Source organism: Alkalimonas sp. NCh-2 (assembly GCF_039631345.1).
GTDB classification, from domain to species: Bacteria; Pseudomonadota; Gammaproteobacteria; order Enterobacterales; family Alteromonadaceae; genus Alkalimonas; species Alkalimonas mucilaginosa.
This window is the reverse complement of record NZ_JBDIUV010000005.1, coordinates 1-57,671: the sequence shown is the minus strand read 5'-3', so window position 1 is coordinate 57,671 and position 57,671 is coordinate 1. Positions and strand designations below refer to the sequence as shown.

The window sequence follows — 57,671 nt, the reverse complement described above, 5'->3', positions numbered from 1 at the left end:
GGTCAGGCTTAGGCGGCAACCTGTTACCTCTTGGTTTGGTTGCGTTTTGTTGGATAGTTGCACACTGCCCTGATGTTCCTGCAGAATTTGCTGCACGATAGCCAGGCCAAGGCCGGTGCCCTGGCCTTGCGGTTTCGTGGAGACAAAAGGTTGCATCACATCAGCTGCTGCCTGGCCTGTCGGCAGGCCGGGCCCGTCGTCTTCAATCAAAATAGTTAAGGAATGCGGATCGCTAATCACCTGAATAAGCACCTCGGAGCGGGCGGCCTGCACCGCATTGCGCAGGCCATTGACCAGTGCCAGCTCGAAGCGATCCGGATCCAGCGTTAGCACCAGTGCCGGGCAGGGAGCCAGCAGCTGGGGCTCGGCATCACCAGGTTGCAGTTCAAAGCTGATACTGGTGAGTGCCTGCTGGAGCAACTCCGGCAAAGAGATCGTCTGCCAACTGGCAACCGGGGTATGGGCAAAAGCTTGCAGCTGTTTCACCATCCGGCTTAGACGCTGCACCTGGCCACGAATGGCCTCCAGTTGTCGCTGGCTGTCTTCGTCCTGTTGCAGGCGAAGCAACCGCTGTGCCCGGCCATCAATGACGCTGAGCGGTGCGCCAAGCTCATGCGCAACCCCACTGACCACCTGGCCAATAGCCGCCATGGTTTCCTGCTTCTTCAGCTGTTGTTGCATTCGTTGCTGCTCTGCTTGTTGGCTTTGCAGTTGCGATTGCGCTACTGCCATATCATCCAGCATTTGATTGAGACCAGCAGCGACTTCTGCCAGCTCAGCCGGGCCCTCCAGTGAAGCGCGGTGCTTGCTATTGCCGGCGGCGACCTTACGCATGCTGTCCACCAACTGATGCACCGGCTGACCAATGGCGCGTTGATGACCGCGCCACATAATCAGCAGGCTAAGAAGTGCCAGTGCGACCCAGCTCATCCAGGCCAGGGTCGACATCCGGTCCAGGCTTTGCTCGAAGTCACTGCCTTTACGGCTGATTTGCAGCAAGCCGTGGATCTGACCGCTGCGATCAATCACCGGTAAAAAATGCGAAAACAACGATTGGCCTGAGACCGAATGGTAACCATCCTGCTGCAGACCGGTTCGCACCACCTCCGAAGCCAGCTCGCTGTCGGACAGGTCGCGCTCAGTGACTCCGGTGGCGGCGACCAGTCGACCATCGGTGTTGTAAACCGATGCGCCATACACCCGGCCTATGGTAAACACCGACTCCAGATGAGCATTGATGGCTACCAGATCTTGCTGCAGCAGTGCATCGCTAATGGGTACCCGGATAGCACGGCCAATCAGCTCCAAATCAGTGCGCATGCTATTGCTGACTAACTCACTGGTTAAAGCCAGGCCAAAACGAATCGCCAGCCCGACCAACAACAGCATCGGCAGTACCACAAACAGCAATAAGCGTCGCTGCAAACTGGCTTGTGGCCAACGTCGTAGATTGGATAAAAATGTCACATTGCCCCCTATTGTGTGTCACTAGTATACACAATTTAATTGGGGTTGCTATGGCATCAAACGGAGATGTTGTTTATTGTTGTTTAATATCAGTTGCTTATTGTTTTCCTGTCGAGTTGGCACGCCTCTGGCAATAGTCTTTTCGAACTCAAACCAAAGGAGTACCATTATGAAGAAAACTGCCCTTGCCCTTTGTCTGGCCGCTTTTTCTGCCTCTGTCACCCTGAGTGTTGCACAGGCCGATCCGGCTGCAATGCAGCCACAACAGCAGCAACAGGTTGAAATCACCGAAGCCAAGCTGCTGCAGTTCACCATGGCGATGGATGCCATCGGTGAGATTGGTGCCAAGTACGAAGCGGAATTTCAGAGCGCTGAAAGTGCGGAGCAAGCCCAGCAAATTCAGCAACAGGCTCAAAATGAAATGGTCGAAGCCGTGGAGTCTGCCGGCTTGACCGCCGCAGAATACAATGCCATTGCGCAACAAGCTCAGCAAGACGATGAGCTGAGAGAGCGCATCCTTAGCATGTCGCGCGCTGACTCCTAAGCGTTGGCTGCAGCCAGAGCTTGGCTGGATTGCTCATACCAGACCCTGTCACGCCGACAGGGTTTTTTTATGACTGACTGAGCTCAGCTGGTACTTCTTTGGCAAAGCCGCTAGGCTAACAGCATGATTATGCATGGAATACAGTCTTTATGCTGAGCAACATAGCCAAACCCTTTGTTCGTCTGACCGAGCGTTATCTGCCGGATCCCTTCGTGCTGGTGCTGCTTTTGACGCTGTTGGTGTTTGCGGCCGCCATGCTGTTTCAGCAACAGGCACCGCTAACCGTTCTGCGGTATTGGGGGGATGGCTTTTGGGGCTTGCTGAGCTTTGCCATGCAGATGATGCTGGTGCTGGTCACCGGTTTTTTACTGGCGACCACCCCTTTGGTGCAGCGGGCACTGGATGGGCTGGCTGCCAAGGTGCAGAGTGCCGGTACGGCCATTGTATGGGTGACGCTGGTCGCACTGGTTGCCAGCTGGCTGAACTGGGGGTTTGGTCTGGTGGTCGGCGCTTTTTTCGCCAAAGCGTTGGCGCGGCGGGTAGCGGTAGATTACCGCCTGCTGGTGGCCAGTGCCTACTCCGGTTTTGTCATTTGGCATGGTGGCCTGGCAGGCTCGGTGCCACTGACCATTGCTACGGAGGGGCATTTTTCTGAAACCCTGATTGGCGTGATCCCGACCAGTCAGACTATTTTCTCCGGCTTTAATCTGACCCTCACCTTGCTGCTGGTACTGCTGATCCCGATGCTGAACCGCTTGATGCTACCCAATAAAGACGAGGCAGTTTTGGTGGACCCGACCAAACTGGCCGAGCCGTTGCAAGCCGCACCTGTCCCCGAGCGGCCGGCTGAGCAACTGGAGCACAGCCGCTGGCTGGGCTGGTTGTTTGGTGGCCTGGGGCTTGGTTACTTGTGGCTGTATTTTAGTGATGGCGGTGGCCTGAATTTAAACAGCGTCAACTTGTTGTTTTTATTTGCGGCGATTTTACTGCACCAGAGCCCACGCAATCTGCTGACCAGTTTGCAGCAAGCGATTAGCGGCAGTGCCGGTATTTTGCTGCAGTTTCCTTTTTACGCCGGCATGATGGCGGTGATGGTGCAATCGGGCATGGCTGCATGTTTGTCGCAGTGGTTTGTTGGCTTTGCCAGCAGTGAGACCTTGCCATTTTGGAGCTTTTTAAGTGCCGGCCTGGTCAATATTTTTGTGCCTTCCGGTGGTGGCCAGTGGGCGGTACAGGCCCCGGTAATGCTTCCGGCCGCGTTGGAGCTGGGCGCTGATATCGAGCGGGTGGCAATGGCGGTGGCCTGGGGCGATGCCTGGACCAATCTGATTCAGCCATTTTGGGCTTTGCCAGTGCTGGCGATTGCCGGCTTAAAGGCCAAGGATATTATGGGTTTTTGTCTGTTGCAATTGCTTTTAACCGGATTGGTGATAGCAGCGGTGCTGACCTGGTACTAACCGTACAGCAGAGACCTGTCAGTTTTGCTATAGTGGCGCAATAACAGTGGCGCCATGATCTTTTTTACGAACCAGGGAGCTGATTCATATGCAACATGTAGTGATTACCGGAGGCAACCGCGGTATAGGTTTATCGCTGGTGAAACAATACTTAGCCAAGGGCTGCAAAGTAACGGTGCTATGCCGCACCATGTCGGCTGAGCTGGCCGATCTGGATGTGACGGTGCACAGTGGCATTGATTTTAGCCAGCCGGAGCAATTGCAGCAGGTGGCGCAGCAGTTTTCCAACAACTCGGTCGACATTCTGATCAATAACGCTGGTATTTTTAGCAATGAAACGCTGAATGAGCTGGATTTATCCCGTATTCAGGCCCAGTTCCAGGTCGATGCTCTGGCACCGCTGGTACTCAGCCACGCCATGCTGCCGGCGCTTAGAAAAGGCAGCAAGATTGCGATGATCACCAGCCGGATGGGGTCCATCAGCGATAATGGCTCCGGTGCCTATTACGGCTATCGTATGGCTAAGGCCGCGTTGAATGCGGCCAGTGTGTCGCTGAGCCTGGATTTGGCCAGTCAGCAGATTTATGTTGGCATTTACCATCCGGGTTTTGTCAAAACTCAAATGGTGGGGTTTGCCGGCGATATCAGCCCGGATGAAGCAGCTCGCCGGCTGGTCGAGCGCATTCATGAGCTTACGGCCAGCAACAGCGGCCAGTTTTTTCACAGCAGCGGTGAAGCTCTGCCCTGGTAAAGGAATGGGCTGCCATGCGAATGCATGGCAGCCACAGCATCAGAACTGATAGCTGATGCTAAGCCTGGTATTTCGGCCTGGCATGCTCTGATTCTCCGGATCCGGCCAAAGGGCATAGCTTTGGTTGGTCAGATTCTCAATGCCAAGACGAACTATCAGGCCGTCCCAGCCACTGTATTCTGGCTGATAACTCAGATACATATGATGCAGTTGAGAGCCTTTGCCATCCATATCCCGATCCAGATACAACTGAGGCAGTCGTTTCATATCGCGTGTCAGTCGTGACACTGTGGTCAGGCTGAACCCTGCCGGTAACTGCCAGTTCAGCCCCAGATTGATACTGTCCTGTGGCGCCCTCTCATAAGGCTGGCTGCGTTCTTCAATGGTCCCCAAAAAGAAGTTGGGAATGCCGGTCACGTCCATGCGCACCCGGCTGTAGTTGGCAAAGACACCAAGTTGCCGGTAACGGTAGGTCAGTTCAAATTCCCAGCCGCGAGACTCAAGCTTGCTGATATTGCGGCTGGAGTAATCCCTGTGGGTGGCTTCCAGCGGTGAGGCAAAAACTTTCTCGCCATCGACCAGCTTGTACATAAAAGGTGCGGTATCAATAAAGTCACGCACTTCGGTCTGGAACCAATTGAGCTTTAACATCAGTTGATCGGCGAAGGCCAATTGTTGGAAAACCAGACCAGTACCCACTTCCAGGTTGCGGCTTTTTTCGGCTTGCAAATCCGGCTGTGGTGCGCTGTAGCAAATCTTGGTTGGACGATGGCAGCGCCATTCGTCTTGCTTATACAGTTCACGCAAGTTTGGTCCGCGGAAGCTTTCGTTATAACGGCTGTAGAAACGCAGCCACTCAGTGGGGCGGACGGTCACGCCAAGATTGGATGACCAACTGCCATCGCTGTTGACCCCTGCGTCCTCGAACTGCTCTGAGCGACGCCGGTACTGATCGTAACGAAGACCAGCCTCCGAGCTGAGCCAATGCGACCAATCGGCATCATACCGCATGCCGGCAGCCCAATTACTGCCTTTGCTCCGACCATAGTAGGTACTGGTTGATTCACTTAAGTGATCGTAGGCATGATCGCGGAACTGACCCCGATCCATCTGCAGAAAGCTGGTCAGTACGCCAGACCAGCTTTGTCCCTGCTGAAACCACTGTTGACTCAGTTTCAAGCCCTGGTTCTGATCACGAAAGCTGTCGTCATTATGGAACGGGTAGACCAGCTCGCCCAGAATGATCTCGCCCTGTTGCAAGCGGTCCCGCTCAAAGCGTTGCAGATACAACTGGGCCTGCAGATTTTGCCAGCTCTGTTCGCCCTGATAGCGGTACTCCAGCGATTGACTAATACGCTTGCTGCGTTCGGTTTCGGTCAGTGGTTGATCGGCCCAGCTGTCGGTATTGCGAAAGGGTAAGTCGGCTACATCATTGCGGGTGAGCTGGGTATGGCTACTGACATAATGATGTCCTTGCCGGTGTTCGAGCTTTAGCCTTAGGTCATCGTTTTGGCTGTCATTCTTGATACGTTTGGTCTGGCCGCGCAGCTCACCACTGCTGTCGGTCAGGTTGACCTTCATTTCACCAAAACGACGGCGGTTGCTGTGCAGGGCCGCTGCAAAGCTGTCATCGGCATAAAACAACGTTGAGCCATACTGACGCAGATCCGGTGCATCACCATAAGCTGCCCGCACTATCCCGCCAAGCCCTGCTTCTCCTCCCGTGTAATCCCAACCTCCTTTGGTGACTACCCGGACCTGACCACCGATGGCGCCACTGCCCTGCGCAATGCCATCAGCACCTCGGGTTATTTCAACCGCCCGTACTATGCTGGGGTCAATATCCAGTGGATTCAGATACGCATTGGTGGCAGAGCCATCGCTGTATTGCTGGTAGCGGACACCATCTACATCCAGATGGATGCGCTCATTGCCAAAACCCCGAATGCTGATTTGGCCGGCTAAGGGGCGGCTGTTATTGCTGGTAGCGATGCTGGGCGTTTGTCGTAGCGCATCGCTCAGCTCCTGGGTGATGGCATTTTGCAGATGCTTGTCGGTGATAATGGTCATCGAACGCGGGATTTCCAGTTCCTGCTGCATGCTGTCCAGCCGGCTGCCGATCACCAGCAGTACTTCCGTGTCGGTATCATCGGTATGGGATTGCCCGGTAAGCTGTTCTGCCGCATAGACGGAGCTGTTTAATAACAATAGAGACAAGGTACTAAGGGTAAACACAGAGTTCATTACATCATCCTAATATCAATGAATGGGGATAAAAGCGCGGATATGATAACGGCACATATAGCAAATGCAAATAGTAATCATTATTATTTGTGGTTTTTAGGGTTTTCCTCCATCTTGCAGCTGTTATAGTGTTGGCCTTGTCATAAAGAGGACCCTGTTGAAAGGGGAGCTTTTCATGAAGATTGCAATTATCGGGGCCGGTGCGATTGGTGGCTGGCTGGCCGTTTTAGTGGGCCATCATCTGCCACAGCAAGTGCAGTTGTCGGTATTGGCGCGGGGGGCCACGCTGCAGGCCATCCGACAGCATGGTTTGCAACTGACGCAGGCCGGTCAGCTGCATCAGGTGCAGGTGCGGGCCAGCGATAATCCAGCAGAACTGGGTGAGCAGGACCTGGTGATCCTGGCAGTCAAAGCCCAGTCATTAATGAGTGTCGCGCCGGCCGTCGCCGAATTAATGGGCCAGCACGGCAAGGTGTTGGTGGCGATGAATGGGGTGCCCTGGTGGTTTTTTCATGGCGCGGATGCGCTACTTGCCGCCCCACTGCAAACCGTAGACCCGGATGGCCGGATTGGCCAGCTGATCCCGGCTGAGCGGGTGATCGGCTCTGTCATTCATGCCAGTTGCCGCACTACAGCACCTGCTCAGATAGCGCATGTGATGGGGCAAGGCCTGATTCTGGGGCTGCCGGATGGCCAGATCACCCCCCAACTGCGACAGCTGGCAGCCTTGCTGGAGCAAGCTGGCTTGCAAATCAGCCTGTCAGAGCAGATCCAGCGCGATATCTGGTACAAGCTGTGGGGCAATATGACGATGAATCCGATATCCGCGTTAACCCATGCAAGTTGCGATCAAATCCTGGCTGATGCGCTGGTGCGGGACTTTTCCGCCCGGGTGATGGAAGAAGCCCGGCAAATAGGGGCGGCTATTGGCTGCAGCATTGAGCAAAGCACCGAGGATCGCTTCGCCGTCACCGCCAAACTCGGCGCTTTTAAAACCTCGATGCTGCAGGATGCTGAAGCTGGTCGCAGTCTGGAACTGGATGCGCTGGTCGGCTCGGTGCGGGAAATCGGTCAGCGGCTGCATCTCGCTACCCCCTGGACCGATACACTCTATGGTCTGACCCGGTTGATGGCCAAAAACCGTGGTTTGCTTTGTAGGTAGGATAAAGACCGTACTGCCGGGTGTTTTTTAATCAGTTTAGGCTATGCTAAATACAGGCGCCGTTACCGCCAGGCGGTATGCCATTGTGCAACGCATAAGGAGGCATCGCCATGACATCCAAACGCATCATTCTATGCTGTGATGGCACCTGGAATGAACCGCAGGAAAACCCAACCAACATTGTGAAGATTGCCCGGGCTATCCAGCCGATGGCGGAGGATGGCCGTCATCAGGTGGTGTTTTATGATCAGGGAGTAGGCACCTTTGGTCGGGTAGATCGCTTTTTTGGCGGTGCTTTTGGCATGGGGGTGGCCCGTAATGTGTTAAGGGCTTACCGCTTCTTAGTCCACAACTACCAGCGCGGTGATGAAATCTACTGCTTTGGTTTTAGTCGTGGCGCTTATACGGCACGAGCTGTGGTAGGGATGGTGCATGCGCTGGGGTTGGTGTCTAAGCCGCAGTTGCATGAATTAGGGGAAGCTTATCGTTACTACCGTTCAGCGCCCGAGCAACGGGCAACACTATGGTTAAACAACCCTTATCAGCACAACTACCGACCAACCATTCGCATGGTAGGGGTTTTTGATACCGTTGGGGCTCTGGGGGTACCCGTGTTGGCGCTTAATCATTGGGGCCGCTCCCGGATTGGTTTTTTTGATACGCATTTAAGCCCGCTGGTCAAATATGCCTACCATGCGCTGGCACTGGATGAAAAGCGTGAGCCTTTTGCTCCGGACTTGTGGACTGGTGAGATACAACCTGATCAACAGGTTGAGCAATGCTGGTTTGCCGGTGTTCATTCCGATATTGGCGGTGGTTACCCCCGTTCCGGGTTATCGGACACCTGTCTGGAGTGGATGCTGGAAAAAGCCAGAGCACTTGGATTGAGTTTTGACGAGCCCTATCTGGAACAACAGCTTCGAACCGCCCCGATGCAGCGCGAACACAACTCCTATACCTGGCCTTATCGTTTGTTGGCTTTACTCAACAATGGAGCTTATATCCGCCGTATTTATGGTAGAAGCAATGAAGCTGCGATGGGAGTGCGGGTTCACAGCAGTGTTTATCAGCGCATTGAGTCGGGTTATTATCAGCCGCAGAATCCGGATTTACCTGCCACATTGGCAGACTACCTTGCCAGCCTGCCAGGCGGTATGCAGGATGCTGCCGCCAAGGTGGAGGCAACGGATGGTAGTGAGCGCCGGCAATACCCGCGTTTGGTTGCCAAACCGGATGCTGATTCAGCCCGCTTGTATTTATCCACCGAGGCGTTTGAATGTCAGGTGCTGGATTACAGTGAGCAAGGAGGGGTGCGGCTGCGCTGCAGCAAGGACATGCAACCCGGCACGCGATTACAGCTGGCTTTTGAGAAAACCGGGCTGCGTCAGGCGGTTTGTGTCTGGCAGCGCGGTGATGAATCCGGGCTGCGTTTTGCCGCCTGATAGCAGCTTTCGTGGTAAAGGTTACAAGTAACTGAGCCAGGTTTTTCTGCTGCTGTGTTTGTACTGACTAAACCACTTGGTCGGCCAGTACAGCACCACAGCAAGCACTAGCGTAATCAGCCAGATCAGGCTGAGATGATCGACGCCAAACAAAGCTCCCTGATTGGCTCCAAACACCATAAAGCAGAGACTGTACAGTGCCAGCAGTACGTACAAATGCAAGATGTAGAAGAACATAGGTACGGAACCAAAGGTTACCAGTACCTTTGTTGCTTTGTTGTGCCAGCGCTCCATCTGTGCCAGTAGTAAAAACATAGCCCCTAGCGTAATCAGCAAAAAATGCAGTGACGGTGGGTACTTGGTAAAGTTAAGCAAGGACATAAGGCTGGCCACTGCACTCGCTTGCAGTTGCCAGGGCAAGGTTTCACCATAAATATTGAAACCACGCAGTAGCAAAACCAGCAGTAAAGCGCCTGTTCCCAGGCGAAGTAGCCATTGCCGTCTTACTGGTGCATCCATCTGATACAAGGGACCTGCGACATAACCCAGCAGGATCACACCAATCCATGGCAGCACCGGGTAACTTACTCTGATAGTTAGCCAATCGCTTTGCAGCAAATAGTTGCGATCGTGCAGGATAGTCCACAGGCTGTAGCCCCAATCACCGGGTATAAAGTTGATCGGTGTTAAGGCATTGTGGCCAAAGACAATCAGTAGCCCCAACAGGGCCAGCACGCGATATGGCAATGCCAGCAAAGCTGCCAGTGCCAGCATGCTCAGGCCAATGGCCCAAATCACCTGCAGCCAGATGGTTTGATAACTGCCCATCCAGGATACCGTAATCAGGGTGATCTCAAGAGCAACCAGAAAGAGGCCCCGCTTTACTAAAAACTGACGTGCAGAGCGTGGAACACCTTGTGCCGGGTGGGCATACAACCAGGCCGATAAACCAGTCAGAAACACAAATACCGGAGCGCAAAAGTGCGCGGCAAAGCGGCTGAAAAACAGGCCGGGCTCGGTGATGGCAATGTCCATCGGATCGGACACCTGCATATGCAGGTAGAATCGCTCACGCACATGATCCAGCAGCATCAGCAGGATCACTAAGCCCCGCATCATATCAATCGCATCAATTCGTTTTTTAACCAGAGTCTCTGACATAAAGCTATGCTATTCCCGAAAAATTAAAACTGATAGCGCAGGCTGGCTTGATAACTCAGTGGCTCGCCCGGCACTGTCCAGAGTTCGTTGTACGAGTTGTGCACATAATGGCGGTCGAACAGGTTGTTAATATTCAGCTGCACGCTTAGCTTTTCGCTGAGTTCGCTGCTGGCAAACAGGCTCAGTAGCGTGAATGACGGCAGTTGATAGTCCGGATTGACGGAGTCGCCCAACCTGCTGCTCACAAACCGTAGCCGAATACCGGCTTTACTGTCTTTGCCAGCCAGTTGCAACAGCTTAGTCAGTACCAGGCTGGCGTTGTGTTTCGGTACATTCACCAGGCGGCTGCCGGCTGGCACCAGGCTGCCCCAATCCGGGTTTAAGGCTTCACCCACGGTATGGGTATCCATATAGGCGTAAGAAAAGTCGGCGTAGAGGCTGTCACTCAGGTGGCTGTGTAGATCGATTTCTATGCCGCTGCTGCGGGCCCGGCCAAGGGTTGCCTGAAAAGTAGCATTCAACGGATCTGACGTCAGAATATTGGATTTTTCTGCCTGAAACAGCGTGATGGTACCTTGCACTGCATCCAGGCTAAATTTGGCACCCAGCTCCAGCGACTCACTTTGCTCCGGTTCAAACATGGTACGGTTAAAGTCGGTGCCGCTCAGGGGCACAAAGCCTTCGGCATAGTTGCTGTAAAAGGTTAAGTGTGGACTGTATTGATACACCAGGCCAAAGCGTGGGCTGAACTGGGTAAACTGCTGCTCACTGGCTACACCGCTGACCTGCTCAGTGAGTTGCTGTTTAATGCGGTCCAGTCGTAGCCCGGCAGACAAGTGCCAGCGCTCGGTGAAAGCAAGATGATCCTGCAGGTACAGACCGATGCCGCGTTGTGTCTCATCGTTGATGTATAAGTTCACAGGTTCAGCAGCGGTACCACCATAGATCGGTTGATAAATATTCAGGCTGTAGCTGCCTGCCGGGCCGCGGAAACGATCCAGACGGGTGTACAGACTGTAATCAAAAGCATCGGTTCCCAGCAACAGATGGTGGGTTACCCCAGCCAACTGGACATTGCCGCTTAGCTCAAAGCGCAGCGTCAAATCTTTTGAGTCGTAATCACGGTAACGACGTTGTCGGGTCAGGGTTTCACCATCCTCGAACAGGCTCTGGCGGGCTTCTGCCAGCTCGGCATCCGACGAGTAACCCTGCAGGGAGGATGTGCGATACCCAAGGCCGGCCAGCAAAGTCCAGCGCTGCCACAGGCTGCTGTCTAAAGTTAACTGATGGCCACTGGCATGTACTTTTGTCGGGCCATCATCGGGCTCCCCCAGGTAGCGTGAGCGCGGTAAAGTACGTAGATCGTTGTTGAGTACCACCACACCACGGTCAAATAATTGCCGTTGCTGCAGGTACTCGAATTCATAGTTCAGAGTGCTGCCTGGGTGAATCCGATAACTGATTGAAGGCGTAAAGACGGTTTTCTCGTTGCCGACAAAGTCACGGAAACTACCATAATCCTGCACAGCACCGTTTAGACGTATCGCTAACTGATCCGTGACACCGTTGGTGTAATCACCTTCCAGCCGGTACTGATCAAACTTGCCGGCGGAAAACAGCAGATAGCCTTGTGGCTCAAATTGTGGTTTTTTGGTGATAATGTTGACCGTGCCACCAGGCTCTGAACGACCAAACAACGCAGAGCCAGGGCCTTTCATAATTTCAATGTATTCAATGTTGGACAAGTCGCGGTTACCGCTGAAGCCACGGCCCGCATTAAAACCATTCACCAGATAACCTGATGGCATGTTTTCATTACCAGGAAAGCCACGGATAGAGAAGCTGTCCCACAGGCCTCCCCCATTATTTTGCCGTGCTATGCTGCCGGATAAATCCAGTGCCTGCTGAAAACTACTGATCCCTGTATCCGTTAATAGCTCCAGATTGATGGTTTCCACCGCTTGTGGCTGCAGGCGCAGTGGTACATCGCCGCGATACGCTTGCCTGTGGTACACACGAATATGTTCGATAACGGCTTGTTCACTGTCGGTTAGGCTAGCCTCTGGAATTTCAGATACAGCAGTGCTGCCAGCGGTGGCACACAGCAGGCAGAGTTGGGTTAGAGTCGATAGCGGCATAGGATATAGGCTAGTGCGTGGTAAAATTGGCTAAACGTTATAACATAACAGTTCATCTATTGGGAAGTAATAATGTAATGGTCTCTGTCAGCAAGCTGGCAATTTAACCATTCAGCGACTAACCTTATTGGTTGAACCCAACGCCGGAGCGGGAAGTCCTGGCTATTTTTTGATGCAACAACAAGGATGCTTGTTATGAAATCTATTTTGATGCCCGCATCAGCGGCCATTCTGCTCGCTTCATGTATTTTCCCTTTGCAGGCTAATTCACTGAAACTGGATATGGATCCCGGCTTGTGGGAACACAGTTTTACCATGCAAAGCGAAAGCGGCGAGCTGGAACGGGCGATGGAAGAGGCCAAGCGGCAGCTGGAAAACTTGCCCGCAGCGCAGCGCCAGATGATGGAGTCGATGCTGGAACAACAGGGCATTCGATTTGGTGGCACCAGTTCCTCGATCCAGGTCTGCTTAACCCAACAAGATATTGAGCAGGGCATGTTGCCACAGCAGGATGGCTGTGAGCAAAGTTTAACGCCCAAGGGCAACAATCGCTTTGAATTTACCTTTCATTGCCAGACCAAGCCACCCTCCCGCGGTCAGGGTGAAATGGTGCTGGAAAGTCGCCGCGCCTATCGCAGCAATGCGGAGTTTACCACTGAGGTTAATGGCCGCGCAGAACGCATGACCATGCAGCAGCAAGGCAAGTGGTTACAAGCTGATTGCGGTTAAATAGTGCCTTTAGCCGCGTTAGCGTTTTCCCGGTCCAGCAGTTCAATGCGGCTCATACCGCAGCTTAGCAAGTGGTTCAGATTTGGTTCAGCCAGAGTCAGGCAAAGTGCCGTTATTTTTCATAACAAGATCCGATGAATTATCGTAAGTATTGCTGGTTAACCACTTCCTTTTGTTTGATTACCCCTATGGCTCAGGCCGCCTTGGGTTGGCAGGGCCCCGAACCATTTCGTCTGGAACGCCTTGAAGGACGCTCTTTCGATTACAACCGAGAAAGTTTCTTACAGCGCTTGAGTTTTACCGAGCAACCGTTGCAAGGTGCAACGCCTTTATGGCAGCAAAATGGCTGGTACGGTACGGGTGGCAGCAGTCGGGGCAAAGAGTTTTACATTCACTCACAGCTGCAACAAAAACTGACCTTCGAGGCACCGGTTTTTGTTGGTATACGGCATAAACGCTCGGAAGACCTGGATGGTGCCTATGATCGCACCTTATTTGGCGCAGGTTATCAGAGTTCACAACACTGGGACCTGGGCCTTTGGGGCGAGGTGAACAGCGCCAAGGAAGATATGGATCTGCAACTGGAAGCAAACCGTTACTTTGCCGATGGCAGCTGGTTCAGTGGTGCTCTGGTGTTTGCCGATGTGTTCTACAACAATAAAACCTACAGTGACAACCGCTATCAGCGCAGTCCTCTGACCCTTTATGCTGCTGGTGGTAAGGATTTTTCCGGGCATAAATTAAGCACTTTTATCAACTTGAATCTTAAGACCCGCTTTGCTAATCATGAGTTGCAGCAGTTGTTCACGGATGAGCAATACTCTGCCGGTATCCACTGGCAACTGAATGTGCGTCAAAAAGCCCGTTTTATTATTGAAGGGCAAGGGCTTTATGGCCGTCGTAGTGCTGAGGAGCTACCGCAACCGGATGCAGGCCAGGATTGGCAGTTGCAGCGCCGTTTTCAGCAGCTGAACATGGAGTGGCAGTGGTTGTCTTCGCCGCAGTTGCAGGCTGTGGGCATGCAGCTCAATCGGTTGGACGAAAAAGACAGCCGCTTTGCTGATGGTGACCGTGCTGCCGAATACCGCCGTGAAGCTTTTGGTTATCTGCGTGCCGAGCGGCCTTTGGCTGAGGGCTGGCTATGGCGTCCTACGATTTATGCGGGGTATGCCCATATACGCAGTGAGTTCCGTCAGCAAAGTGATGAGTCGTTAAAAGACCATGGCTGGTTATCAAAGTTAAGCCCAAATGTTATCTGGTCGCTTAGCAGTCAAAGCGGGGCCTACGTACTGATTAACCCAACGGTTAAGCTGCATAATCTGCAGTTTGGTGGTGGTAATATTCAGGTTTTTATTCCTTTCTGACAAGGTTGTTCAACCCTTATTCCACAAGTTCTGGTGCGCGGGCTGGCTGAAAAAATCGTGCGGCTGCCAGCAGCGCGGCAGCAACTGGCGCAAGAAGCGCTGTTCGGCATCGTCAAATAGCTTGGCCAAAATTTCTTGCAGCCGCTCTGTTGGTATCACCTCCAGTTGTTTGCGGGCGGGGCGGAAATACAGGTTCTGTGCGATCGGGATCTGATAATCTTTGCCGGTATTTTTGTACTGCAACTGCCGGGTGACAATGCGGCAGTGTGGCACCTGAGGCTGTGTTGGGTAAAGTGCATTGACGATGGCAAATTCGTACTTATCCCGGCTTTGCACACTGTGTTTCGCCGGAATAAAAGCCAGGCCATAACCTTGCGGAAATAAGCCGGTGATTCTGAGCAGTTGATCGACCCAATCGGCACTGTAGAGTTGCTGTTGCACGCCCTGCTTTAATAATAAGGCTGCTTTAGGTAGTGACTCGTAGCGGAAGCGCTTTCGCCCCGGCATCACAATAGAAGTATAGACCTGAGGGACTTTCAACAGGTTGCCAATGCTGGTACCTGGTGCTTGTGCTGCCTCCAGCAGTTGCATAATCCATTGTTGTTGGGCTTGCTGCTGTTGCTCATGCCATTGTCGTGCTTGCTTGTCCGCACCTTGATAAGGCCAATGGCCTAACCCCTGTTGCAATAACTGCAAACTACCCTGATGGCTTTGCAGTAAAAACTGATAACGTTCTTCACTGTTGAATTCGGTTAATGGATCGATGCGACGTTCTGCATTTTGCAGCAACTTTTGCGCCGATGGATGCAGTTGCCCATATTCCTGCAGCATGGTGGCCAGCAGCAAGGGCAATTGGATCTGATGGCGGAACGGACAGTCTGCCTCCGCAGCTTCTTCTGTCTGACGTTGCTGCCAGCATAATTGCCAGCTGGCTGGCATTAAGCTGCGCTCCAGTCGATGTTGCAATAAACGCAAGGTCAGTACCATTTTGTACAGCAGCTTGAAGCTAAATTGCACTTCCAGAGTGCGTCTGGGTTGCTCTGGTACCAATAGTTGCAAACTGCCCAGGATCCTGGCCGAACGGGTCAAGGTTTCCGCTGGCTGGCTGCCCTCGGATAATTGCAGCAGCAACTCACAGCAGTGCATGCATTGCTCCAGTCGGCGTTGCCGCTGCTGTTCTAACTGATAATGCCGCTCGTTATAACGGCTGCGATGCAGGCTGATATCCGGTGCTTGCTGTTGCTTTGCTTGTTGCCAATGCTGCTGCAAAGTGGCGAGTTCCAGCCTAGCAGCTTGCTCATGCTGAAAAAAACGCCGCATCAGCCCATACAGCGAATCATTTGGATTATTTGGTTGATACAGCAGATGCAGCAGCCGGGTCAGTTGCCGCATAGACACAGTTGAGCTGGTGGTGTGAGCTGCAGTTTTGACCACAAGTGCTACTCCGTTGGATGGTCGGTATGGACATGGAGCTTTATCTGGTAGCTAACATACTTGATTGGCATCGAAAGTAAAGAGAACTGCGTTACTTGATGGCTGCTTCATTTAGGTGCATCACGACTTTAGTAAATGAGCTATGAATACGTATTCATCTTGTCCATTGGTTAATTTCTGTCCATAACTGTGCAAGGCATCACCGATGCCGGGTGGGTTGGTGCGACAGGGTGTAACGACGAAAACCCGCCATAACAACAAGAAAAACGGGGACAACAGACATGTTGAAGACCAGAAAAACGCTGCTGACACTGGCGCTTGCCGCCGCCGGTGTCAGTGGTTTGGCTATGGCTGATACAGAACAGGGTGTGCCAGCCAGTGTCGAAGAACAGGTGGAAGTGATCCAGGTGCGGGGCTTCGCCAGCAGCTTATTCCGCTCACTGGACGCCAAACGCTTTAGCGACATCGTATCCGAGACCATTTCGGCCGATGATTTAGGCGCTTTACCGGATGTATCGATGGCCGATGCGCTGACCCGCTTGCCGGGGATATCGGCAGTTCGTACCGGTGGTCAGGCTGCCGAGATAAATATCCGTGGCATGTCGGGTGGCTTTGTGTTTTCCACCTTAAATGGCCGCGAGCAGGTGTCTACCAGCGGTAAGCGGAATATTGAATTTGATCAGTACCCGTCGGAGCTGATCAATTCGGCGGCCGTGTACAAGTCGCCGAAAGCTTCCTTGATTGAAGGCGGTGTGGCCGGTACCGTCGAGCTGGAAACAGCCAGCCCGCTGCGCAACGCCGAACAGCATAGTTTCACGGTAAATTTGCGCGGTATGTACAACGACCGGGCCAGTGAAGTGCCGGATGGTCAGAGTGTGGGCCACCGCTTTAGTTTTTCGTATCAGGGCAAATATCTGGACGACACCCTGGGGCTGGCGCTGGGCTATGCCCGCTTGTACCAGCCCAGTGTCGCTACCCAGTTTATTGGCCTGGCTTACAATGCACAAAAAGATGTTACCGGTAATGGTCAGCCGGAGTTTCTCAGTGAAGGTTTTGAGATCCAGCACCGGGGTGGTGAAGAGACCCGCAATGGTTATCTGGCCTCGGTCGAGTGGGTGCCGGTCAGTAATTTCACCTTAAAAGCCGATGCGTTTTTATCGCGCTTTGATAAAGAAGCTTTTGCCCGCGGCTTTCGGGTAAAACTGGGTGGGGCCAGTGCCGCTGTCGGCAACCCGGTGCTGAATAATAATTCGGTGATTGGCGGTACCTTTAACCGCACCTCTCAGAGCTTTACCCGGGTGGAAATCGTCAACGACGACAATCGGGACTTCAATAAGGTCAACAGTTTTGGCGTGAATGCCGACTGGGATGTGACCGACCGGCTTAATCTGTCGCTGGATGTGTCACGCTCGACTGCCAGCAGCGATTTCCGCAATGGCTTGCTGTGGTCGCTGGTGGCCGAGGACGCCAATGCCGAGGTACCTGTCCTGGATACCAATGTGTCGATCAGCTACTTGCTGAATGGACTGAACCTGCCGGATATGGGCTTTAATCAGGCGGCGGCCTTTTCCGATATCGACCGGGTGATGGTCAGCAAATACGGCATTTACCCTTATGTAAACTCCGATGCGGTCAATGCCTATAAGCTGGATTTGAGTTACGAGCTGGACCTGCCGGTACTGCGCTCGATTGAGGCTGGGGTGCGTTATTCCGAGCGACGTTACAGCAACGATCGCTCGGTGTTCGAATACGGCAGTGATGGCGCCTTCCTGAGCTCACAACCGCCGCTGCGTTTAACGCAGGACATGGTGGATGTGGTCGATTTTAAAGGCAAATTCAGTTACTTCCCCAGCTACCTGGCGATTGATTTGGATAAAGCGCTGAATGCCTGGTTCCCGCAGGGCATCCCGCAGCCGGTGCAAACCTGGGGCAGCGGCAACCCGGATGTGATCAACAGCCCGACGCCCGGCGTGGGACCGAACTACAGCTGGTCGGTGCAGGAAAGTGGCCGGGTGTTTGAGGATGTGCTGGCCGCTTATCTGATGGCCAATCTGGATACCGAAATTTTTGGCCTGCCGCTGCGCGGTAATGTTGGGGTGCGGCGGGTGCATACCGATCAGTCGGCGACTGATCTGGCCAATGTCGGTGGCGACCCGCTGCAAGGGGCCCAGTTTATTGTCGATGAGGTTGGCTTGATCAACGGCCGCTATGCCCCGGGCATTATCGGCGATACTTACACCCATTACTTACCCAGCCTGAACCTGAACTTAGGGTTGACCGACAGCACCCAGCTGCGTTTTGCCGCTGCCAAAGTGATGTCGCGGCCACCGATTAACCGGCTGGCCTCCAATACCGCGATTTTTATCAGCGACGATGGCGAAGTCAGTGGCAACAGCTCAAACAGCCCGTTCTTGCGTCCGTTTGAAGCGACGCAGTACGACTTGTCCTACGAAGTGTACTTCCCGGCCGGCGCTTTTGTTGCGGCCTTGTTTTACAAGGACATCAAGTCCTTTATCAATGACTTCACCATTCAGGAGTTTGATTTTAAAGCCGCCGGTTTCCCGGTACCGGATCAGATCATTAACGAGGATGGTATTCCGCGAGCGACCTTTAATGGCGCTTTTTCTACCGCGGTCAACAACGACGATGGCGGTTACATTCGGGGTTTGGAACTGGCTTACACCCAGGTGTTTAATTTCCTGCCGGATTTCTGGTCTGGTCTTGGGGTCAGTGGCAGCTACTCCTACACCCAGAGTGAGGTCAATCTGGTCAATCCGCTGGGAGGCGATCCGGTGCCCATGAGCTTTGAAGGTTTATCCCGCGAAGTCCTGACCGCCACCGTGTTTTGGGAGTATGAAGGTTTTGAGGCCCGCATCAGCGGCCGCTATCGCTCGCCTTTTGTCTCCACCCAGATTGGCATTGATGAGCAGGTCACCAACTTTCACAGCGAAACCGTGGTCGACTTTCAGGCTGGTTATCAGTGGAACGACCATCTGAAGCTGTTGTTTCAGGTCAACAATCTGACCGATGAGCCGACCAAAAGTTACTTTGGGCAGCAGGCCCAGACCGGCACCCTGCAGTTTTTTGGCCGCCAGTATTTCCTCGGCGCTGTGTATGTCTTCTGACACTGAGCACGGAACTGACTACGAATTGGAGCAAGAAAAATGTCTAGTATCAAACAATGCCTGAAGCTGGGTGCCAGTGCGCTGCTGTTGCTGTTGCTCAGTGCCTGCGGCGGCGATTCCACCGAGCAGGGCCAGGTCCTGTTGACCTGTGCTGTACCGCAAATTCCGAACCAGGCCGGCACCGCCTGTATTGATCCACCGCCAATCCAGTGCCCTGCACCCACAGTGCCGGATGCGATGAATGAAAGTTGCGTGGTGGGGGCGGACCCCAATGCGCCGGATCCGATCATTTTCCCGAATGAAAACCAGGCTGTGCTGTTTTACAAAAGGCCGCAGGATGGCAACTACGATGGCTGGCGGCTGCACACCTGGAACAACGATGCCTGCGATGCTTACCAACCAGCGTCGATAGCCCCCTCCTGGGACAATGGTCTGCCGATTACCGGCATCGATCCCAACTACGGTGCCTACTGGTTGCTGGAGCTGAAAGAGGGCTATGCCGGTACCGAAGGGGCCTGCGGTAATTTTATTATCCATATTGGCACCGAAGACTCCGGCAAAGAGATGGGCGGTGGTGATTTCACCATGCCGTTGTCGCAAGACGACCCGGATTTTGCCCGCATGAACTGGACCTTCTCCGGAGTGGCTTCGGTGTTTGAATACCCGCTGCTGTCGTTGGGTGTCAGTGTGCAGGGTGCGGCGGCACACTGGATCGATCAGCATACTTTGATCTGGAATGCCGATGTCTGGGCCGCCAACCGGGTACGCTTGTTTCACGATGCCGAGGCTGGCATTCAGGTACTGGATGAGGATTTGACTGGCCAGTCGATTGAACTGGTGCCGGTGGATTTAACCGATACGCAGCGGGCGCTGGTGCCTCACCTTGGCGATCAGCCTGCCTTTATGCTGGATGTGGATCGGGCGACAGCTAAGCAACTGGCGCGTCAGCAGCTGGCATTGGCAGCCTACAACCAAGAGGGTGAGTTACTGAGGGCAACCTGGGTGCAGGCCGCCAAGGTGCTGGATGATCTCTACGCCTATGGCGAGAACAGTGCCCTGTCGGCCCAGCTGGGGATTCATTACGAGGCGGGCAGCATCCATACCGCGGTCTGGGCACCCACCGCCCATGAAGTGCGTTTGCAGGTCTACAATGCGGCAAAAAATCTGCAAGACAGTGTGTTGATGGATTACCACAGTGAGACCGGTGTCTGGTCGTACAGCGCTGATCGTGACGAGCTGGACCGGTTGTTCTACCGTTATCAGGTCACTGCCTATCATCCGTTGACCCGTGAAGTCGAGGTAATGGAAGCGACCGATCCTTACTCGCTGAATGTCTCAATCAATGGCCGTTTCAGTCAGTTTGTCGATCTGAACGACGATGACTTCAAGCCGGAAGGCTGGGATCAGCGTCCAGTGCCCGTGGTGCAGCAGCCGGAAGACATTGTGATTTACGAAGGCCATATCCGTGATTTTAGTATCCGCGATATCAGCACCCGGGCCGGCTGGCGCGGCAAGTACCTGGCTTTTACCGAAGAAGACTCGGCGCCGGTGCAGCATTTGCGGCGTTTGGCCGAGGCCGGCGTCACCCACTTCCATGTGCTGCCAGCAACGGATCAGGCCAATATCAACGAGGATGTCAGCCAGCGGGTGGAAATCACCGATACTGTTGGTCGCTTGTGTCAGCTGAACCCGCAGGCACCGGTCTGTGGTGTCGAAAGCAACAGCGCTACCATCATCTCGGTTCTGGAAAGCTACCTGCCGTATGAAACCAAAGCTCAGGCACTGGTGCAGTCGATGCGGCATCTGGATGGCTTTAACTGGGGTTATGACCCACACCACTTTATTGCGCCGGAAGGCAGTTTTGCCACCGCGGTAGAGGGACCGGCCCGGGTGCGGGAAGTGCGGGCCATGATCCAGGCCTTGAATGAGATGGGACTGCGGGTGGCGTTGGATGTGGTCTACAACCATACCAGTTCGTCCGGTCTGTTTGATAAGTCGGTGTTCGACAAAATAGTGCCGGGCTACTACCACCGCTACAACGAAAGCACCGGGGTGATTGAACGCTCGACCTGCTGTGAGAATACCGCCACTGAGCACCGGATGATGGATAAGTTTATCCGCGACTCGCTGGTGATCCTGGCGCGGGACTTCGGCTACAATGATTTCCGCTTCGATATTATGGGCCATCACCGCAAAGAAGACATTCTGGCGGCCCGTGAGGCAGTCCGTGCGGTCGACCCAGACACCTACTTCTACGGCGAAGGCTGGAACTTTGGCGAAGTGGCTAATAACCGCTTGTTTACCCAGGCCAAGCAGCAGGATATGGCTGGCACTGCGGTCGGTACCTTCAACGATCGCATTCGGGAAGGGGTGCGCAGCGCGGCGTTATTCAAGTCGGAGCTAAGTGACTCAGATCGCAGCGAGCTGGACATCATCCGGGTTAGCCTGGCAGCTACTTTAAAAGACTATGTGCTGCTGACGCATCGTGGCAGCTCGGGCCCGGCATCCAGCTTAAACTGGAATGGTCAGCCAGCTGGCTATGCTGAAATGCCAGCCGATATCATCAACTACGTCTCCAAGCACGACAATGAAACGCTGTGGGATCAGTTGCAGTACCGGCTGGATGAGCAGATGTCTGCGGCAGACAGGGTCCGGGCGCAGAACATCTCCATTGCCATTCCGCTGATGAGCCAGGGCATTCCTTTCTTGCAACTGGGTGGCGACTTCCTGCGCTCCAAGTCGATGGACAGAGACAGTTATGACTCCGGTGACTGGTTCAATTACGTCGACTTTACTTTCCAGACCAATAACTGGGCGGTGGGGCTGCCATTGGCAGAAAAAAATGAAGGCAACTGGGATGCGATTGCCCGTTTGTTTTTAAACCCCAATACCGCAGTGCAGCCGGAGGATATTTCCTTTGCTGCTGAAGTCTTTAACGAGTTCCTGCGCATTCGCAGTCAACATCCGTTGTTCCGCTTGCGGACCGCCCAGGATGTGATGGACCGAGTTGGTTTTCACAATGTTGGCAGCAACCAGACGCCCGGCTTGATTGTGATGAGCATCGACGATGGGCTGGGGCTGGCCGATCTGGATCCAACCATCGATGCGCTGGTGGTGGTGATCAACGGCAGTGCTCATGAAGTGGCGCACAGCATCCCAACTGCAGCCGGTTTTGACTTGCACCCGATCCAGCAGGCTTCGGTTGATAGCCGGGTGCGCTCGGCCTATTTCCAGCAAGGCAATGACGAAGGCACCTTTGTGGTACCGGCCCGCACCATGGCGGTCTTTATCAAACCGCAGCATGGCGATCAGGGCGAAGGCCTGTCGGCCGATGCAACAACAGGCGCACCGGATATCCCGCCGTATGAGGCTACCAGCATCTTTGTTCGTGGTACCTTGAATGAGTGGAGCACCGAAAATGAGCTGTTGTATGAAGGTGCCGGCATTTATGCGTTGGAGCGTTATCTGGCCGTGGATGATTACGACTTTAAGATCGCTTCATCGGACTGGAATACCGTTGATTTTGGTGCCGGCGGTGACGGTCAGCAGGTCCAACTGGCTAGCCAGAAAACACTGGCGCCGGCTGGAGCCAACCTGCAGCTGAGCATTGACACAGCCGGGACTTACCGCTTTATCCTGAATGCCAGCAACCCGGAAGCACCGGTACTGCTGGTAGAAGAGCGGCGGCCTTATGGAGCGACGACCATTTATTTACGTGGGCAAATGAGTGGCCCGGATTGGGACCCAACCATTCCATTCATGTATATCGGGGGCGAGCAGTATCAAGTCACCGTAGCGCTGAATGCACAAAGCTATGAGTTTAAGTTTGCCGATGCCGACTGGGCCGACATCAATTACGGTGCCGGTGATGACGGTGGCGCCATGGAGCTGGGCGTGGGTAAAACGCTGGTATCCAACGGCGGCAACCTAAGCCTAAGCTTCCCGGCAGCCGGTGATTACACTTTTACCATCGACGCCAGCGATCCAACGGCACCGGTGTTTACTGTGACCGCAGATTAACGACTTTTCCTGGCCTTGTGGGGGACCTTCGGGTCCCCTTTTTTGATACGCAGCAAAGCGGTATGACTTTGCTATACTGCTTAGTCGGTAACTGTGGGAGATAAAACATGAAACTACTGTACTGGATACTGTTGTTTAGCCTGCCAGCGCTAGCTGGCCAACCTCAAACCACCCAATGCACCCGTGGCGACTCGGTACGCCTGATTGAGGTGGTTTACCCGGAAGGAGGGGAGCTGCCGTGCGAAGTGCATTACAGCCGTGAAGGCGAGCAGCAGGTGTTATGGCGGGCCCGAAATGAAGCAGGATACTGCGCGCAAAAAGCCGCCGACTTTATCGAGCGGCAGCGTGGCTGGGGGTATCAGTGCACGCTGCTCACTCAAAGCCGGCTGATTGCCGACTAAGCAGCTTGTGGCGGTGATGGGATTGCGGAAGACGTCGGTTGCCGTCCTCCGCCCGTCTGCATCAATACACCAAACGTAATTTCACATCGTTCGGGCTGGCCGGATCGTGCTCCAGGCTAATCAAATAGTGCTGATCCTGCTCGAGAGTTAAAGGAGCGGTTTTCTCCAGTAACAGCTCGTTGCCCTGGCTGGTGATGGCTGTCAGGGCCAGCGACACTTCATGGGATGGTAACCGGATTTGTTGATGTTTGCCGATGGCTAACTTTTGTACTTTGTATTGGGCGGTTTGAATGGTTTCATCGGAACGTACAAAATACAGATTTAATTCGGCAAAGGTTTGGTTCAGGTTCAGCACCGTCACATCGTGTTGTTGCCGTTGTGGACGATTGGCTTCAAGATATTGCAGGTTGCGGGTGGCTCCTTGTTCATCCTGAAACAGCACGACCACCTTACTCTGGCCTTGTTGCAGACTGAGCAGTTGGTTGCTAAGCAGCGGGCTGCCATCGGTGTCTTGCACCGACAATTGGTAATCCCCCTGTGTCAGGACGCTGTAGTCACTGAACTCGGCCTGATTTAACGTGAGCAATGGCTGATGATCCAACAGCACTGCAACAGACTGCATGCTGTTAAACAACCGGAACTGTGCTGGTGCTGCGCGGTGCAGTAACTGGTCCGTTGCATTGGAGTTTAGCACCAGATCAATCACCAACTGCTCAGGCAATGGGCCTTGCTGATCGCGGACAATCAGGCTGTAGGTGCTGTTGTATTGAAAGTGAAAGCTTTGACTTTGAAACAATACCTGCTGCTCACCTGGTTTGGTCAGGTAAAGCGTGTAGTGCCCGCGGGCCAGTTTATTCGTTGGGTAAGCGACTTCAAACGGGCTCAGGCTTTCGAGCCGCTCCGCCTCATTAATACTCTCACTTGGTTTCGCGAGATAGATATCCAGCTCGGGAAACTGCACGGACAGATTGGTTAGTGTTAGCATAAATTGCTGATCTAAATCAGTATTACGATCGAACTCAACGGCCAGTAGCTCTGGTTCACCCTCTTGTTCGGTTAAGATCATCAAATGTTTGTAGCCGGACTTTAGTGTCAGAGTGTCTTCCAGTAATGACTGTTGGTTCTGCACTGTGCTCAGGTTCACAGTGTGCTCAGCTGCATCCAAAGTCCGCAAGCTGGAAGCCTGCCCTAAACTTAGCTGGCTGGGTTGAAGGCTGTTGATCTGCAGTTCGACCGGCGGCAGATGATCGGCGCCGTGATAAAACTGCAGATAACTTTGCGAGTAACTGGATTCATCATTCTTGCTATCGGAGCTGCCGCCGCAAGCGACGACTCCGGACAGAACAAGCAAACTGAGGCTGATAATACGAAATTGCGTCAACATGGGGGAATACCTATTTGGTTAGTAACTGGCAGAGACTACTGAGAGTTGAGCTGGCAAAGAAGGGCTATTGTCAAAATAATACAATTGATTACAGTGGGTTACACTTTTATGCTCTGGGCAAGTAAGGCAGTGAGCATTTTGGGGCGTTAGAGAGATATTAAGGAGAGCTCCTGAGTGTCTGCCTAAAATGTGCCAAAGGCGTACGGTGCATACGTATTCAGTGCAAAAAGTGCGGATTTGCCACAAAGAAGTGCGTAACTTTAGGGTTAAGCATTTTTTATGGTTTGCGGGGAGCAGAGCAATGCAGTTAAAACCATCCTTATTGGCGCTGGCCGCCAGTGCCGCCTTATTGGCCTGTCAACCGGCGGCGCAGCCTGAGCAGTCGGCTGCGGCCAAGCCAGAGGCCGAGCCCGCCGCCGAGCAGACTGCGGAAGCAGGCAAGGCGGTGGTGTATCAGGTCTTTACCCGGTTGTTTGGCAACACCAACACCAGCAACAAGCCCTGGGGCTCGCTGGAAGAAAACGGCGTTGGTAAATTCAGCGATTTTACCGATGAAGCCCTGGCTGGCATTAAAGAGCTGGGTGTGACCCATGTCTGGTACACCGGGGTACCGCATCATGCGGTGATCCGCGACTACACGGCCTATGGCATTTCGCTGGACGACCCGGATGTGGTGAAAGGCCGGGCCGGCTCACCTTACGCGGTGAAAGACTACTACAACGTCAGTCCGGATCTGGCCGATGATCCGGCCAATCGCTTGCAGGAGTTTCAAGCCCTGATTGCCCGTACCCATGCCCATGGCATGAAGGTGCTGATTGATATTGTGCCCAACCACGTGGCGCGCAACTATCACTCCATCAGCCGGCCGGATGGGGTGGCTGACTTTGGTGCCAGCGACGACACCAGTGTGGCCTACGCCCGCGACAACAATTTCTACTACATCCCGGGCGAAGCTTTTCAGGTTCCGGCCTGGCCCGAGGACTACCTGCCACTTGGCGGTGAGCCGCACCCGCTGGCCGATGGCCAGTTTGACGAGTATCCCGCCAAGTGGACCGGCAACGGCTCCCGCGCTGCCCAGCCAGACTTTGATGACTGGTACGAAACGGTCAAAATCAACTTTGGTGTGCGGCCCGATGGCAGTTACGACTTTGATAGCCTGCCAGCCGAGTATGCACAGAAAAGCATTGAGGATCACTATACCTTCTGGCAAGGCCGGGATGTGCCAGATTCTTGGGAGAAATTTCGTGACATCGTGCTGTACTGGATCGACATGGGTGTCGATGGCTTTCGTTACGACATGGCCGAAATGGTACCGGTTGAGTTCTGGAGTTACCTGAACTCCCACATCAAGCAGGTCAACCCGGATGCCTTCCTGCTGGCCGAGGTGTACCAGCCGCATCTGTACCGAGATTATCTGCATCTGGGCCGGATGGATTACCTGTACGACAAGGTCGAGTTTTACGACAACCTGAAGTGGGCGATGCAAGGCCACGGCAGCACCGATGCGTTGGTGGAGGTGCAGGACAGCATGGCGGATATTGAGCACCATATGCTGCACTTTTTGGAAAACCATGATGAGCAGCGCATTGCCAGCCCGGAATTTGCCGGCGACGCCCGCTTAGGGATGCCCGCCATGCTGATTTCAGCCACCATCAGCACCTCGCCAACCATGCTGTACTTTGGCCAGGAAGTCGGCGAAGCGGCCAGCGACGATGCCGGTTTTGGTAAGGCCAGCCGCACCACCATTTTTGATTACTGGGGTGTGCCGGCTCATCAGCGCTGGATGAACGGAGGCAAATTTGACGGCGGCGCTCTGACCGATGAAGAGCGTAAGCTGCGTGATTTCTATGTGCGTTTGATGCGCTTTAGTGCTGAGCAGCCAGCCATGAACGGCCACTACGCCGAAATTCACCGCGCCAACCGGGCGGCGACCGAGCATTACGATGACAAGCTGCTGTCTTTCCTGCGCTGGACCGATGAACAGAAATTACTGATTGTTGCCAATGTGCGGGATGCGGCTTACCCGCCGATGAACTTGCAGATCCCGGCAGAGCAAATTGCCGCCTGGGGCCTGACCGATGGCAGTTACACCCTGACGGAACAGCTGTATGGTGAGCTTTCGGTGTCGCTGACGGTGCAAAACGGTGTCGGCTTGGTGCCATTGACGCTGGCGCCTTTGGCATCTCTGATCCTGCAACTGGAGCACTAAGCCATGCTTAAATCCATAGGTGCACTCTTTGTTAGCCTGCTGGTGTTTGCCAGCTGGCTGCTGCCAGCGCAGACACTGGACTACCAAAGCCATCAGCTGACGGATGAGGGCCTGCTGATCCAGACCAGCGCAGGTCAATTGATGCTGCGCTTCCATCAGCCGGCGGTGGTGGAAGTGTTTTATCAAAACGAGGGCGTAAAACAACTGCCATCCTTTACGTTGCCACCAAAACCTCAATTGCTGGCGGCTGGGCTGGAAACTCAGGGTGAGGTGCTGTATTACGGCACCGAAGCCCTGACGGTAAGGGTTGCGACCCAGCCGCTGCGGCTGAGCTTTCTGCGCGACGGCGAGGTCTTTCTGGCCGAGGAGCAAGGCCTCTTTGTGCACGATACCCTGCGCGGTTTTCGTTTTCAGTTAAAGCCGGATGAAAAGCTACTTGGCGCCGGCCAGCGGGTGCTGGGCATGGACCGACGTGGCCACCGGCTGCCGCTTTACAACAAAGCGCACTATGGTTACACCACCGAGTCCGAGCAAATGTACTTCAGCATTCCCGGAGTGATTTCCAGCCACAACTATCTGCTGTTGTTTGATAACTCGGCCAGCGGCTTTATCGACCTGGGCAAAACCGAAGCCGATGTGCTGCAATTTGAAGCCGTCGGTGGCCGCACCGGTTACCTTGTTGCTGCCGGCGACAGCCATCAGGACACGCTGCAGCAGTATTTGCAGGCCAGTGGCATGCCGCCACTACCCCCACGCTGGGCGCTCGGTAACTACGCCTCCCGCTTTGGCTACCGAACCGAGCAAGAAGCCCGCGACACCGTGCAGCGTTTCGTCGATCAGGGTTTTCCGCTCGATGCCATCGTGCTGGATCTGTTCTGGTTTGGTCCCGATATTCAGGGCCACATGGGCAATCTGGCCTGGGATAAAGCAGCCTTTCCCAACCCTGAGCAAATGATCGCCGATTTTCGTGAGCTGGGCGTGAAAACCATTCTAATCACCGAACCTTTTATGCTGACCAGCTCCAACCGTTGGCAGGAAGCGGTGCGTGAGGATGTGCTGGCGCTGAATCTGGCCGGCAAACCCAGAACCTTTGATTTTTACTTTGGCAATACCGGCCTGATTGATGTGTTCAAACCCGAGGCGGCCGAGTGGTTCTGGCAGATTTACCATGGCCTGATGCAGCAGGGGGTAGCGGGCTGGTGGGGCGATCTGGGGGAGCCTGAAGTCCACCCACACGATGCCATTCATCGCCTGCCGCAAGGCACCGCCACCGCCGATGAAATTCACAATGCCTATGGCCATGAGTGGGCCAAAATGGTGTTTGAGCGCCATGTCCGCGATTACCCGACGCTTCGGCCCTTTATCATGATGCGCTCCGGCGCACCGGGCTCGCAGCGCTATGGCATGATCCCCTGGACCGGCGATGTTGACCGCAGCTGGGATGGCCTGAAACCTCAAGTGGAGCTGGCGCTGCAAATGAGCCTGTTTGGCTTTGGCTACATCCACTCGGATCTGGGCGGTTTTGCCGGCGGTGAAACCTTCGATGCCGAAATGTACACCCGCTGGATGCAGTTTGGGGTCTTTCAACCGGTGTACCGGCCGCACGCGCAGGAGCACATCGCGCCTGAGCCGGTGTTCCACGATGGCACCACCCAGCGCATCAGCCGTGACTTTATCCGTTTGCGCTACCGTTTAACGCCGTACAACTATACCCTGGCCTACCAGCACAGCACCCGCGGACTGCCTTTGATGCGCCCACTGTTTTGGCTGGAGCCGGACAACCCGGACTACCTGACAGAGAAAAACAGCTATCTGTGGGGCGATGCTTTTCTGGTCGCACCGGTCACCAAGCCTGGCGTTAGCAGCTGGACGGTCAATGCACCGGCCGGTGTCTGGTTTGATTTCTTTGCTGGCACCGCCTATCAAGGGGGGCAAAAACTCGAGGTGCCGGTGACGCTGGAGACCATTCCTGTGCTGGTTAAAGCTGGCGCTTTTGTGCCGATGGTGGCGCCGCTGCAAAGCCTGGATCAGTACAGCACCGAGCAGCTGGAGCTGCACTACTGGCACCATGCCAGTGTGGGCCAAAGCGAAGGCGAGCTGTACGATGACGATGGTCACAGCCGCACCAGCTTAGAGGACGGTGCTTTTGAGCTGTTGCAGTTCAGCGCCCGCAATCAACAGGATCAGCAGTTGGCAATCAGCCTAAGCCGTCAGGGCGACTTCCCCGGCATGCCGGCAGCGCGCCAATTGATGTTGGTGGTGCACCAGGCCCCGGTGCACTGGCAGCAAGTACAGCTGGGAGAGCAGCGTTTTACCATCCAAGCCGAAGCGCTGGCTGAAGGCGAAACCGGTGCCTGGCGTAACCGCGATGGCGCAATTGTGGTGCAATTTAACTGGCAGCAGGATACTCAGCTCCAGCTGCGTTAACCACCATTTCTCCCGTAAAAAACCAGCACAGTGGTCGGGTGCTGGTTTTTTTTGAGACATCCGCTTACATCTTTTCACCACTTCTTTCTGTCGTTTTGGTCGAAATACGACATCCTTAACCGACTAGCTTTAAAAGCAGTTCACAGGAGAGCGTGATGACCGATCAAGAGCATGCAAAGCAGATCCGGCAGTTGATAGACAGTTGGAGTAAGGCGGTAGCCCGTAAAGATGTCGAAGCCATTATGCAGTTTTACAGCCCGCCGTTACGGGCTTTTGATGCGATAGGACCGTTGCAGTTTCAAAGCCGCGATGCCTACCAACAGCACTGGCAGCACTGCATGACGTTCTGCCCTGGTGAGTTTCGTTTTGAAGTGCACCAGTTGGAAGTACAAGCCGATACTGAACTGGCTTTTTGTCACTTTTTAAATTACGGCGGTGGCACCGATAGCGAAGGGCAACTGCATCTGTACTGGTTGCGCTGCACTCAGTGCTGGCAACTGCAACCTGATGGCTGGAAAATTATCCACGAACACTTCTCAGTTCCGGTGGAGATGGGATCCGGTCAGGGGCAGTTTGATCTAAAACCGGATGATGAGCGATGAGCAGGTTTGTCCCAGTCATACTTGACACCCTTGCAGTGCTATTTACCTGGCCGCAGGAATGTTGATTGCAAGTGTGTTAATAATGATGCATCTCTGAGGTTCTATTACTGCGGCCAGGCGTTATTCAATAAAACTTTGTTAATAATGAACTTGTAGTCTAAGCTTACTTTCATTAGAAACAGGCATTAAGTTACTGGTTTGACGCTATGAATAGCCATATTATTTTTATAGTTGTGACTGCATCCAGATTGGCTGGGTGGCTGCTAGTACTTTTTCTGCTTACAGGCTGCAACAAAAGCTCTCATCCAGAGAGGGATGCGATCTTTATTGTATCTTCATCCGCCAGCGCGGGGGGCACAGTATTTCCTGAATACCGAACTGTGCTTGGTGGGCAAGTAACTGCTTTTAGTATCTTACCGGATGAGGGTTACCGTATTGCTACCGCTACTGGCTGTGGAGGCTCTTTAAGTGACCATATTTATACGACGGATGTCATCAGTACCCAGTGCTCTATTGCTGTAACATTCGAGCTCAATGATTTTACTGTTGGCGCAGTAGTGAGTGGTGGGGGCCGAATAGCCCCTGACAGTGCAATGGTTAGTTATGGTACTTCAACGACTTTTACTTTATCCCCGGATGAGGGCTATACCTTAGCCAGTGCCAATGGTTGCGACGGCACCCTTACTGGCAATGTTTTTACAACGGGCATTATAAGGGAGCATTGTCTGGTCTTGGTGGTATTCGACCTGAGTCATTATGAAATCCATGCTTCCGCAGAGGTTGGTGGGAGCATTCAGCCAGCCAGCGTATCAGTAAGCCATGGTGCATCGACAGTATTCGAAGTAAGCAACGAAGAAGGCTTTGAACTTGCGACTATCAGTGGCTGTAATGGAGTTTTGGATGGAGCAAGCTACATCACAAGCGCAATCGTAGAACATTGTGAAGTGACTGCCAGTTTTGTGGTGGCTGCACCGCAGTTGCTTGATGTGGTGGCAGGAGATAGCGAGTTAACGTTTAGTTGGCTCGGTATCAGTGGTGGGGAGAGCTATAACCTTTATGTCGACACTGAGCCCAATATTGACGTAACAAGTTTTCCGGCGACCGCTAGCGGCACATTGTTGGAAAATGTTAGCAATCCATTTACATTAACTGGTTTAACCAATAATACGGCTTATTATGCGGTAGTGACAGCTACAGTGGGGTCTATGGAAGGCTTGACCAGCAATGAGATAATTGCTGCGCCAGAAGCGCCTTTTGTGGCTATTGGTGGATTGAACGATACAGGTATCTATTGGTGTGCGGACGCGACAATGAACCAGCAAGATTGCCCTGTTGTGGGCATGGGGTATCAGGGGCAGGATGGTGACTCTGGTCGGGATGCTGCCGCTCGTGCTGGCGCGTTAACAAAGTTAGGCCATGGTGCCACGGGATTTGATTTCACAAAAATTGCAGCGAATGGTAATGCACTGGCTTTGCAAAATACACCTTGGGATGCGGATGGCAGTGAAGCTGAAGGAAGCCAATGGAGCTGCGTTCGCGATAATGTAACAGGGCTCATTTGGGAAGTAAAAACACAGGATGGTGGCCTGCATGACCAAAGCAATACTTACTCATGGTTTGAGCCTGATAGCACTAGCAATGGTGGCGAGGACGGGACTTTAAATGGAGGCAGTTGTCTAGGTAGTGACTGCGATACCCATGCCTATGTGATGGCTGTCAATAGTAATGGGCTCTGTGGTGCAAGCGATTGGCGCTTGCCGACAAGATTTGAATTGCTTGGGCTGCTGCATAATGGCAGAGTGAATCCATCAATTGATATTGATTTTTTCCCAAATACACCTACCGGTTCATATTGGTGGACGTCTTCAAGTTATGCTGGATACAGTTCCTATGCCTGGGGTATTGCATTTTACTATGGGTACCCTAACTTCCGGTACAAGCACTATGGGTATCATGTACGACTGGTTCGGCATGCCCTCTAAGTTCTTGCCATTGGCAGGCCCGGCACTGCTTTCAGGCCTACGGCATTTTGTTGCCTTGGGGGGTTGCTGCTCCATATTACTTTTTTGGGAGGAAAACAATGTTCCCAGTCTTGTCTAAATCCATGTTACTGCTTGCCGGGCTTTTAGCTTTGGTTGGGGTAGGACATTCAGCTATGGCCGCTGACGTCTGTGCGAATGAGAATACGGCAATCCCTTTTCGAACTCCAAGTACAGACTTTCAGGTACACGGGGACGGCACTATCTCTCAACACTCAACCAAATTGATGTGGATGCAGTGCAGTATAGGACAAAGTTGGGATGGTGCTGGATGTGTCGGTGTGATGAACAGTTACCACTGGCTTGATGCTTTACAAATGGCGGAAAGCTTTAGCTTTGCAGGTTACAGCGATTGGCGTTTACCCAATAAAAATGAGTTGGCTGCAATCATTGAAGAACGCTGCTGGTCTCCCAGTGTAAATACCGCTAACTTTCCGGATGCTTCGGATGGTACTTACTGGACATCATCACCGCATGTCAAATACAGCACCCAGTCATGGAGTGTCCATTTTTTCATTGGCTCAATTACTGGCACAGATAAGAGCTCTGAGCTTTACGTACGGTTAGTGCGGTTTGATGAATAATGTTTACGTACAACGATGAGCGGTTGGTAACCATTAAATGGGTTATGTGGGGAAGCGCCCAAAAGTTTAACTAAGCTGCTGTTGAACATGCAGTTTGAATTACAGCCATATTTGCCAGCTCCTTGCACCAGTGGGTGACACTTTTGCTGGTTTGAATACGTATTCATCTTGTTGTTGCACCATAATAGGGTTATCAAAGACAGATCAACAGCGGTTCTGAGAATAACCATGCATCAACAAAAACCTGATCTTAGTTTCTGGCAAATCTGGAACATGTGCCTGGGCTTTTTTGGCATTCAGTTTGGCTTTGCCTTGCAAAATGGCAATGTAAGCCGGATTTTCCAAACCCTGGGCGCCGAGATGGACCAGATTGCCATCCTCTGGGTAGCAGCGCCGCTAACCGGTTTGCTGGTGCAGCCGATTGTCGGTCATTTTAGCGATAAAACCTGGACCAAACTGGGCCGGCGCCGGCCTTTCTTCCTCTATGGCGCCATTGCCACCACCCTGGCACTAATTTTTATGCCGAACTCACCGCATTTGTGGGTGGCAGCCATGATGCTGTGGATTTTGGATGCGGCCATTAACGTCACCATGGAGCCGTTCCGGGCCTTTGTTGGTGATAACCTGAACAAAAAACAGCGGCCGCAGGGTTTTGCCATGCAAAGCTTCTTTATTGGCGTGGGCGCCGTCGTTGCCTCGGCGCTGCCCTGGATGATGACCAACTGGTTTGGCGTGTCCAACATTGCGCCGGAAGGCATGATCCCGGATTCGGTGGTCTATTCCTTCTATGCCGGTGGTGTGGTGCTGTTTCTGGCGGTAGGCTGGACCATTTTGCGCAGCAAAGAGTACAGCCCGGATCAGCTGGCGGCCTTTGAAGCGGCCGAGCAGCAGGCCAACCCGGTGGAAGTCGAAGTGGTGAAAGTCCGTGATAACTACTGGGCCAGTGGCGCTGCGGCCGTGGTGATTGGCGTGCTGTTCTGGGGCTTTGTTTACCTGCAACAGCTGGATCAGAACCTGTATTTACTGGGCGCGCTGATTGCTTCCTTTGGCGTGCTGCAATGGCTGACCAGCTGGTTTAAGCAGCAGAATAACCGCAACATGCTGGTGCAGATTATTGATGACCTTTATGCCATGCCGGGCACCATGAAGCAACTGGCGGTGGTGCAGTTTTTCTCCTGGTTCCCGCTCTTTGCCATGTGGATTTACACCACGGCCGCCGTCACCAGTCATCACTATGGCACTTCGGACACCACCTCGCTGGCGTACAATACCGGTGCTGATTGGGTCGGTGTCTTGTTTGCGGTGTACAATGGCTTTGCCGCTATTGCTGCCTTGATTATCCCCTGGCTGGCCCGCCGTATCACCACCCAGCGCACTCACAGCATTAATCTGACCTGTGGTGCCCTGGGTCTGTTTTCCTTCTTTTGGATCCAGGATCCAGCCTTATTGTGGTTGCCAATGATCGGCATCGGCATTGCCTGGGCCTCGATTTTGTCCTTGCCCTACGCCATGCTGTCGAACAGCCTGCCAGCCCACAAAATGGGCATTTACATGGGCATCTTCAACATCTTTATAGTGTTGCCGCAGCTACTGGCGGCGGCCATTTTGGGCAGCTTGCTGAAGTACTTCTTCGGCGGCGAGGCCATTTATGCGTTGGCACTGGGCGGGGTCAGTTACTTGATCGCCGCTGTCTATGTGCTCTTTGTTCGAACCAGCAAAACAGTCAAAGGATAAGTGATGCAACTGAATCCCTGGTTTTCTACCACCCTTAAGGCCGCTGGCCTGGCGACCGCTCTGGCTGCGGTCAGCGCTTGCCAGCCGGCACCCGAGTCGGGTTATCAAGCCCCAACTGCAGCGCCTTTCGAGCAGACCGAAGCGCCCTGGTGGGACGATGCGGTTTTCTACCAAATCTGGCCGCGTAGTTTTTACGATACCAGCGGTGATGGTCATGGCGACTTTAATGGCATGACCGCAAAACTGCCTTATTTATCTGAGCTAGGCATTGATGCCATCTGGCTAACGCCAATGTTTGAGGCGCCGTCTTATCATGGTTATGACTTTACCGAGTTTTATCAGGTGGAATCGGATTATGGCACCATGGCCGACTTCGAGCGCTTTTTGCAACAAGCTGAAGAGCGCGGTATCCGGGTGATTCTGGATCTGGTGATCAACCACATTTCCCGTGAACACCAGTGGTTTAAGCGCTCAGCCGAGCGCATTGAGCCGTACAGCGATTACTTTATCTGGCGGGAAAGCCTGCCAGAAACCGGCAAAGGCTGGGGTCATGCCTGGTCAGATAACGATATGCCTGAAGCGGTCTGGCATTTTGATGAGACCCGGGGCGAGTACTACTACGCCGCCTTTGGTGCCACCCAGCCGGATCTGAATCTGGAGCACCCGGATGTGATCGAAGAAATGAAACGGATGGCCAAATTCTGGCTGGATAAAGGGGTTGATGGCTTCCGGCTCGATGCGGTGCGCTTTGTGATAGAGCGTGGCCCTAGCGGTCAGGCCGACTTGCCCGAGACCATTGATTATTGGAAAGACTTCAATGCCTTTGTTAAAAGCGTCAATCCCGAAGCCTACTTAGTGGGCGAAGCCTGGGTCGATATTCCGGTGGCGGCCAAATACTGGGGTGAAGGCAAAGGGCTGGATCAGGGCTTTGATTTTGAATTTGGTTACATTGTGCTGGATATGCTGCAGCAAGGGCTGGCCACTGAAGCCCAGTTTGGCACCATGAGCCAGCAGTCCGGTCAGGCAGAAGACGGCGCCTTGCATCCACTGGCACAGAATGTGCAGCGCCGGCTGGAGTCGGGCGCACCGCTGGCCTTCTTCACGCCGTTTTTAACCAATCACGATCAGGACCGAGTGGGCTTCCAACTGCAGGAAAGTCAAGCCAAAGCCAAGCAGGCAGCTGCCTTATTGTTTAGCTCGCCAGGGACTAAATACATCTACTACGGTGAAGAAATTGGCATGACCCAGCAGCAAAGTGGCCATGATGTGTACAAGCGGGCGCCGATGCTGTGGGACCAAAGCCATCAGGCAGGTTTTACTCAGGCTGAGCTTAGCTGGGTGCAGCAAAAAGAGCTCTTTACCCAGGCGTTTGATCCCTGGTGGCCGGATTTTCTGGCGCAGCAGCTTGCAGCCGGTGATCGCACCGTGGCAGCGCAACGTGCTCAGCCGGATTCCTTGTGGCAATTGCATCGTTTGCTGATCGCGATGCAAAAGCAGCGGCCGGAAATGCGTTTGGCGGGCTCTTACCAGGTGCAATCACCGCAGCAGGGCATTCTGACGGTGACACGTGAGCTGGGTGAGCAGCGCACGGTGTTTGTGCTGAATCTGGCCGGTGAAATGGCGGATATTGCCACCCTGCTGGCAGAGCATAGCAGCCTGTCAGTAAGTTGGGGCTTTGATTTGGATGGCAGCTTGTTGGCCAGCGATGGCCTGCTGATCTTGCAGTCAAGGTAGTAAAGCAGAGAGCAGGGCTGCATGAAAGGCGCAGCCCTGGTTTATTTAATTGCCCAGTAATTCATTCAGCTCTTTTTTGACATCATTCATCAGTTGTTGCTGAGCCTTTTTTGCATTATTGCATTTGGCAATATCGGTGTTTTCACCTTTTAGTTGAAGTTCGGCACACTCCATCATGACCTTGGCCAAAAGCTCCGGATCCTTGGCCAGTTTATCGGCAGAAGGAGCTCCGCCACAAGCCAGCAAAAGCAGGCTAGAACTGAGTAACATGCTGATTTTTTTCATTCCTTATCCTTTTAATGTGGTACCGCAGGAGGCGCGGATGATGGTTTTTGGCTCAATTTGATTGGTTTCAATCGGTTGATTGTTCACCAAGCGAAGCAGATTCTCTACCAGCATTTCACCAGCCAAAGTGGTGTCTTGCTGAATAGTGCTCAGTGGTGGTGTGGTGTATGAAGCAACCGGAATATCATCAAAACCCATCACCGCGATATCGTCTGGTACCCGAAGTCCGCGCTGTTGAATGCCTTGCATGACACCTATGGCGATCAAGTCACTGGCGCAGAAAATAGCATCGACAGCTTTGCCGCTATCCAACAGGTTCTGTACGGCCAACTGGCCCGCTTGTTCGGTTGAAATGGCATTGAACTGGGCAATAGCGTCGTGGCGGATACCGCCTTGTTGCAGCGCATCGCTAAAACCGAGGAAGCGTTGACTAAACTCCGGGCTACCAGCGGAGGCATTGCCTATAAAGGCAAATCGCTTGTGGCCCAAAGACAACAAATGTTCGCCAGCCAGACGGCCACCCTGACGGTTGTTGCTGCGAATGGTAAAATCCGGGTGACCTTCGACATCGGCCCCCCAGCAGACAAAATGGGTTTCCTGCGCCAGTAGCTTGTTCAGCTTTTCCTCGTAATCCTGGTAGTCGCCATAGCCTAGTAAAATGATGCCATCGGCTTTTTTCGTATCTTCGTAATCGGCATGCCAGTCATTGCTTAGCTGCTGAAAGGACACCAATAAATCCTGCCCACGCTTGGCGCAGGCGCGGGTAATGCTGCCAAGCATGGATAAGAAAAATGGATTGATCAGCGACTCATCGGTGGTGGGATCTTCAAACAGCAACAAGGCCAGGGTACTGCTGCGCTGCTTACGCAGGTTGCTGGCATTTTTATCCACCTTGTAGTTGAGCTGGCGGGCAATGGCCTGCACCTTATCTCTGGTCTCTTTATTGACCTGAGGGCTGTCGCGTAAGGCCCGGGATACGGTAGATTGCGATACACCAGCCAGGTAAGCAATATCGAAGGATGTGGCTTTTTCTTTCATGGATTACGCTCAACTGTGGCTCGTTATGCCAATGGTTTTGCAACGAGCCAGATAAAGAAAGATACCGGAGCGACAACGACTTAATTAAGGTCTTTGCAGACACCTGCTTCCTATCATAGTCGGAAGCAGGTTGGGATTCAAATGCTGAAGCAAAGGAGGGTAAGTTAACTGCTCTGGAATACCGGTTCCAGCAAGCGGAAGCTGCCGCTATCGGCATCCATCTCGGCCGAGGCACCCACAGGGACAATAAACTGGCGCGGTATATGGCCAATCATGGCACCGGTGTAGGCTGGTATATTCAGTGGCAGGATGTAATCGTCCAAAATATCGTCCAGTGTCAGGCTACCCCAGCCACCGCCAGGCTCACAACGGGCACAATCCCCAAAGATAAAGCCGCTGATTTGCGCCAGAGCACCACTTAAACGCAGAGTACTGAGCATCCGATCGATTTTGTAGGGGGGCTCATTGATGTCTTCTAAGAACAGAATTTTATTGGTAAAGTCTGGCAAGTAAGGGGTTCCTGCCAAAGAGGTTAAAACGGTCAGGTTGCCGCCAATGAGTTCACCCCTGGCCTTTCCACCGCGAATGGTACTGGTGCGGTTGCTACGCACTATAATATCATCTTCAGGCCTATGTTCGTTTTGAAAGTTAATCAACTCGCGCTGAAAAAACAGTTGTTCAAACTGCTGGACATTAAAGTCGTGCCAACGACTGCTGCCATTGGGACCATGGAAAGTGATCAGGCCGGTTTTAGCATGCAAGGCATTATGAATGGCGGTAATATCGGAGTAACCCAGTACGATTTTGGGATGCTTGCGTACCAGATCGTAATCAATCAACGGTAGAATGCGGGCTGCACCTGAGCCACCACGCAGGCAGATCACGGCTTTTACCTCAGGATCGGCAAACATGGCATTAAAGTCAGCGGCTCTGTCAGCATCCTGGCCAGCCAGGTGACCATGCCTGCTTTGGAAGTGCGGGCCGGTTTTTACCTTAAAGCCAAGAGCTTGCATGGACTCTACAGCAAATTGAGCGTCCATCCGGCTTGCAATGGCAGCCGATGGACTGACTACCCCTATGGTGTCACCACGCTTGAGCGGAAGTGGACGTAGTTTTCCACCAGGATTGATAGCGCTGTGGACCATGCCCACACTGCTCATCAGTGGCAGTAAAGTAGAGGCGATACCAAGTTTTATAAAGTTGCGTTTATTCATGCAAGCGACTCCCATCAGAGTAAACTGTGACCAGTCTAATACAATTATTTATTACTATCCAAGTTGAATTTCGGAATTTTTTATTCCTGCTAGCGGTCTCTCAACATCGGATAAATTGTGAAACAATGTTAACTCTATTCTGCCTATCTCGAGTCAGTGATAAACTGAGGGTATTCGGATTTATGGAGCAGCTGCGAATGAGAGTGTTGCAAGCGGCTACTTTACTGTTAGCTTCTACTTGGGCTTTTGCGGGCGACAAAGACACGCTGGACGATGGCTATGTAGAGCAATCAAGCTGGCGCTTGTCACTGGCTGTTGGTGCTGGCCAAAGCTCCAGTCCGCTGTATGATGCTGCCAATATGCCACTCTATCTGATGCCGGATATTAGCTATTATGGCAAAGTCGCCTTCTTTGACAACGGCATACTGGGAGCAGGGGTGGATCTCTCACCACACTGGAGTATCAGTTTGGTAAGCCGGTTAAATCCTGAAAAAGGCTATTTTTACCGCTGGCATGTCTCACGCATTCCCTCCATGGAGTACACCTTTGCCAATATGCCGACTGTCTCCCTGGATGCACGGACAGCAGAGCAACAGGTTTCTGTCAATGAAGTGGAGCGACGACCTACCGCCTGGGATGGTGGGGTTCAACTAAACGCCTGGTTTGATGATTGGACACTACGACTGAATGGCTGGACAGATATCAGTGGTCAGCACCATGGCCATGAGCTTAGTGCCGTGGCAGGCCGTCAGTTGGGTACAGCTTGGGGTCAATGGCGCTTCAGTGCTGGTTTATTCTGGAAAAGTGAAAACCTGATGCAGCGTTATTATGGTCTTGGTCCGGACGAGGCTACCTATCTGCCGCGTTATCAGGCTAAAGCCAGTCTGCAACCTGAGCTGGGATTGTATTGGTCCTTGCCGCTGACTGACGGATGGCGCATGATGGCCTTTTACCGTTATCGCTGGCTGGATACTGCTATGACCCGAAGTCCCCTGGTGGAGCAATCGTATCAGCACAGTTGGTTCTTAGGCTGGAGCTACCGATTTTTCTGATGATGGGATTATTATCTAAGACGGCATGGATGCTGCTGATGCCATTATCTGTGAATCCTGCCGAGCAGTGCACCTCTGGCTTGTGCTGGTCGGCCAGCCCTATGGTGTGTATTGCCAGTGCTCAGGGCGAACGTTGTGAAGCCGATTTGCATGTGGTGTGGTCCAGCCCGGTACCGGTTGATCTGTGCTTGTACCTGGCTGATGAAGCTCTGAGTTGTTGGCAACAACAACATCAGGGGCAGTGGGCTTCTCGTTTAATTTGGCCTGAACAGGCTATTTTGTCATTACGGGATGCTGAGCAGGTGTTCCTGGATGAAACCCTGAAAACAGTCAGTCGTCAACCAAAGCGACGCCGACGCCTGGTGGCACCTTGGAGTGTATTCTAATGAGTAAAGTATTGTTGGTAGAGGATGATCCGCGCTTGGCTGAGTTGGTGCAAAGCTACCTGATACAGCACGGGTTTTTGGTTGAGGTGCAAGGCAATGGACTGGAAGTTGCTGCACATTGCCAGCGTTTTCAGCCGGACCTGATTATTTTGGATTTGATGCTACCGGGACTGGATGGTTATGGTGTATGCCGCCAGATCCGGCCAGGGTTTCATGGACCTATTTTGATGTTAACCGCGCGCCAGAGTGATATTGATCAGGTGCTGGGTTTGGAGCTCGGGGCGGATGATTATGTGATTAAGCCAGTGGAGCCTCGCGTTTTACTGGCTCGCATTCATGCGTTGTTAAGAAGGCGCCATTCAACCGAACCTGGTCAGACCCATGAGCTGAGCTTTGGTCAGTTGCAATTAAAACGTCGGGCCAGGGAAGCCTTCCTGGCGGGTGAGCGAGTCGATTTAACCAGTTATGAATTTGATTTGCTCTGGATGCTGGCAGTACATGCCGGCCAGACCGTCCGCCGGGAAGAAATTCATCAACAGGTCATAGGCCGGCCTTACGATGGCCTGGATCGCACTGTCGATGTTCGGGTGTCGCATTTACGTAAAAAGCTGGCGGATAATACCGAAACACCCTATCGAATAAAAACTGTGTGGGGTAAAGGCTATTTGTTTGTTGCGGACGCCTGGTCGGCCTGATGCAGCGTTTGTTTCTACAGTTTTATTTATTTCTGCTGGTACTGTTGATAGCTCTTGGCTGGAGCATTGAGCAGTTATGGCAGGTCTGGTCTAAAGATGAGCTACCGCCTTCCGTTGCCTTGTGGCAGCAGCAAATTAAGCTGGTACTGCAACAGCCAAGGCCAGATTTATCGGCTCAGTTGGCTTTGCCGGCACAAGTTTTGCCAATGGAAAGTGTGCCTTTTCCGGCAGCAGAAATGCATGCGCTGGCACAAGGTGAGATTATTCCACTTTTCGGCCACCAGAATGAGTTGTATCTGTTTGCTTTGGGGCAAGAGCAACTCTGGCAGTTTGGTCCAGTTCAGCTGGAGGCTTCGTCGCCACTTCGGCTTTGGTTGACTTTGCTGTTTTTCCTGCTGCTGGGGATAGCGGTTGCTTTATGGCTTTGGCCTCTGGCGCGTGATATTCGGCATTTGCAACGGGATCTTAGTGTGGTTGGCCGGGGTAAGCCATTACAGGTTAGCTTACCCGGTTACTCAATGCTGGCTCCCATCGCCGATAGTGTGCGTCAAATGCAGGCACAGATTCAGCGTTTATTGTCGCTGCAAAAAGAAATGACGCATGCGGTATCGCATGAACTCCGTACGCCGTTGGCCCGGTTGAGTTTTGCGCTGGAAATGGCCAGCCAGTTGAATGCTCAGGAAAAGCAATTAATGCAGCAGGATGTGCTGGTACTGCAGCGGCTGGTGGATGAAATGCTGGATTATGCCCGGTTGGAAGTGGCGATGCCTCAGCTCCAACCCGAGCAAGTGGATTTGTCAGAGCTGTTACACAGCCTGCAGGAACAACTGGCGGTGTTACCTGGTCCGGCTATTGAGTTGAAAGTGCCGCTCCCCTGCTGTTGTGCCGCGGATGGGCACTATCTGGAGCGGGCTATTGTCAATTTGCTGCAAAATGCCAAAGGATTTGCCCACAGCAGGATCCTGGCTACAGTGGAGCTGAAGTCAGGTCAGTTATGGTTGCATGTCGACGATGACGGCCCAGGCGTACCGGATGCCGTCAGGCATGAGATCACTAAGCCATTCCAGCGCTTGGACGAGCCAAGGCGTGCTGGCACCGGTGGTTTTGGCCTGGGACTGGCTATTGTCAGCCGGATTATGGAGTGGCACCAGGGGCGTCTGGTCATTGGCCAGAGCCCATTGGGAGGAGCTCGCTTTAGTCTGGTGTTACAAACCTAAGTCACGTAAAAAGTCTTCATCTACATCCGGGCTCACCTGATCGGCCACTTCGTAATTGCCCTGTTTGGCATTGGCCAGAATATCATCAGGGTGTTCTTGTTCGACTTTTTCAAATTCATGCAACTGAATAAACTCGGTTTTATCCATGGCCAGTTCTAGATAAAAAATATTGTGCTCAGGCGTACTAAAGGTGACCCGTCTGGCTTGGGGTTGATCCAACTGCGTATTAATAAGGATTTGCACTTGCTTGTTGATGGCCATCATTTTGGGCTGGCTTTGATTGATGGAGGTTTGAAGGTCGATCCGCACTTTGTTGGTAAAATCACCAACAATCTGGTTCATCAGCTCGCCCATCACATTGCCGACTTCATCCGAGGTATGAAATTGCGCCAGTTCGGACTCCGGCATGCCCATGCTCATCATGTACTTGCGGTAGATTTCCATCGCAGCCTGAGAGGTAAAGTTGATGACCACCAAGCCGGAAAAGCCACCATCAAACAGCACAAAACAACCGAGATCTGGTCGCAAGCAGGTCTTTTGAATTTTCTGGACCATGGGTGAGTAATTCACCTCGCGGTTACCAGCCGCAGCCAGTACTTCGCTGACCGACTGACACAGGGTCAGCAGAATATCTTCGGTAGCGACGATTTTATTTTTTTTCATGGGGCGTCCTGTTACAGCTATATTTTTGTCAGTATAAGACGAAATAGAGCGCTGCGCCTAGCTTGTCGTGACGATGTTCCTTTATAAAGGCCAGAAAAACAGCAACGCCGGAATGGCAACCGCTATTACCACCAGCTCCATCGGCAAACCGAGCCGCCAGTAATCACCAAAGCGAAAACCGCCGGGCCCCAGAATCAGCGTGTTATTCTGGTGACCAATAGGTGTTAAGAAAGCACAGGAGGCACCGATAGCAACGGCCATTAAAAAAGGATCGGCTTGCACATCCAGTTGATTGGCCACACTGATAGCAATAGGGCACATCATGGCTGCCGTTGCCGCATTGTTCATAAAGTCCGACAGTGTCATGGTGAGCACTAAGATCAATGCCAGTGCCAGTACAGCATTGTCACCTGCTAAATAAAACAACATGTTTCTCGCCAGCATATCGGCTGCGCCTGTGGTGGCCATGGCTCCTGCCACCGGGATTAAACAGGCCAGCAGTACAATCACCGGCCAGTCAATGGCCGTGTAGACTTTACGAAGAGGCATCACTTTTAGTGCCATAATGGCCAGCATACCGGCAGCAAAAGAGATGGCTGCCGGCAGTAGCCCAAAGGCAGCGCCACAAATGGCTCCCAACATAATCAGACTGGCAAATACGGTATTGCGTTTTTCAGGCACCCGGATTTGGCGTTCGGCCAAAGGTACACAGCCAAAATCGGCTGCGAATACCGTAAGAGCTTCTTCCTGACCCTGCAGCAGCAACACATCACCTGCCTGCAAAGTGGTTCTGCGAACACGTTTGTACGAACGCAGCCCTTGGCGGGAGAGCGCAAGCAGGTGAATATTAAAACGGCGGCGTAAGTTCAGGGTTGCTGCTGTCCGACCTATCAGATCGGAGTTCGGGAGTATTGCCAGCTCCTGAAGGTGGAGCTCAGCATTGTCTTCATTTTTTTGTTTTTCTTTACTGGTCGCGCTGATTTCTGCCTTTTGCTTGTCCTCATTATCTTTTTGATTAACAGGACTTTCTTCCAACGAAAGTCCCAGATTGGATAGCAGAGAGCCTAAACTTTCTGGTTCAGCCTCAATGATCAGTACATCCTGATCAACCAAGCGGTAATAACCGGGCGGCGATGGTGCCCGGTAATTGTTCCGAACAATGCCTACCACCTGGGCATCGAGTTGCTCCAGTTTTATTTCCAGTTCCCGCAACGGGATATCGACCAGTTTGCTTTCTTTGGTAATACGGATTTCTGTCAGGTATTTGCCAGTTTCAAAGCTACTGACATCTGCTCTGTTGCGAACAGGGACCAATCGCCAGCCAATGAAAGCCACAAAAACCACTCCGATCAAGGCGACCAGCACACCAACCGGGCTGTAATCAAACATAGCAAAACCACGCTCCGCTGTTTCGGCGCGAAAACCTGAGACTATCAGGTTCGGTGGGGTGCCAATCAACGTGGTCATGCCGCCCAAAATGGAACCAAAAGCTACTGGCATCAACACCTGGCCCGGAGCAAGGTTGACTCTGGCCGCCACCTGAATCGCGATGGGCATCAATAACGCCAGGGCCCCGACATTATTCATAAAAGCGGATAGAATTGCAGCCAAAGCAGTGAGTGCTGTGATGGTTAGGGTGGGCCCTGCCTGTTTGGGCAGTACTTTCATCGCCAGTACATCAACTGCCCCTGTGGCTTGCAAAGCCTGACTAAGTACCAATACGCAGGCGACAGTAATCACTGCCGGATGGCCAAAGCCGTTAAAGGCTTCATCGGTTGGCACCAGCCCAAACAGCACACAAGCCAGTAAGCTGGCCAAAGCAATCATATCGTGCCGCCAACGTCCGGATAAAAATAACACTACTGTGATGGCCAAAATGGCAAAGATTAAAAGCTGTGCTGGTTCCACTATCAAGCCTTCATTATTGACGTGACGCGCCGCTATGTTGTCATCACTATCCGACAGGATGGAAATTTTCGCAAGCTTACGGTTGAAGATCGCCGCCTGGCCTCAATTTTGCTATGATACGCTTACTTGTCTTAGCTACTGGACTTTCCCTATGCAGCAACTCATTTTGCAAACCCCGGACGACTGGCATCTGCATTTTCGCGATGGCGATCTGTTAAAGGATACAGTCCCGGCGACGGCCCGCAGTTTTCACCGTGCTATTGTGATGCCGAATCTGGTGCCTCCGGTGACGACCGCAGCATTGGCTGTGGCTTATCGTGAACGTATCCTGGCAGCACGGCCTGTCGGCAGCAGCTTTGAGCCGCTGATGACGTTATTTTTGACCGATAAAACCTCAGCAGAGGATATCGCGGCAGCTAAGGCGGTTGGTGTGATTGCAGCCAAGCTGTATCCGGCAGGGGCGACCACCAACTCCAACGATGCGGTCAGTGCGCTGGATAGTCTGTACCCGGTGTTTGAAGCTATGGCGAAAGAAGGCATGCTGTTGTTGGTGCATGGCGAAGTGACCAATGCCGATATTGATATTTTTGATCGGGAAAAAGTTTTTATCGATCGTTATCTGCAGCACATAGTAGCGCGCTTACCGGAGCTTAAAGTGGTGTTTGAGCACATCACCACCGCTGATGCGGCTCAGTTTGTGCAAGAGGCTGCTGCTAATGTTGCGGCCACTATTACACCACAACACCTGATGTTGAATCGCAATGACTTATTGGTCGGTGGGATCCGGCCCCACAATTACTGCTTGCCGGTGCTTAAACGCAGTACCCACCAGCAGGCATTACGCGCTGCGGTAGCCTCAGGTTCGGCTAAGTTTTTCCTGGGTACGGATTCAGCACCTCATGTAAAACACCGTAAAGAGTCTAGTTGTGGTTGTGCCGGCTGTTACAGCGCACCTTGTGCCATTGAGTTGTATGCCGAGGTGTTTGATGACTTGGGTTGCCTGGATAAGCTGGAAGGCTTTGCCAGTCATTACGGTCCGGATTTTTATGGCTTGCCGCGCAATACCGGTACCATAGTATTGCAACGCCAGGATTGGCAGGTACCGGAAGAGTTGTCGCTCACCAATGGTGATACCATAGTGCCTTTTCATGCTGGTCAGGCGCTGAAGTGGAAGCAACTGTAGTCCCTTGAGTGGCCGCCTAACCTTTCAGATAGCTGAGCAGCCGTTCCAGGGCGCGGTAGCTCAGTGCTTCCATTAAATGCTCTTTCCGAATATGTGGTAACTCCTGCAAATCGGCAATGGTACGCGCTACCTTGATCAGCTTGTGGTAACTGCGAGCTGAAAGTTTCAACTGATGGATAGTATCTTCCAGAAAAGCGGCATCCTGAGTGCTCAAAGGGCAATGCTGATTGATTTCGGCCGCCGACAAACGGGCATTGGCTTTGCCTTGACGCGCCAACTGGATCGCCCGTGCTGCCAGTACCCGCTGCCGTACCTCAGCGCTACTTTCTGCTGCGACACCTTGCTGGCTGAGCATACCTTTAGGCAATAAAGGCACATCAATTTGCAACTCAATACGATCAAGAAAAGGGCCAGAAATCCGGTTCAGGTATCGCATCACCTGCTCTGGACTGGCGCGGCCATCGTCATGGTGACCGGTGGGGCTGGGGTTGAGTGCTGCTATCAGTTGAAATTGAGCTGGAAACTCAGCCTGGCGGGCGGCGCGGGAAATATGGATCCAGCCCGTCTCCAGAGGCTCCCTGAGCACATCAAGCACCTTACGAGGGAACTCTGGTAATTCGTCCAAAAACAACACACCATGATGGGCCAACGAGATTTCACCTGGTTTGGGCACAGGGCCACCACCAACCAGAGCCACGGCTGAGCTGGTATGGTGTGGTTGTCGGAAAGGTCGCTGTTGCCAGTCGGTCATGGCGCGGGGCATGCCGGCTATCGAATACAGCGCAGCTGTTTGCAGGGCTTCCTCTTCAGTCAGTTCTGGTAAAATGGCTGGTAAACGCTGGGCCAGCATGGATTTACCGGTACCCGCAGGCCCCAGCATTAATAGGTTGTGTTCGCCGGCGGCGGCGATTTCCAGTGCCCGCTTGGCAGCCGTTTGACCTTTAACATCGGCTAGGTCGGGCCATGATTTGGCACTTTCCAGCTGTAAAGCTGGTATAGGTGGCAGCGCCTGCCCTGATTGCAAAAAGCTGTGAACCTGCAACAAATGGCTGGCACCGAAGACTGTGGCTTTGGGGACTTGCTGGGCTTGGGCTGCATTCAGCATTGGCATCAGGGTAGCTCGGCCCGCATCACGGCTGGCCATTGCCACAGGTATTTCACCCACTATGGTACGGATTTCACCAGATAAGGCCAGCTCCCCCACAAACTCATAACCTGCGATGCTTTGTTCCGCCAACTGGCCGCTGGCAACAATAATGCCCAATGCGATGGGTAAATCAAAACGGCCACCTTCTTTAGGGAGGTCTGCCGGTGCCAGGTTAACGGTAATTTTACGATCAGGGAAGGCAAAGCCACTATTGATCAAAGCACTGCGAACTCTGTCTCTGGATTCTTTTACGGAGGCTTCCGGCAAGCCTACCAGGTGAAAAGCAGGCAGGCCATTGGCAATATGCACTTCAACGGTAACAAGGGGGGCGGCCAATCCATGGCGCGCCCTGCTAAAAACAATGGCTAATGACATCCTGTCTCCACAATTACCGACGAATGAAATCACATCTCAGTCATTATTGATCAAAAAGTTTAAAATATGCAAATAAAATGATTTGTTTTTGATTTTTTTTTGTCGGTGCGACTTATTCTTGCGGGCATTCCGAGATCCAGTACACTACACTAAGACTTTGCTTGTTTTGAATCATCAATTTACGGAGGCTGCATGCAGCAATTCTGGCTAAACAGTGCGCTGCGCCATCCCTGGCTTACTATCAGTTGGGCTTTGTTGGCTATTTTGATTCTATCGGCTGGCATGAGCCAGTTGTACTTCCGTGGGGATTACCGGATCTTTTTTTCGCCGGATAATCCTCAAATGTTGGCATTTGAGCAAATGCAGAATGAATTCAATAAAAGCGATAACATTCTGATTGCGATTGCGCCCAGGCAAGGGGATGTGTTTACTGCCGACATATTGGAACTGATATGGCGATACACCGACGCTGCCTGGCAAACACCTTATTCCAGCAGGGTCGACTCCATCACCAACTTTCAGCATACAGAAGCGGTGGATGATGATTTGCTGGTGGAGGATTTGTTGTTACAGCCAGCCATGTTGGATGAGAGCAAGCTCGCTGCCATCCGTCAGGTCGCGCTGAGCGAACCGGCGCTTTACCGAAGTCTGGTGTCCACAGATGGCAAGGTTGCTGCCATCAATGTCATTGTGCAGTTGCCTGAAATCGATCAGAACCAGGAGGTGGTGGATGCCTATGAATTTGTACTGGCGCTTAGCGAACAGTTTGCAGTCGAGTATCCGGAGGTAGACTTTTACCATGCCGGTATTCTGGCATTAAACTATGCCTTTGCCAGTGAAGCGGAAAAGGATGCCAGTACTCTGGTGCCTTTGATGTTCCTGGTTATTGTACTGATGTTGTTGCTGTTATTACGCTCCTTTGCTGCCGCTATGGCGACGGTGATTATCATTATCGTGACCATCCTAAGTACGCTGGGCATTGCCGGCTGGCTGGGCATCTTCTTAAGTACTGCTACTGTCAATGTGCCGACTATAGTGATGACGCTGGCAGTGGCTGATTGTGTGCATGTGATTGCTTCCATGCAATATGCACTGCGTCAGGGTAAAAGCAAAGAGGAAGCCATCCACTACAGCATGACGCGCAACCTGGTACCGATTTTTATTACCAGCATCACCACTTCCATTGGTTTTTTAACATTAAATTTTTCCGAAGTACCGATATTACGCGACCTTGGCAATATGACGGCAGTTGGTGTGATGTTGGCTTGCTTGTTTAGCGTGACTTTATTGCCTGCTTTGTTACGCCTCTTGCCTGCCAAAGTAGTTCCGGTGAGCCATACAGCCAATGGCATAGAAAAGCTGGCCAACTTCGTGGTGTTGCAACACCGTAGAATTTTGCCGGTGGGCATTATACTGATGCTAGGGGTGGCGGCATTTGCAGCGACCAATCAGGTGAATGATGTGGCGATGCACTATTTTGATAAACGCACAGAGTTTCGCCAGTCGCTGGACTTTATTGAAGACAATCTGACAGGCACTGCGAATCTGGATTTTGCCATTGAAAGCCGGCAAACCAGTGGTGTTAATGATCCGGCGTTTTTGGCCAAAGTGGCTCGCTTTGCCGACTGGCTTGATCTGCAGCCGGAGGTAACGCATGTTGCCAGCATCACTCAGGTGTTTAAGCGGTTAAATAAAAATATGCATGGTGATGATCCGGCTTATTACCGCTTGCCTGAGCAGCAGGATTTGGCTGCACAGTATCTACTGATGTACGAGATGTCTTTGCCCTTTGGGCTGGATCTGAACAATCAGCTTAATCTGGATAAAAGTGCTACCCGGGTTACGGCAACTTTACAAAATCTGGGCAGCAAAGAACTGACGGCCTTTGAGCAGCGTGCGTTACACTGGCTGACTACAGAAATGCCGGATTACGACAGCTCTGCAGCCAGTACCGCTTTAATGTTTGCCCATATCGGGGAACGCAATATGGCTTCCATGCTTAAAACCCTGCCCTTTGCCTTAGTGCTGATATCTGGGTTACTGGTGATCAGCTTGCGCTCATGGCGACTAGGGCTGTTTAGTTTAATTCCCAATATCATGCCGGCATTGGTTGGCTTTGGTATTTGGGCGCTTTATTCTGGCGAGATCAATCTGGGATTGTCGGTAGTGGCCAGCATCAGCTTGGGCATCATTGTTGATGATACTGTACACTTTCTGAGTAAATATCAACGGGGCTTGCAAGAAGGACAGGATACCGAGGGTGCAGTGCGCTATGCTTTTCATAGCGTAGGCCGTGCGCTTTTTGTGACTACCGTGGTGCTGATGGCGGGTTTTGCGGTATTGGCGATGTCCGGTTTCCGGCTGAACTCGGATATGGGGTTATTAACCGGCCTGATTATTTTGCTGGCGCTGATTATTGATTTGCTGGTGTTACCGGCACTGTTGCTGCGCTTTGACAACAAAGGAAAGAATGATGAGACATTATCTGCAAATACTTCTGTTTAGTTTTTGTCTAGCTGTGCTGGTAATACCGGCCTGGGCGGATGAGCAGGTTGCTGCCGATGAAGGCTTACGGATTTCGACTGAACGCAAAGCCCGGGATACTGGCTGGGGTGATACTGAGGCACAAATGACCATGGTATTGCGAGATGCCCGAGGCCGGGAAAGTCGGCGGGAAATGCGAACGCTAACTCTGGAGGTTGTTGATGATGGTGATAAAGCACTGACTATTTTTGATGAACCACGGGATGTACGCGGCTCTGCTTTTCTGACACACACCAAAACGTTGGTCCCGGATGAACAGTGGTTATTTTTGCCGGCGGTGAATCGGGTCCGCCGTATCGTATCACGCAATAAATCGGGCCCTTTTATGGGCAGTGAGTTTGCTTACGAAGATTTAAGCTCTTTTGAGCTGGAAAAGTTCAGCTTTCGCTACCTGCGCAGTGAAACACTGAACGGTGAAGACTGCTATGTCGTAGAGCAAATTCCACAGGATGAGTTTTCCGGCTACAGCCGTATGCTGGTCTGGATTGATAAGAGTCACTACCGGGTGCAACAAATTGAGTATTATGATCGTCGTGACAGTTTACTGAAAACACTGTCGATGCATGATTATCAGTTGTACCAAGACAAATTTTGGCGGCCGCATCGGATGGAGATGGTTAATGCGCAGAATCAGAAAAGTACCAGCATGTTATTGAATGAGATTCTGTTTGAGCGTGGCTTAACCAATGCCGACTTTGACCAAAATGCGTTGCAACGTGCTCGCTAGCTGGCCAGCCAGTCTGCCAGCACCGATGAAGGGCCAGTGGTTGGCGGCTTTGTGTTTCTTAGTCTGTGCTATACCGGCAGCAGCTTCACCTGGTGGACAGCTACAGGTGCAGCCAAATGATACTTTGTGGCGCATAGCTAACGATATTCGGCCAGATCACAGTATTAGTGTGATGCAGGTGATGTTAGCCATCTATGAGCTGAATCCGCAGGCTTTCGGTCAGGGCGATTTGAATCGATTGTTGCATGGAGTTACCCTGCAGTTACCCGATCGAGAACACATGCTTAGGCAAAGTTCCCAGCTTTCTGCCGAGCCAGCAGAGGCTCCAGGCGTAGCAACTGAGCCAGCACCACAGATGGAAGCCACATTGGCGGCGGTGCCACCACCTCTTTCCTCTAACCCAGTAGCGACAGCTGTTGTTGTAACTGAAGTATCGGATCCTGCCCCGGTTTTTTGGCAAAATGTAGAATGGTTTTCCCAGCTTAACCTGATGCCTCGCTGGTATCCACAGACCGGTTTGCAGCAGCAGGCGCAATGGCACAGCAGTATTAGCCTGGAGTTTGAAGGCTATTGGCAGTCGGATGATCGTAGCCATACACTGGTATTTTCACCTTATCTGCGCTGGGATCAACGGGATAGTGCGCGCCATCTGTTGGATATTTCCGAAGCTTACTGGTTGTATTTTGGTGGTGACTGGGAGCTACGGGCTGGTATCAATAAAGTCTTTTGGGGGGCGGTAGAGTCACAGCGGCTGGTTGATATTATTAATCAACGTGATTTGCTGGACAGGCCGGATGGTGAAAGTAAGCTTGGACAGCCGATGCTGCAGCTTAGCCTGATCCGTGATTATGGTACTGTGCAGGCTTATCTGTTGCCCTATTTTCGTGAACGTAAGTTTGCTGGTGAAGAAGGGCGCTTGCGTCTGCCTCAGCGGGTAGACTCTTCGAATACTTTGTATGAATCACGCCATAAGCGCAACCATTTGGATTGGGCACTACGCTGGTCGCAGCAGTTCAGCAGCCTGGATTTGGGGCTTAGCTACTTTCAGGGCACGGCAAGAGAGCCAGTGCTGTTACCTACAGAGCAGCAACTGACACCATACTACCCGCAATTGAAACAGCTTGGCTTGGATGCGCAGTGGATTTTGGGTTCCTGGTTATGGAAAACAGAAGCTGTCTATCGCCATACAGCGGCGGAGCATTCCAAAGCCTTGGTGACAGGTTTTGAGTATACTCAGGTGGGTATCAACGATCATTTCTGGGATCTGGGCTGGCTGCTGGAGTATCAGTACGATAGCCGGGGGCTTGGCGCTGCGACCGTTGCACAAAATGATCTTTTTGCCGGTTGGCGATTAGCGCTCAATGATGCGGCTGGCTCCGAAATCTTGTTTGGCATGATGCAAGATCTGGATCGAAGCCATAGCCGCAGTGCTTACTTGGAGGCATCGACCCGATTGGGTGAACGACTCAGGTTACGTGTCGATGGCTGGCTCTTTCACAGTCGTTACCCAGACGAGCTATTGTACTGGCTGCGACGTGACGATTACATTCAGCTAACGCTGGAGTATTACTTTTAAGGTTCACCTAAGTCGGATGTCTGTTTGCCGAAGACAGGGATGGTCAGTTGCCATTTAATGGCCGCCAGGCGCAGCGCAAGCAGGCTGCTCATGCCCAGCAGCATGGCTAGCAGAGTTGTAGCGCCGGCCAGTTGTGCCAGAATGTATACGGCACCACCAAAAATGCAGGTAAAGGCGTACAACTCACCTCGAAATACCATCGGGATTTCCCGGCACAACACATCACGGATCATGCCACCGGCTACCCCACTCATGGTACCCATCATGACAGCTACAAAATAGGAGGTGCCGTGATCCAAAGCCTTTTGAGTACCCATAATCACGAAAAAAGCCAGGCCAATCGCATCAAAGAATTGCAGGGTATTATTCGGAATGGTGAGCCGCTTTCTTAACAAAATGATGGTGAGCAATGCTGCACTAAAAATTGCGAAAAAGTAATTGTTGTTGTTCATCCACACGACAGGGACATCCAGCAGCACATCGCGCAGACTACCGCCACCAATAGCGGTCACTGTTGCTAATACCAATACGCCAAAGCCATCCATTTGTTTGCGCCAGGCGGCTAAAGTTCCAGAGATGGCAAAAACAGCCACCCCCATTAAATCAAACCAATGCAGATAATCCATCAGCAAGCACTCTGTTTTGTCGCCACTATTGCTTGTGGCCAGTCTATGCTAGCATGCCACTCTATCTGAACGATAGCTATCCTATGTCGCGGCAGAAGTCGTGTTAAGCCGAGGTACAATGAAAAAGAAGCTCATCATCCCAGTCGTTGCTGTGGGTTTATTGGTAGTGGGAGTGCAGTTGGCCAATCGTCAGGCTGCAAAAACCATCGAAGCACAAATTGCAGAGATAAATCTGTCGTATGCTGAAATGTCTCAACAAGGTGTATTGCCTGCATTGCAATTGCAGTATCAAGAAGTACGTGCCAGCGTTTTGCGATCACGTTATCAGATTGAAGGCCTTAGCGTGGAGCTGCAAGGGCTTGGGCAGTTGTTCAGCATTGAGCAAGTGCAACTTCGCGGTATTAAGCCAAACCGCTTGGCTGATCAAGGCAGTGTGTCCTTACGCAGTCTGGCCTTAGGTTCTGGAGCTCGCTTGTTTGTGCCAACAGAACTTGCTGCTTTTAGCGATAGTATAAAGCTGCATGGTGATTACAGCTACAGCTATCAGCCAAGCACTGGTGAGTTGGAGTTGATGCAGCAAACCCGTATCAATGAGGAGTTTTCGTTCAGTTATCAGTTACGCTTGAGCGAGATGCAGGCCATATGGCAGCAATTAACCGATATTTCTGCCATGAACAATGAACAACAGCAAAGGTTACTGGAATCGGACAGCTATATAGAACAGTTTACTGCAGCGATGCTTCAAAGTGCCATTGTGGCTGGTGAGTTGCGGTTGGAAAACGATGGTTTTTTACAGCGTCTGCTGACGTTAACTGCCGGCCAGGGACAAACACCTGATTTTAGCATTGTTCAGGGTATTGCTCTGATGGCCCTGGCAACCGCAGAGACTGTGCCAATGGAGATACGGCAGAGCCTGATTGCTTTTGTGCAGGAACCAAGATCACTGACATTGCGCTTTCAGTTGCAACAGCCATTGCGTTTTGCTGAACTTGAAGCAGAAACAGCATCCTTCGCCATCGACACTGTAGACGAGTTGTTGGAATTTGCCGGAGTGCGTCTTACCGTGAATGACTAGGTAAATGGTAACAAGGCAGCCAAAGCTGCCTTGTTGGGTTACGCCAATTCGGTGGTAAGCCGTTGCCAGTGGCGCCTTTGCTCGGCAAAAAGTACCTTTAGTTCCTGATACTGCTTTTGAATGTTCAGTTCTGCATAGCGCTCCTGAAGAGTGCTTTGCAGCTGTTGTTTTTTCTGCAGCAATAGGTCTTTCTTCAATTCATAATATGCCTGCATCCGCTCCAGTAGCACGTCATATTCCTGCTCAATTCTTTGCAGGATATGTTCTGCATCCGGCAGTTTGGACAAGCGCATCTTCGCCCGCTTAAACTGCATGGCTGCTTTAGCCTGCTCAATGCGTTCTTCCGGGCAGGTGCGTAGCTTCGAGGTCAACCCTACCCAGGAAGCAGCTTTGATCAGCCACTTAGTAGGATCAAAGTGCCACCATTTTATGCCATTGCGGTAATCGTATTCGAAGATATGATGAAAGTTATGGTAGCCTTCTCCATAGGTGAGTAAGGCTAAGACACCATTGTCGCGCGCCGTATTTTCATCGGTGTAGGTTTGTTTGCCCCAGATATGCGCCAGTGAGTTGATAAAAAACGTAAAGTGATGGCTTAGCACCAAACGCAGGACACCCACCAACAGAATCATGCCCCAAAGATTTCCAAACAACAGGCCAAGCCCAATCGGGATACCAAAGTTGGTAATTAGGGCCAGAGCCAGATAATGCTTATGCTGAAAGCGAAGAATTTTGTTTTTTTGCAAATCACGAACATTATCGTAGGTATAATGGTCCGGCCCCTGGTAATCGCGTAGCATCCAGCCGATATGGCTGAACCAAAAGCCACGCTTGGCAGAGTAGGGGTCTTTGTCGTTGTCATCGACATGCCGGTGGTGGATCCGGTGATCCGAGGCCCAGTGAATGACACTGTTTTGCAACGCAAAAGCACCGCCAATCGCAAAGATAAACTCTAGGATCGGATGTGCCTGATACGACTTGTGTGACCACAAGCGATGATAGCCAGCGGTAATTGACATTCCGCAGTAGCCAAGGCATAAGATCATGGCGATGATTTCTGCCTTGCCAAAGCCGACAGCAATGGCATACCAGGGGACTGCTATCAGAGCAACTAGAAAAGTACTACTAAAGACCAGGATATTGGTCCAGATAAGTGGGGCTTTTTGCATAAATGATTTTCAGCTTACAAATGTACGCCCAATGTACCGGTGCTGTATTAACAGGTCAAGCTGGATCCGATGAATAACAGTGAAAAAGAGACACTCAAGTGAGCCGAGCGGAGCAAAAAGAGAAAACCAGGCGTGCCATTATTAATGCAGCATTCCAGCAACTGAGTGCAGATAAAAGCTTTGCCAGCCTAAGCCTGCGTGAAGTAGCTCGGGAGGCAGGCATAGCGCCAACCTCTTTTTATCGGCATTTTTCCGATATGGATGCGTTGGGTTTAACGTTAGTGGATGAGGCGGGTCTGATGCTGCGCCAACTGATGCGCCAGGCCAGACAACGCATTGTTCATAATCGCAGTGTGATCCAGACCTCGGTTGAAACCTTTATGGAGTTTATCATTGAGCACAGCAATGTATTTCGATTGTTGCTGCGTGAACGCTCTGGTACTTCAGCTGCTTTTCGCAGTGCTGTAGCACGGGAAATTCAGCATTTCTGTGCCGAGTTAGCCGATTACCTTCGTAAAGAAAATAAGTGCTCAGCTGAAATGGCACTGATCCAAGCTGAAGCTATGGTGATTCTGGTGTTTCATGCTGGCGCTGATGCACTGGATGCCAGTGATGAAGTGCGGCAACGCATTACCATCAAAACCATCCAACAGTTACGCTGGTTGGCCGGTGGCAGTAAGCCACCGACAGTTTAAAAAGGCTTTTAGCTTCTTTTTTGCAGCCAGACACCAGATTCCAGATGAGTGGTGTAAGGAAATTGGTCGAACACCGCAAAACGTTCAATCCGGTGTGTTTGATTCAATACATCCAGATTAACTTTCAGGGTTTCTGGGTTGCAAGAGATATAGATAATATCGTCAAAGCGGCTGACCAGTTCCACCGTGGCAGGATCTAGCCCCGCCCGGGGGGGATCAACCAGCACGGTATTTAGTTGCAGGTTCGATAAATCAAGTTGCTTCAGCTGCGAGCCCTTCAGTAAGGCGGCTGAGACATCTTCTGCCGACATTTGTAGCACCTGTACATTCGTGATCTGGTTTAGATTGCAGTTGTATTCTGCTGAGCGAATGGATTTGCGGGAGATTTCTGTTGCAACCACTTGATGGAAGTGTGCTGCCAGTGCCAGTGAAAAGTTGCCATTGCCACAATACAATTCCAGCAAGTCGCCTTTTAGCTGTTTGGCGACATTGCATGCCCAGCTAAGCATGTGTTGATTCACTACGCCGTTTGGCTGCGTAAAGCTGTTTTCAATTTGCTGATAGCGGAGTGTTCTTTGCTCTACCTGCAATTGCTCAATGATGTAGTCACGGTCCAGTTCAATTTTCTGTTTGCGCGCCCGGCCAATCAGATCCACCGGCGCATAATTTGCCAGTTGCTGTTTAAGGATGTTCGCTGCCTGCTGCCAGCTTGCATCCAACTGCCGCTTGTAGATCAACGTGATCAGCAATTCACCACTCAAGCCAGTCAGATAATCGATTTGGTACAGACGGCGACGTAACTCATCGTTGCTTTTTAGCAGTTGTAACAGTATTGGCATGATATCGCTGATACGTTTATCGGCGACTGGGAAATGATCAATACGAAGCCGCTCTTTAGTAGCGGGATCAAACATAATATGAAACAGGTCGTCGCCCTCGTGCCAGACTCTGAATTCTGCCCGCAACCGGTAATGCTCACTTGGTGAGCGAAATACTTCTACTGCAGGAAGATGCAAAGGGTGCAATAAGGCTTGCACTGCGTCTAGTTTGGCGGCAAGCAGAGCTTCGTACTGGTCGGGAAAAGTTTGTCCTGGGCGCATGCGGCATCCTGATAAAGCATAAAAGCGCGATCTTACGTTTTTTTATACTGGCTGCCAAATAGAAAGCGGCAGCGCAGAGCAGGCGCTGCCGGTAGTGTAGTTAACTTTCCTGGCGATCTTTAGCTTCGCGAACTTTCAGTGTTCTGTCCTGAAATTCGCTATCATTAAGAGCCTGAATCATTTTTTCAGCATCTTTGGCGGCTACTTCTACAAAACCAAAGCCACGACGACGTCCTGTCTGGCGATCTTTCATCAAGCGCACATTCAGTACCACACCTTTGGTTTCGAACAACTGTTGAACCGCTTCTTCATTTGCTCGGTATGGCAGGTTGCCAACATAAAGAGTTGCGGTATCACCTTGATAAATCTGTTCGACCAAATCGTCACTTAAGTTGATGGCATTACCTTTTACATCTCTCAAAATAGGTACCAGCACACCCGCGAGTAAGACGCCAAGCACAACTGAAACAAATGAAGGTAAGGCTGGATCAAGCAGGTAAAACACTAAAAAAGCAAGAATGGCCACCGCTAAGGTATAAGGTAAGGTGGCACGTAACGTAGGTAACATAAGATATATCCTATAAGAGTCAATAGATTATTTCGGTAAAAACCTGCAGTACAGGTGCTTTAATCTTAGCGGCTGCTCGGGATCTAGCCAACTGAATTATCATAAAAGACAAATTTACCAAGATAGGCTTGACAGCTGAACTTAAATCACTAAAATGGCGCCCTCGCTTAGAGATGAGCTTAAAGCTCTCAAAAAGCGATGCGAAGTGAAGCGGTACGATAAAATAATTTCGAAACCAGCTTGACTTCACAATCGGACGATGTAAAATGCGCGTCC

General features: G+C 52.2%; 44 protein-coding genes (1 of these 44 running past the window's edge). 27 read left to right on the top strand and 17 right to left on the bottom strand.

What is annotated here, in order from left to right; translation table 11 throughout:
- Positions 1-1,467 carry the 5' portion of a HAMP domain-containing sensor histidine kinase gene (locus ABC502_RS13200; RefSeq protein WP_345916175.1) on the bottom strand. Its footprint begins 36 nt before the window's first position, so the window shows 1,467 of its 1,503 coding nt (coding positions 1-1,467); its start codon is at positions 1,465-1,467; the stop codon falls past the left edge of the window.
- Between the two features lie 169 nt (positions 1,468-1,636).
- Between ABC502_RS13200 and ABC502_RS13195 the strand changes: the two genes are divergently transcribed.
- The 3 genes from ABC502_RS13195 to ABC502_RS13185 all read left to right on the top strand — a co-directional run bounded on the left by ABC502_RS13195 (position 1,637) and on the right by ABC502_RS13185 (position 4,219).
- Positions 1,637-2,011: a DUF4168 domain-containing protein gene (locus ABC502_RS13195; protein ID WP_330087616.1), complete on the top strand. Its 375-nt coding sequence runs from the start codon at positions 1,637-1,639 to the stop codon at positions 2,009-2,011.
- 149 nt (positions 2,012-2,160) lie between these two features.
- Positions 2,161-3,468 carry a TIGR00366 family protein gene (locus ABC502_RS13190; RefSeq protein ID WP_345916174.1) on the top strand — a complete coding sequence of 436 codons (1,308 nt, stop codon included), beginning with the start codon at positions 2,161-2,163 and terminating at the stop codon, positions 3,466-3,468.
- 88 nt (positions 3,469-3,556) lie between these two features.
- Positions 3,557-4,219 carry an SDR family oxidoreductase gene (locus ABC502_RS13185; protein ID WP_345916173.1) on the top strand — a complete coding sequence of 221 codons (663 nt, stop codon included), beginning with the start codon at positions 3,557-3,559 and terminating at the stop codon, positions 4,217-4,219.
- 39 nt (positions 4,220-4,258) lie between these two features.
- Here ABC502_RS13185 and ABC502_RS13180 read toward each other — a convergent pair whose 3' ends face one another.
- Positions 4,259-6,463, bottom strand: coding sequence for a TonB-dependent receptor (locus tag ABC502_RS13180; protein WP_345916172.1), 2,205 nt, complete (start codon positions 6,461-6,463; stop codon positions 4,259-4,261).
- Positions 6,464-6,638: 175 nt separating this feature from the next.
- On the opposite strand from ABC502_RS13180, the gene ABC502_RS13175 reads away from it, so the two are divergent.
- Both ABC502_RS13175 and ABC502_RS13170 read left to right on the top strand, forming a co-directional pair.
- The gene (locus tag ABC502_RS13175) at positions 6,639-7,625 is read left to right on the top strand and encodes a 2-dehydropantoate 2-reductase (RefSeq protein WP_330087612.1); all 987 of its coding nucleotides are present in this window, start codon (positions 6,639-6,641) and stop codon (positions 7,623-7,625) included.
- Positions 7,626-7,735: 110 nt separating this feature from the next.
- Complete coding sequence (locus ABC502_RS13170) at positions 7,736-9,067, top strand: DUF2235 domain-containing protein (RefSeq protein ID WP_330087611.1); 1,332 nt, start codon at positions 7,736-7,738, stop codon at positions 9,065-9,067.
- Between the two features lie 21 nt (positions 9,068-9,088).
- On the opposite strand, the gene ABC502_RS13165 is transcribed toward ABC502_RS13170, so the two are convergent.
- Together ABC502_RS13165 and ABC502_RS13160 are read right to left on the bottom strand one after the other, a co-directional pair.
- Positions 9,089-10,228: a heparan-alpha-glucosaminide N-acetyltransferase domain-containing protein gene (locus tag ABC502_RS13165; protein ID WP_330087610.1), complete on the bottom strand. Its 1,140-nt coding sequence runs from the start codon at positions 10,226-10,228 to the stop codon at positions 9,089-9,091.
- Positions 10,229-10,251: 23 nt separating this feature from the next.
- Positions 10,252-12,366: a TonB-dependent siderophore receptor gene (locus ABC502_RS13160; protein WP_330087609.1), complete on the bottom strand. Its 2,115-nt coding sequence runs from the start codon at positions 12,364-12,366 to the stop codon at positions 10,252-10,254.
- A 195-nt stretch (positions 12,367-12,561) separates the two neighbouring features.
- Here ABC502_RS13160 and ABC502_RS13155 point away from each other — a divergent pair, with 195 nt between their 5' ends.
- Positions 12,562-13,095 carry a DUF3617 domain-containing protein gene (locus ABC502_RS13155; RefSeq protein WP_345916170.1) on the top strand — a complete coding sequence of 178 codons (534 nt, stop codon included), beginning with the start codon at positions 12,562-12,564 and terminating at the stop codon, positions 13,093-13,095.
- 134 nt (positions 13,096-13,229) lie between these two features.
- On the top strand, positions 13,230-14,459 hold the full coding sequence (locus ABC502_RS13150) for a hypothetical protein (RefSeq protein WP_345916169.1): 1,230 nt from the start codon (positions 13,230-13,232) through the stop codon (positions 14,457-14,459).
- Positions 14,460-14,468: 9 nt separating this feature from the next.
- Here the strand turns inward: ABC502_RS13150 and ABC502_RS13145 are convergent, their stop codons facing one another.
- The gene (locus tag ABC502_RS13145; protein WP_345916168.1) at positions 14,469-15,893 is read right to left on the bottom strand and encodes a hypothetical protein; all 1,425 of its coding nucleotides are present in this window, start codon (positions 15,891-15,893) and stop codon (positions 14,469-14,471) included.
- A 281-nt stretch (positions 15,894-16,174) separates the two neighbouring features.
- Between ABC502_RS13145 and ABC502_RS13140 the strand changes: the two genes are divergently transcribed.
- The 3 genes from ABC502_RS13140 (at position 16,175) to ABC502_RS13130 (ending at position 23,439) form a co-directional block, all read left to right on the top strand.
- Complete coding sequence (locus ABC502_RS13140; protein WP_345916167.1) at positions 16,175-19,018, top strand: TonB-dependent receptor; 2,844 nt, start codon at positions 16,175-16,177, stop codon at positions 19,016-19,018.
- A gap of 39 nt (positions 19,019-19,057) precedes the next feature.
- On the top strand, positions 19,058-23,038 hold the full coding sequence (pulA, locus tag ABC502_RS13135; protein WP_345916166.1) for a pullulanase-type alpha-1,6-glucosidase: 3,981 nt from the start codon (positions 19,058-19,060) through the stop codon (positions 23,036-23,038).
- Between the two features lie 107 nt (positions 23,039-23,145).
- Positions 23,146-23,439, top strand: a complete 294-nt coding sequence (locus ABC502_RS13130; RefSeq protein WP_330087602.1) for a hypothetical protein — start codon at positions 23,146-23,148, stop codon at positions 23,437-23,439.
- Between the two features lie 61 nt (positions 23,440-23,500).
- Here ABC502_RS13130 and ABC502_RS13125 read toward each other — a convergent pair whose 3' ends face one another.
- Entirely contained in the window at positions 23,501-24,823 is a 1,323-nt protein-coding gene (locus ABC502_RS13125) for a DUF4397 domain-containing protein (protein WP_345916165.1), read from the bottom strand.
- A 301-nt stretch (positions 24,824-25,124) separates the two neighbouring features.
- Here ABC502_RS13125 and ABC502_RS13120 point away from each other — a divergent pair, with 301 nt between their 5' ends.
- The 7 genes from ABC502_RS13120 to ABC502_RS13090 all read left to right on the top strand — a co-directional run bounded on the left by ABC502_RS13120 (position 25,125) and on the right by ABC502_RS13090 (position 36,152).
- Positions 25,125-27,032 (top strand): alpha-amylase family protein, encoded by a 1,908-nt coding sequence (locus ABC502_RS13120; RefSeq protein WP_345916164.1) that lies wholly within the window; start codon positions 25,125-25,127, stop codon positions 27,030-27,032.
- 3 nt (positions 27,033-27,035) lie between these two features.
- A complete protein-coding gene (locus ABC502_RS13115) occupies positions 27,036-29,459 on the top strand; it encodes a TIM-barrel domain-containing protein (RefSeq protein WP_345916163.1) in 2,424 nt (807 codons plus the stop codon).
- A 155-nt stretch (positions 29,460-29,614) separates the two neighbouring features.
- Positions 29,615-30,061 carry a nuclear transport factor 2 family protein gene (locus ABC502_RS13110; RefSeq protein ID WP_345916162.1) on the top strand — a complete coding sequence of 149 codons (447 nt, stop codon included), beginning with the start codon at positions 29,615-29,617 and terminating at the stop codon, positions 30,059-30,061.
- Positions 30,062-30,267: 206 nt separating this feature from the next.
- The gene (locus ABC502_RS13105) at positions 30,268-32,043 is read left to right on the top strand and encodes a DUF1566 domain-containing protein (protein WP_330087597.1); all 1,776 of its coding nucleotides are present in this window, start codon (positions 30,268-30,270) and stop codon (positions 32,041-32,043) included.
- A 98-nt stretch (positions 32,044-32,141) separates the two neighbouring features.
- On the top strand, positions 32,142-32,684 hold the full coding sequence (locus ABC502_RS13100; protein ID WP_330087596.1) for a DUF1566 domain-containing protein: 543 nt from the start codon (positions 32,142-32,144) through the stop codon (positions 32,682-32,684).
- A gap of 228 nt (positions 32,685-32,912) precedes the next feature.
- The gene (locus ABC502_RS13095) at positions 32,913-34,418 is read left to right on the top strand and encodes an MFS transporter (RefSeq protein ID WP_345916161.1); all 1,506 of its coding nucleotides are present in this window, start codon (positions 32,913-32,915) and stop codon (positions 34,416-34,418) included.
- A 3-nt stretch (positions 34,419-34,421) separates the two neighbouring features.
- Positions 34,422-36,152, top strand: coding sequence for an alpha-amylase family glycosyl hydrolase (locus tag ABC502_RS13090; protein ID WP_345916160.1), 1,731 nt, complete (start codon positions 34,422-34,424; stop codon positions 36,150-36,152).
- Between the two features lie 45 nt (positions 36,153-36,197).
- On the opposite strand, the gene ABC502_RS13085 is transcribed toward ABC502_RS13090, so the two are convergent.
- From ABC502_RS13085 to ABC502_RS13075, 3 genes are all read right to left on the bottom strand, one after another.
- Positions 36,198-36,437, bottom strand: coding sequence for an EexN family lipoprotein (locus ABC502_RS13085; RefSeq protein ID WP_345916159.1), 240 nt, complete (start codon positions 36,435-36,437; stop codon positions 36,198-36,200).
- Positions 36,438-36,440: 3 nt separating this feature from the next.
- Positions 36,441-37,475, bottom strand: coding sequence for a LacI family DNA-binding transcriptional regulator (locus ABC502_RS13080; RefSeq protein WP_330087592.1), 1,035 nt, complete (start codon positions 37,473-37,475; stop codon positions 36,441-36,443).
- A gap of 164 nt (positions 37,476-37,639) precedes the next feature.
- Positions 37,640-38,689, bottom strand: a complete 1,050-nt coding sequence (locus ABC502_RS13075; RefSeq protein WP_345916158.1) for an LD-carboxypeptidase — start codon at positions 38,687-38,689, stop codon at positions 37,640-37,642.
- A 197-nt stretch (positions 38,690-38,886) separates the two neighbouring features.
- Between ABC502_RS13075 and ABC502_RS13070 the strand changes: the two genes are divergently transcribed.
- From ABC502_RS13070 to ABC502_RS13055, 4 genes are read left to right on the top strand one after another with little or no spacing between them, the layout of a single operon-like run.
- Complete coding sequence (locus ABC502_RS13070; RefSeq protein ID WP_330087590.1) at positions 38,887-39,741, top strand: MipA/OmpV family protein; 855 nt, start codon at positions 38,887-38,889, stop codon at positions 39,739-39,741.
- 38 nt (positions 39,742-39,779) lie between these two features.
- Positions 39,780-40,127 carry a DUF3019 domain-containing protein gene (locus tag ABC502_RS13065; RefSeq protein WP_330087589.1) on the top strand — a complete coding sequence of 116 codons (348 nt, stop codon included), beginning with the start codon at positions 39,780-39,782 and terminating at the stop codon, positions 40,125-40,127.
- Positions 40,127-40,822, top strand: a complete 696-nt coding sequence (locus ABC502_RS13060; RefSeq protein WP_330087588.1) for a response regulator — start codon at positions 40,127-40,129, stop codon at positions 40,820-40,822. The genes ABC502_RS13065 and ABC502_RS13060 overlap by 1 nt, the downstream gene beginning before the upstream one ends.
- Positions 40,822-42,039, top strand: coding sequence for an ATP-binding protein (locus ABC502_RS13055; protein ID WP_330087587.1), 1,218 nt, complete (start codon positions 40,822-40,824; stop codon positions 42,037-42,039). Before ABC502_RS13060 ends, ABC502_RS13055 begins: the two co-directional genes overlap by 1 nt.
- On the opposite strand, the gene ABC502_RS13050 is transcribed toward ABC502_RS13055, so the two are convergent.
- Positions 42,028-42,702, bottom strand: a complete 675-nt coding sequence (locus ABC502_RS13050; protein ID WP_330087586.1) for a DUF3334 family protein — start codon at positions 42,700-42,702, stop codon at positions 42,028-42,030. The two genes, ABC502_RS13055 and ABC502_RS13050, sit on opposite strands and share 12 nt — an antisense overlap.
- A gap of 81 nt (positions 42,703-42,783) precedes the next feature.
- Positions 42,784-44,610, bottom strand: a complete 1,827-nt coding sequence (locus tag ABC502_RS13045) for an SLC13 family permease (protein WP_330087585.1) — start codon at positions 44,608-44,610, stop codon at positions 42,784-42,786.
- Positions 44,611-44,761: 151 nt separating this feature from the next.
- Here ABC502_RS13045 and pyrC point away from each other — a divergent pair, with 151 nt between their 5' ends.
- A complete protein-coding gene (gene pyrC / locus ABC502_RS13040) occupies positions 44,762-45,793 on the top strand; it encodes a dihydroorotase (protein WP_345916157.1) in 1,032 nt (343 codons plus the stop codon).
- Between the two features lie 16 nt (positions 45,794-45,809).
- Here pyrC and ABC502_RS13035 read toward each other — a convergent pair whose 3' ends face one another.
- Positions 45,810-47,315 (bottom strand): YifB family Mg chelatase-like AAA ATPase, encoded by a 1,506-nt coding sequence (locus tag ABC502_RS13035; protein ID WP_330087583.1) that lies wholly within the window; start codon positions 47,313-47,315, stop codon positions 45,810-45,812.
- Positions 47,316-47,507: 192 nt separating this feature from the next.
- Here ABC502_RS13035 and ABC502_RS13030 point away from each other — a divergent pair, with 192 nt between their 5' ends.
- From ABC502_RS13030 to ABC502_RS13020, 3 genes are read left to right on the top strand one after another with little or no spacing between them, the layout of a single operon-like run.
- Positions 47,508-49,820: an MMPL family transporter gene (locus ABC502_RS13030; RefSeq protein WP_345916156.1), complete on the top strand. Its 2,313-nt coding sequence runs from the start codon at positions 47,508-47,510 to the stop codon at positions 49,818-49,820.
- Positions 49,789-50,586 (top strand): outer membrane lipoprotein-sorting protein, encoded by a 798-nt coding sequence (locus ABC502_RS13025; protein ID WP_345916348.1) that lies wholly within the window; start codon positions 49,789-49,791, stop codon positions 50,584-50,586. The genes ABC502_RS13030 and ABC502_RS13025 overlap by 32 nt, the downstream gene beginning before the upstream one ends.
- Entirely contained in the window at positions 50,546-52,162 is a 1,617-nt protein-coding gene (locus ABC502_RS13020; RefSeq protein WP_345916155.1) for a FimV/HubP family polar landmark protein, read from the top strand. The genes ABC502_RS13025 and ABC502_RS13020 overlap by 41 nt, the downstream gene beginning before the upstream one ends.
- Here the strand turns inward: ABC502_RS13020 and ABC502_RS13015 are convergent.
- Positions 52,159-52,791, bottom strand: a complete 633-nt coding sequence (locus tag ABC502_RS13015; protein ID WP_330087801.1) for a trimeric intracellular cation channel family protein — start codon at positions 52,789-52,791, stop codon at positions 52,159-52,161. The two genes, ABC502_RS13020 and ABC502_RS13015, sit on opposite strands and share 4 nt — an antisense overlap.
- 115 nt (positions 52,792-52,906) lie before the next feature.
- Between ABC502_RS13015 and ABC502_RS13010 the strand changes: the two genes are divergently transcribed.
- Entirely contained in the window at positions 52,907-53,863 is a 957-nt protein-coding gene (locus tag ABC502_RS13010; protein WP_345916154.1) for a hypothetical protein, read from the top strand.
- A gap of 38 nt (positions 53,864-53,901) precedes the next feature.
- Here ABC502_RS13010 and ABC502_RS13005 read toward each other — a convergent pair whose 3' ends face one another.
- Positions 53,902-55,032 carry a fatty acid desaturase gene (locus ABC502_RS13005; protein WP_330087578.1) on the bottom strand — a complete coding sequence of 377 codons (1,131 nt, stop codon included), beginning with the start codon at positions 55,030-55,032 and terminating at the stop codon, positions 53,902-53,904.
- Between the two features lie 98 nt (positions 55,033-55,130).
- Here ABC502_RS13005 and fabR point away from each other — a divergent pair, with 98 nt between their 5' ends.
- The gene (fabR, locus tag ABC502_RS13000) at positions 55,131-55,727 is read left to right on the top strand and encodes an HTH-type transcriptional repressor FabR (RefSeq protein ID WP_330087577.1); all 597 of its coding nucleotides are present in this window, start codon (positions 55,131-55,133) and stop codon (positions 55,725-55,727) included.
- An 8-nt stretch (positions 55,728-55,735) separates the two neighbouring features.
- Here the strand turns inward: fabR and trmA are convergent, their stop codons facing one another.
- The 3 genes from trmA to ABC502_RS12985 form a co-directional block, all read right to left on the bottom strand.
- Positions 55,736-56,827, bottom strand: coding sequence for a tRNA (uridine(54)-C5)-methyltransferase TrmA (gene trmA / locus ABC502_RS12995; protein ID WP_330087576.1), 1,092 nt, complete (start codon positions 56,825-56,827; stop codon positions 55,736-55,738).
- A gap of 100 nt (positions 56,828-56,927) precedes the next feature.
- On the bottom strand, positions 56,928-57,395 hold the full coding sequence (locus tag ABC502_RS12990; protein ID WP_330087575.1) for an RNA-binding protein: 468 nt from the start codon (positions 57,393-57,395) through the stop codon (positions 56,928-56,930).
- A 19-nt stretch (positions 57,396-57,414) separates the two neighbouring features.
- A partial coding sequence (locus ABC502_RS12985; protein ID WP_345916152.1) for a hypothetical protein occupies positions 57,415-57,671 on the bottom strand: 257 nt, incomplete at its 5' end.

Excerpts from the sequence above, each read along its gene's own strand:
- ABC502_RS13010 (WP_345916154.1), top strand. The coding sequence starts at position 52,907 with ATGAAAAAGAAGCTCATCATCCCAGTCGTTGCTGTGGGTTTATTGGTA.
- ABC502_RS13130 (WP_330087602.1), top strand. The coding sequence starts at position 23,146 with ATGAAACTACTGTACTGGATACTGTTGTTTAGCCTGCCAGCGCTAGCT.
- ABC502_RS13155 (WP_345916170.1), top strand. The coding sequence starts at position 12,562 with ATGAAATCTATTTTGATGCCCGCATCAGCGGCCATTCTGCTCGCTTCA.
- ABC502_RS13020 (WP_345916155.1), top strand. The coding sequence starts at position 50,546 with ATGCCGACTTTGACCAAAATGCGTTGCAACGTGCTCGCTAGCTGGCCA.
- ABC502_RS13070 (WP_330087590.1), top strand. The coding sequence starts at position 38,887 with ATGAGAGTGTTGCAAGCGGCTACTTTACTGTTAGCTTCTACTTGGGCT.
- ABC502_RS13095 (WP_345916161.1), top strand. The coding sequence starts at position 32,913 with ATGCATCAACAAAAACCTGATCTTAGTTTCTGGCAAATCTGGAACATG.
- ABC502_RS13170 (WP_330087611.1), top strand. The coding sequence starts at position 7,736 with ATGACATCCAAACGCATCATTCTATGCTGTGATGGCACCTGGAATGAA.
- pyrC (WP_345916157.1), top strand. The coding sequence starts at position 44,762 with ATGCAGCAACTCATTTTGCAAACCCCGGACGACTGGCATCTGCATTTT.
- ABC502_RS13085 (WP_345916159.1), bottom strand. The coding sequence starts at position 36,437 with ATGAAAAAAATCAGCATGTTACTCAGTTCTAGCCTGCTTTTGCTGGCT.
- ABC502_RS13090 (WP_345916160.1), top strand. The coding sequence starts at position 34,422 with ATGCAACTGAATCCCTGGTTTTCTACCACCCTTAAGGCCGCTGGCCTG.
- ABC502_RS13115 (WP_345916163.1), top strand. The coding sequence starts at position 27,036 with ATGCTTAAATCCATAGGTGCACTCTTTGTTAGCCTGCTGGTGTTTGCC.
- pulA (WP_345916166.1), top strand. The coding sequence starts at position 19,058 with ATGTCTAGTATCAAACAATGCCTGAAGCTGGGTGCCAGTGCGCTGCTG.
- ABC502_RS13080 (WP_330087592.1), bottom strand. The coding sequence starts at position 37,475 with ATGAAAGAAAAAGCCACATCCTTCGATATTGCTTACCTGGCTGGTGTA.
- ABC502_RS13160 (WP_330087609.1), bottom strand. The coding sequence starts at position 12,366 with ATGCCGCTATCGACTCTAACCCAACTCTGCCTGCTGTGTGCCACCGCT.
- ABC502_RS13100 (WP_330087596.1), top strand. The coding sequence starts at position 32,142 with ATGTTCCCAGTCTTGTCTAAATCCATGTTACTGCTTGCCGGGCTTTTA.
- ABC502_RS13120 (WP_345916164.1), top strand. The coding sequence starts at position 25,125 with ATGCAGTTAAAACCATCCTTATTGGCGCTGGCCGCCAGTGCCGCCTTA.
- ABC502_RS13185 (WP_345916173.1), top strand. The coding sequence starts at position 3,557 with ATGCAACATGTAGTGATTACCGGAGGCAACCGCGGTATAGGTTTATCG.
- ABC502_RS12990 (WP_330087575.1), bottom strand. The coding sequence starts at position 57,395 with ATGTTACCTACGTTACGTGCCACCTTACCTTATACCTTAGCGGTGGCC.
- ABC502_RS13050 (WP_330087586.1), bottom strand. The coding sequence starts at position 42,702 with ATGAAAAAAAATAAAATCGTCGCTACCGAAGATATTCTGCTGACCCTG.
- ABC502_RS13110 (WP_345916162.1), top strand. The coding sequence starts at position 29,615 with ATGACCGATCAAGAGCATGCAAAGCAGATCCGGCAGTTGATAGACAGT.
- ABC502_RS13005 (WP_330087578.1), bottom strand. The coding sequence starts at position 55,032 with ATGCAAAAAGCCCCACTTATCTGGACCAATATCCTGGTCTTTAGTAGT.
- ABC502_RS13175 (WP_330087612.1), top strand. The coding sequence starts at position 6,639 with ATGAAGATTGCAATTATCGGGGCCGGTGCGATTGGTGGCTGGCTGGCC.
- trmA (WP_330087576.1), bottom strand. The coding sequence starts at position 56,827 with ATGCGCCCAGGACAAACTTTTCCCGACCAGTACGAAGCTCTGCTTGCC.
- ABC502_RS13035 (WP_330087583.1), bottom strand. The coding sequence starts at position 47,315 with ATGTCATTAGCCATTGTTTTTAGCAGGGCGCGCCATGGATTGGCCGCC.
- ABC502_RS13075 (WP_345916158.1), bottom strand. The coding sequence starts at position 38,689 with ATGAATAAACGCAACTTTATAAAACTTGGTATCGCCTCTACTTTACTG.
- ABC502_RS13150 (WP_345916169.1), top strand. The coding sequence starts at position 13,230 with ATGAATTATCGTAAGTATTGCTGGTTAACCACTTCCTTTTGTTTGATT.
- ABC502_RS13165 (WP_330087610.1), bottom strand. The coding sequence starts at position 10,228 with ATGTCAGAGACTCTGGTTAAAAAACGAATTGATGCGATTGATATGATG.
- ABC502_RS13125 (WP_345916165.1), bottom strand. The coding sequence starts at position 24,823 with ATGTTGACGCAATTTCGTATTATCAGCCTCAGTTTGCTTGTTCTGTCC.
- ABC502_RS13060 (WP_330087588.1), top strand. The coding sequence starts at position 40,127 with ATGAGTAAAGTATTGTTGGTAGAGGATGATCCGCGCTTGGCTGAGTTG.
- ABC502_RS13195 (WP_330087616.1), top strand. The coding sequence starts at position 1,637 with ATGAAGAAAACTGCCCTTGCCCTTTGTCTGGCCGCTTTTTCTGCCTCT.
- ABC502_RS13105 (WP_330087597.1), top strand. The coding sequence starts at position 30,268 with ATGAATAGCCATATTATTTTTATAGTTGTGACTGCATCCAGATTGGCT.
- ABC502_RS13065 (WP_330087589.1), top strand. The coding sequence starts at position 39,780 with ATGCCATTATCTGTGAATCCTGCCGAGCAGTGCACCTCTGGCTTGTGC.
- ABC502_RS13190 (WP_345916174.1), top strand. The coding sequence starts at position 2,161 with ATGCTGAGCAACATAGCCAAACCCTTTGTTCGTCTGACCGAGCGTTAT.
- ABC502_RS13055 (WP_330087587.1), top strand. The coding sequence starts at position 40,822 with ATGCAGCGTTTGTTTCTACAGTTTTATTTATTTCTGCTGGTACTGTTG.
- ABC502_RS13180 (WP_345916172.1), bottom strand. The coding sequence starts at position 6,463 with ATGAACTCTGTGTTTACCCTTAGTACCTTGTCTCTATTGTTATTAAAC.
- ABC502_RS13030 (WP_345916156.1), top strand. The coding sequence starts at position 47,508 with ATGCAGCAATTCTGGCTAAACAGTGCGCTGCGCCATCCCTGGCTTACT.
- ABC502_RS13025 (WP_345916348.1), top strand. The coding sequence starts at position 49,789 with ATGAGACATTATCTGCAAATACTTCTGTTTAGTTTTTGTCTAGCTGTG.
- ABC502_RS13140 (WP_345916167.1), top strand. The coding sequence starts at position 16,175 with ATGTTGAAGACCAGAAAAACGCTGCTGACACTGGCGCTTGCCGCCGCC.